The 55,246-nt window shown below is 68.2% G+C and carries 51 protein-coding genes and 1 tRNA gene (1 of these 52 running past the window's edge); 25 read left to right on the forward strand and 27 right to left on the reverse strand.

What is annotated here, in order from left to right; all coding sequences use genetic code 11:
• Positions 1-106: 106 nt before the first annotated feature.
• Complete coding sequence (locus AC5JCN_RS23885) at positions 107-508, reverse strand: (R)-mandelonitrile lyase (RefSeq protein ID WP_495757589.1); 402 nt, start codon at positions 506-508, stop codon at positions 107-109.
• Between the two features lie 179 nt (positions 509-687).
• Here AC5JCN_RS23885 and AC5JCN_RS23890 point away from each other — a divergent pair, with 179 nt between their 5' ends.
• Together AC5JCN_RS23890 and AC5JCN_RS23895 are read left to right on the forward strand one after the other, a co-directional pair.
• Entirely contained in the window at positions 688-1,701 is a 1,014-nt protein-coding gene (locus tag AC5JCN_RS23890) for an HAD family hydrolase (protein ID WP_495757590.1), read from the forward strand.
• 65 nt (positions 1,702-1,766) lie between these two features.
• Positions 1,767-2,876 carry an S-(hydroxymethyl)glutathione dehydrogenase/class III alcohol dehydrogenase gene (locus AC5JCN_RS23895; RefSeq protein ID WP_495757591.1) on the forward strand — a complete coding sequence of 370 codons (1,110 nt, stop codon included), beginning with the start codon at positions 1,767-1,769 and terminating at the stop codon, positions 2,874-2,876.
• Positions 2,877-3,081: 205 nt separating this feature from the next.
• Here the strand turns inward: AC5JCN_RS23895 and AC5JCN_RS23900 are convergent, their stop codons facing one another.
• A complete protein-coding gene (locus AC5JCN_RS23900; RefSeq protein WP_495757592.1) occupies positions 3,082-3,600 on the reverse strand; it encodes a Spy/CpxP family protein refolding chaperone in 519 nt (172 codons plus the stop codon).
• A 208-nt stretch (positions 3,601-3,808) separates the two neighbouring features.
• Here AC5JCN_RS23900 and AC5JCN_RS23905 point away from each other — a divergent pair, with 208 nt between their 5' ends.
• Genes AC5JCN_RS23905 through AC5JCN_RS23915 form a run of 3 tightly spaced genes read left to right on the forward strand, consistent with a single transcriptional unit; the run spans position 3,809 to position 7,867 of the window.
• Complete coding sequence (locus AC5JCN_RS23905) at positions 3,809-6,424, forward strand: ABC transporter transmembrane domain-containing protein (protein ID WP_495757593.1); 2,616 nt, start codon at positions 3,809-3,811, stop codon at positions 6,422-6,424.
• A 7-nt stretch (positions 6,425-6,431) separates the two neighbouring features.
• Positions 6,432-6,899: a cyclic nucleotide-binding domain-containing protein gene (locus AC5JCN_RS23910; protein ID WP_495757594.1), complete on the forward strand. Its 468-nt coding sequence runs from the start codon at positions 6,432-6,434 to the stop codon at positions 6,897-6,899.
• Positions 6,900-6,937: 38 nt separating this feature from the next.
• Positions 6,938-7,867 carry an MBL fold metallo-hydrolase gene (locus AC5JCN_RS23915; protein WP_495757595.1) on the forward strand — a complete coding sequence of 310 codons (930 nt, stop codon included), beginning with the start codon at positions 6,938-6,940 and terminating at the stop codon, positions 7,865-7,867.
• Between the two features lie 8 nt (positions 7,868-7,875).
• Here AC5JCN_RS23915 and AC5JCN_RS23920 read toward each other — a convergent pair whose 3' ends face one another.
• The 3 genes from AC5JCN_RS23920 to AC5JCN_RS23930 form a co-directional block, all read right to left on the reverse strand.
• Complete coding sequence (locus AC5JCN_RS23920) at positions 7,876-8,637, reverse strand: FadR/GntR family transcriptional regulator (protein ID WP_495757596.1); 762 nt, start codon at positions 8,635-8,637, stop codon at positions 7,876-7,878.
• 196 nt (positions 8,638-8,833) lie between these two features.
• Positions 8,834-9,139, reverse strand: a complete 306-nt coding sequence (locus AC5JCN_RS23925; RefSeq protein WP_495757597.1) for a hypothetical protein — start codon at positions 9,137-9,139, stop codon at positions 8,834-8,836.
• 479 nt (positions 9,140-9,618) lie between these two features.
• Positions 9,619-9,852, reverse strand: coding sequence for a hypothetical protein (locus AC5JCN_RS23930; protein WP_495757598.1), 234 nt, complete (start codon positions 9,850-9,852; stop codon positions 9,619-9,621).
• 433 nt (positions 9,853-10,285) lie between these two features.
• Between AC5JCN_RS23930 and AC5JCN_RS23935 the strand changes: the two genes are divergently transcribed.
• Both AC5JCN_RS23935 and AC5JCN_RS23940 read left to right on the forward strand, forming a co-directional pair.
• Entirely contained in the window at positions 10,286-11,359 is a 1,074-nt protein-coding gene (locus AC5JCN_RS23935; protein WP_495757599.1) for an FUSC family protein, read from the forward strand.
• A gap of 142 nt (positions 11,360-11,501) precedes the next feature.
• Positions 11,502-12,668: an extracellular catalytic domain type 1 short-chain-length polyhydroxyalkanoate depolymerase gene (locus tag AC5JCN_RS23940; protein ID WP_495757600.1), complete on the forward strand. Its 1,167-nt coding sequence runs from the start codon at positions 11,502-11,504 to the stop codon at positions 12,666-12,668.
• 22 nt (positions 12,669-12,690) lie between these two features.
• Here AC5JCN_RS23940 and AC5JCN_RS23945 read toward each other — a convergent pair whose 3' ends face one another.
• Positions 12,691-14,415 (reverse strand): HWE histidine kinase domain-containing protein, encoded by a 1,725-nt coding sequence (locus AC5JCN_RS23945; protein ID WP_495757709.1) that lies wholly within the window; start codon positions 14,413-14,415, stop codon positions 12,691-12,693.
• 156 nt (positions 14,416-14,571) lie between these two features.
• Between AC5JCN_RS23945 and tenA the strand changes: the two genes are divergently transcribed.
• Both tenA and AC5JCN_RS23955 read left to right on the forward strand, forming a co-directional pair.
• Positions 14,572-15,246: a thiaminase II gene (gene tenA / locus AC5JCN_RS23950; RefSeq protein ID WP_495757601.1), complete on the forward strand. Its 675-nt coding sequence runs from the start codon at positions 14,572-14,574 to the stop codon at positions 15,244-15,246.
• A 79-nt stretch (positions 15,247-15,325) separates the two neighbouring features.
• On the forward strand, positions 15,326-16,009 hold the full coding sequence (locus AC5JCN_RS23955; protein ID WP_495757602.1) for a hypothetical protein: 684 nt from the start codon (positions 15,326-15,328) through the stop codon (positions 16,007-16,009).
• Between the two features lie 39 nt (positions 16,010-16,048).
• On the opposite strand, the gene AC5JCN_RS23960 is transcribed toward AC5JCN_RS23955, so the two are convergent.
• The 4 genes from AC5JCN_RS23960 to aqpZ form a co-directional block, all read right to left on the reverse strand.
• Complete coding sequence (locus tag AC5JCN_RS23960) at positions 16,049-16,282, reverse strand: hypothetical protein (RefSeq protein WP_495757603.1); 234 nt, start codon at positions 16,280-16,282, stop codon at positions 16,049-16,051.
• 139 nt (positions 16,283-16,421) lie between these two features.
• Positions 16,422-16,565: a hypothetical protein gene (locus AC5JCN_RS23965; RefSeq protein WP_495757604.1), complete on the reverse strand. Its 144-nt coding sequence runs from the start codon at positions 16,563-16,565 to the stop codon at positions 16,422-16,424.
• Between the two features lie 78 nt (positions 16,566-16,643).
• A complete protein-coding gene (locus AC5JCN_RS23970) occupies positions 16,644-17,288 on the reverse strand; it encodes an SOS response-associated peptidase (RefSeq protein WP_495757605.1) in 645 nt (214 codons plus the stop codon).
• A 58-nt stretch (positions 17,289-17,346) separates the two neighbouring features.
• A complete protein-coding gene (gene aqpZ, locus AC5JCN_RS23975) occupies positions 17,347-18,060 on the reverse strand; it encodes an aquaporin Z (protein ID WP_495757606.1) in 714 nt (237 codons plus the stop codon).
• 252 nt (positions 18,061-18,312) lie between these two features.
• On the opposite strand from aqpZ, the gene AC5JCN_RS23980 reads away from it, so the two are divergent.
• The gene (locus AC5JCN_RS23980; protein ID WP_495757607.1) at positions 18,313-18,582 is read left to right on the forward strand and encodes a hypothetical protein; all 270 of its coding nucleotides are present in this window, start codon (positions 18,313-18,315) and stop codon (positions 18,580-18,582) included.
• Here AC5JCN_RS23980 and AC5JCN_RS23985 read toward each other — a convergent pair.
• The 3 genes from AC5JCN_RS23985 to AC5JCN_RS23995 form a co-directional block, all read right to left on the reverse strand.
• Positions 18,570-19,367, reverse strand: coding sequence for an AcvB/VirJ family lysyl-phosphatidylglycerol hydrolase (locus AC5JCN_RS23985; RefSeq protein ID WP_495757608.1), 798 nt, complete (start codon positions 19,365-19,367; stop codon positions 18,570-18,572). The genes AC5JCN_RS23980 and AC5JCN_RS23985 overlap by 13 nt on opposite strands.
• A 147-nt stretch (positions 19,368-19,514) precedes the next feature.
• On the reverse strand, positions 19,515-20,870 hold the full coding sequence (locus AC5JCN_RS23990; RefSeq protein ID WP_495757609.1) for an AcvB/VirJ family lysyl-phosphatidylglycerol hydrolase: 1,356 nt from the start codon (positions 20,868-20,870) through the stop codon (positions 19,515-19,517).
• Between the two features lie 117 nt (positions 20,871-20,987).
• Entirely contained in the window at positions 20,988-21,224 is a 237-nt protein-coding gene (locus AC5JCN_RS23995; protein ID WP_495757610.1) for a hypothetical protein, read from the reverse strand.
• 123 nt (positions 21,225-21,347) lie between these two features.
• On the opposite strand from AC5JCN_RS23995, the gene AC5JCN_RS24000 reads away from it, so the two are divergent.
• From AC5JCN_RS24000 to AC5JCN_RS24015, 4 genes are all read left to right on the forward strand, one after another.
• Positions 21,348-22,067 carry a class II aldolase and adducin N-terminal domain-containing protein gene (locus tag AC5JCN_RS24000; RefSeq protein WP_495757611.1) on the forward strand — a complete coding sequence of 240 codons (720 nt, stop codon included), beginning with the start codon at positions 21,348-21,350 and terminating at the stop codon, positions 22,065-22,067.
• A 485-nt stretch (positions 22,068-22,552) separates the two neighbouring features.
• Positions 22,553-22,741: a hypothetical protein gene (locus tag AC5JCN_RS24005; protein WP_495757612.1), complete on the forward strand. Its 189-nt coding sequence runs from the start codon at positions 22,553-22,555 to the stop codon at positions 22,739-22,741.
• Positions 22,742-22,829: 88 nt separating this feature from the next.
• A complete protein-coding gene (locus AC5JCN_RS24010) occupies positions 22,830-23,162 on the forward strand; it encodes a hypothetical protein (protein ID WP_495757613.1) in 333 nt (110 codons plus the stop codon).
• Positions 23,163-23,328: 166 nt separating this feature from the next.
• A complete protein-coding gene (locus AC5JCN_RS24015) occupies positions 23,329-23,703 on the forward strand; it encodes a hypothetical protein (protein ID WP_495757614.1) in 375 nt (124 codons plus the stop codon).
• Between the two features lie 107 nt (positions 23,704-23,810).
• Here the strand turns inward: AC5JCN_RS24015 and AC5JCN_RS24020 are convergent.
• The 3 genes from AC5JCN_RS24020 to AC5JCN_RS24030 form a co-directional block, all read right to left on the reverse strand.
• Positions 23,811-23,887, reverse strand: a tRNA-His gene (locus AC5JCN_RS24020).
• A 20-nt stretch (positions 23,888-23,907) separates the two neighbouring features.
• A complete protein-coding gene (locus AC5JCN_RS24025) occupies positions 23,908-26,652 on the reverse strand; it encodes a bifunctional acetate--CoA ligase family protein/GNAT family N-acetyltransferase (protein WP_495757615.1) in 2,745 nt (914 codons plus the stop codon).
• Between the two features lie 149 nt (positions 26,653-26,801).
• Complete coding sequence (locus AC5JCN_RS24030; protein ID WP_495757616.1) at positions 26,802-29,891, reverse strand: PAS domain-containing sensor histidine kinase; 3,090 nt, start codon at positions 29,889-29,891, stop codon at positions 26,802-26,804.
• 253 nt (positions 29,892-30,144) lie between these two features.
• Between AC5JCN_RS24030 and AC5JCN_RS24035 the strand changes: the two genes are divergently transcribed.
• Positions 30,145-30,588, forward strand: coding sequence for a phasin (locus tag AC5JCN_RS24035; protein WP_495757617.1), 444 nt, complete (start codon positions 30,145-30,147; stop codon positions 30,586-30,588).
• A gap of 124 nt (positions 30,589-30,712) precedes the next feature.
• Complete coding sequence (locus AC5JCN_RS24040; RefSeq protein ID WP_495757618.1) at positions 30,713-31,678, forward strand: phasin family protein; 966 nt, start codon at positions 30,713-30,715, stop codon at positions 31,676-31,678.
• Positions 31,679-31,724: 46 nt separating this feature from the next.
• Here the strand turns inward: AC5JCN_RS24040 and AC5JCN_RS24045 are convergent, their stop codons facing one another.
• The 4 genes from AC5JCN_RS24045 to AC5JCN_RS24060 form a co-directional block, all read right to left on the reverse strand.
• Entirely contained in the window at positions 31,725-33,143 is a 1,419-nt protein-coding gene (locus AC5JCN_RS24045) for a L,D-transpeptidase family protein (RefSeq protein ID WP_495757619.1), read from the reverse strand.
• Positions 33,144-33,239: 96 nt separating this feature from the next.
• Positions 33,240-33,920, reverse strand: a complete 681-nt coding sequence (locus tag AC5JCN_RS24050; RefSeq protein ID WP_495757620.1) for a LutC/YkgG family protein — start codon at positions 33,918-33,920, stop codon at positions 33,240-33,242.
• A gap of 33 nt (positions 33,921-33,953) precedes the next feature.
• Positions 33,954-35,381, reverse strand: a complete 1,428-nt coding sequence (locus tag AC5JCN_RS24055; RefSeq protein WP_495757621.1) for a LutB/LldF family L-lactate oxidation iron-sulfur protein — start codon at positions 35,379-35,381, stop codon at positions 33,954-33,956.
• A 187-nt stretch (positions 35,382-35,568) separates the two neighbouring features.
• Entirely contained in the window at positions 35,569-36,360 is a 792-nt protein-coding gene (locus tag AC5JCN_RS24060; protein ID WP_495757622.1) for a (Fe-S)-binding protein, read from the reverse strand.
• Positions 36,361-36,535: 175 nt separating this feature from the next.
• On the opposite strand from AC5JCN_RS24060, the gene AC5JCN_RS24065 reads away from it, so the two are divergent.
• Complete coding sequence (locus AC5JCN_RS24065; RefSeq protein WP_495757623.1) at positions 36,536-37,825, forward strand: DUF3422 family protein; 1,290 nt, start codon at positions 36,536-36,538, stop codon at positions 37,823-37,825.
• A 6-nt stretch (positions 37,826-37,831) separates the two neighbouring features.
• Here AC5JCN_RS24065 and AC5JCN_RS24070 read toward each other — a convergent pair whose 3' ends face one another.
• From AC5JCN_RS24070 to thiM, 3 genes are all read right to left on the reverse strand, one after another.
• Positions 37,832-38,230, reverse strand: a complete 399-nt coding sequence (locus AC5JCN_RS24070; protein ID WP_495757710.1) for a c-type cytochrome — start codon at positions 38,228-38,230, stop codon at positions 37,832-37,834.
• 165 nt (positions 38,231-38,395) lie between these two features.
• Positions 38,396-39,952, reverse strand: a complete 1,557-nt coding sequence (locus AC5JCN_RS24075; RefSeq protein ID WP_495757624.1) for a malate synthase — start codon at positions 39,950-39,952, stop codon at positions 38,396-38,398.
• 77 nt (positions 39,953-40,029) lie between these two features.
• Positions 40,030-40,848 (reverse strand): hydroxyethylthiazole kinase, encoded by an 819-nt coding sequence (gene thiM, locus AC5JCN_RS24080; RefSeq protein WP_495757625.1) that lies wholly within the window; start codon positions 40,846-40,848, stop codon positions 40,030-40,032.
• A gap of 178 nt (positions 40,849-41,026) precedes the next feature.
• On the opposite strand from thiM, the gene AC5JCN_RS24085 reads away from it, so the two are divergent.
• The gene (locus AC5JCN_RS24085) at positions 41,027-42,787 is read left to right on the forward strand and encodes a methyl-accepting chemotaxis protein (RefSeq protein ID WP_495757626.1); all 1,761 of its coding nucleotides are present in this window, start codon (positions 41,027-41,029) and stop codon (positions 42,785-42,787) included.
• Here the strand turns inward: AC5JCN_RS24085 and glcF are convergent.
• From glcF to AC5JCN_RS24100, 3 genes are read right to left on the reverse strand one after another with little or no spacing between them, the layout of a single operon-like run.
• Positions 42,784-44,169, reverse strand: a complete 1,386-nt coding sequence (gene glcF / locus AC5JCN_RS24090; RefSeq protein ID WP_495757627.1) for a glycolate oxidase subunit GlcF — start codon at positions 44,167-44,169, stop codon at positions 42,784-42,786. The genes AC5JCN_RS24085 and glcF overlap by 4 nt on opposite strands.
• A gap of 45 nt (positions 44,170-44,214) precedes the next feature.
• Positions 44,215-45,402 (reverse strand): glycolate oxidase subunit GlcE, encoded by a 1,188-nt coding sequence (gene glcE, locus AC5JCN_RS24095; RefSeq protein ID WP_495757628.1) that lies wholly within the window; start codon positions 45,400-45,402, stop codon positions 44,215-44,217.
• Entirely contained in the window at positions 45,399-46,835 is a 1,437-nt protein-coding gene (locus tag AC5JCN_RS24100) for an FAD-linked oxidase C-terminal domain-containing protein (RefSeq protein ID WP_495757629.1), read from the reverse strand. The genes glcE and AC5JCN_RS24100 overlap by 4 nt, the downstream gene beginning before the upstream one ends.
• Positions 46,836-47,140: 305 nt before the next feature.
• Between AC5JCN_RS24100 and AC5JCN_RS24105 the strand changes: the two genes are divergently transcribed.
• Entirely contained in the window at positions 47,141-47,965 is an 825-nt protein-coding gene (locus AC5JCN_RS24105; protein ID WP_495757630.1) for a DUF2076 domain-containing protein, read from the forward strand.
• Between the two features lie 9 nt (positions 47,966-47,974).
• On the forward strand, positions 47,975-48,859 hold the full coding sequence (locus tag AC5JCN_RS24110; protein ID WP_495757631.1) for an LOG family protein: 885 nt from the start codon (positions 47,975-47,977) through the stop codon (positions 48,857-48,859).
• Positions 48,860-48,876: 17 nt separating this feature from the next.
• Here the strand turns inward: AC5JCN_RS24110 and AC5JCN_RS24115 are convergent, their stop codons facing one another.
• Entirely contained in the window at positions 48,877-49,596 is a 720-nt protein-coding gene (locus AC5JCN_RS24115) for a L,D-transpeptidase (protein ID WP_495757632.1), read from the reverse strand.
• Between the two features lie 267 nt (positions 49,597-49,863).
• Between AC5JCN_RS24115 and AC5JCN_RS24120 the strand changes: the two genes are divergently transcribed.
• The 5 genes from AC5JCN_RS24120 to AC5JCN_RS24140 form a co-directional block, all read left to right on the forward strand.
• Positions 49,864-50,484 carry a protein phosphatase CheZ gene (locus AC5JCN_RS24120; protein ID WP_495757633.1) on the forward strand — a complete coding sequence of 207 codons (621 nt, stop codon included), beginning with the start codon at positions 49,864-49,866 and terminating at the stop codon, positions 50,482-50,484.
• 77 nt (positions 50,485-50,561) lie between these two features.
• Positions 50,562-51,080, forward strand: coding sequence for a GNAT family N-acetyltransferase (locus AC5JCN_RS24125; RefSeq protein WP_495757634.1), 519 nt, complete (start codon positions 50,562-50,564; stop codon positions 51,078-51,080).
• A 217-nt stretch (positions 51,081-51,297) separates the two neighbouring features.
• Positions 51,298-51,612 carry a co-chaperone GroES gene (groES, locus tag AC5JCN_RS24130; protein ID WP_495757635.1) on the forward strand — a complete coding sequence of 105 codons (315 nt, stop codon included), beginning with the start codon at positions 51,298-51,300 and terminating at the stop codon, positions 51,610-51,612.
• A gap of 141 nt (positions 51,613-51,753) precedes the next feature.
• Positions 51,754-53,391 (forward strand): chaperonin GroEL, encoded by a 1,638-nt coding sequence (groL, locus tag AC5JCN_RS24135; protein ID WP_495757636.1) that lies wholly within the window; start codon positions 51,754-51,756, stop codon positions 53,389-53,391.
• A gap of 263 nt (positions 53,392-53,654) precedes the next feature.
• Positions 53,655-55,246, forward strand: partial view of an ABC transporter ATP-binding protein/permease gene (locus tag AC5JCN_RS24140; protein ID WP_495757637.1) — the 5' portion only. 586 nt of this gene lie beyond the right edge of the window; only the first 1,592 of its 2,178 coding nucleotides appear in the window; it begins with the start codon at positions 53,655-53,657; its stop codon lies beyond the right edge, outside the window.

The raw sequence follows: 55,246 nt of genomic DNA on the forward strand, positions 1-55,246 counted from the left end.
CCTCCCCCGTGCACGGGGGAGGGCAGGGTGGGGGGATGCCGGCTGTCGGAAAGGTCTTTTGAAAAATGCGGGTCTGAAGACCCGCGCTCCGCGAACTGGGTTATTCTCAGCTTCCTGCGCCAAACTCTTCGTCGCTGACCTGCTCCATCCACTCCACTGTCTTGCCATCGAGCTTTTCCTGGATGGCGATGTGGCTCATGCCGGTCGTGGCGGTCGCGCCGTGCCAGTGCTTCTCGCCGGGCTCGAACCACACCACGTCGCCTGGCCGTATCGTCTCGACCGGGCCGCCCTGGCGCTGGCACCAGCCGCATCCAGCGGTGACGAGCAGGGTTTGCCCGAGGGGATGCGTGTGCCACGCCGTACGCGCTCCCGGCTCGAAGGTGACGTGCGCTCCCGCCACCCGAGCGGGGTCGGGGGCGCTGAACAGCGGGTCGATTTGAACCCGGCCGGTGAACCAGTCGGCGGGACCGGTGCCTGAGGGCCGCGATCCCGAGCGGTGGATGTGCATGGCGATGTCCCTCTGCGCTGTAATCTGCCTCGATCGAACCTAGCGCATCCCGGCCGAGTGCCCAGTCCCGGATCGGCAGGGTTGACCTTCAGCTTCGCCACCCGCAGCTTGATGCAACCATCCCGCGCAATTCTGGCGCGGCAAGCCGATGGATGACGCGACACAGGGGGACGACAATGATGAGCCAAGGCCCAATCTGGTCCCGCCGTGCCGCGCTAGCCGCCGCGCTTGGAGGCCTGTCTCTTCCCCTTCTCCCGAGTGTATCCCTCGCTCAGGCCGATCCGCTTCCATCCTGGACGCAGGGCGATGCCAAGGGCCGTATCCTCGACTTCGTCGCCCGCGTCACCACGCCGGGTGGACCGGACTTCGTTCCGGTGGAGGAGCGCATCGCCACCTTCGACAATGACGGCACGCTGTGGGCCGAGCAGCCGATGTATTTCCAGCTCGCCTTCGCCATAGACCGGGTGAAGGCGCTCGCCAGCCAGCATCCGGAGTGGACGACCAAGCCGCCTTTCGACGCCGTCCTCTCGGGCGACAGGGCGGCGCTCGCCGCTTTGGGCGAGAAAGGCTTCCTCTCGCTCGTGGCAGCCACCCACGCGGGCGTCACGGTCGCGGAGTTCGAGAAGACGGTGCGCGACTGGCTGGCAACGGCCCGCCATCCGCGCTTCGACCGGCCCTACACCTCGCTCGTTTACCAGCCGATGCTGGAACTCCTCACCTTCCTGCGCGCCAGCGGCTTCAAGACCTTCATCGTCTCGGGCGGCGGCGTCGAGTTCATGCGGCCCTGGGTGCCGGCCACCTACGGCATCCCGCCCGAACAGATCGTGGGGTCCAGCGGACGCACCGCCTTCCGGCTCGACGGCGACATCCCGGCCATCGTCAAGCTGCCCGAGATCGAGTTCATCGACGACGGCCCGGGCAAGCCCGTCGGCATCAACCGCTTCATCGGCCGCCGCCCCGTCTTCGCCGCCGGCAATTCCGACGGCGACCTGCAGATGCTGCAATGGACGACGCTCAACACCGGCCCGCGCTTCGCCATGATCGTCCACCACACCGACGCCGAGCGCGAATGGGCCTATGACCGCAACAGCTCCGTCGGCCGCCTCGACAAGGCCCTGGACGAGGCCCCGCGTCGCGGCTGGCTTGTCGTCGACATGAAGAACGACTGGGGGAGGGTGTTTCCGGAGGGGTAGTCCGCCCCTTCCCCCACCTCCCCGCCCGTGTAGGATGCGCGCCGACCATCCAGGGAGCGTCCTCCATGAAGACCCGTGCCGCCGTCGCCTTTGCCGCCAAGAAGCCGCTCGAGATCGTCAAGCTCGATCTGGAGGGCCCGCGGGCGGGGGAAGTGCTGGTCGAGGTGAAGGCGACCGGCATCTGCCATACCGACGAGTTCACCCTGTCGGGTGCCGATCCCGAGGGGCTGTTTCCGGCCGTGCTCGGGCATGAGGGCGCGGGCGTGGTGGTCGATGTCGGGCCGGGCGTGACGACGCTGCGCAAGGGCGACCACGTCATCCCGCTCTACACGCCCGAGTGCCGCGAGTGCGAATACTGCCTCTCGCGCAAGACGAACCTCTGCCAGAAGATCCGCTCGACGCAGGGCAGGGGGCTGATGCCGGACGGCTCCAGCCGCTTCAGCTACCAGGGGCAGCCGGTGCTCCACTACATGGGCACCTCGACCTTCTCCAACTACATCGTCGTGCCCGAGATCGCGCTGGCGAAGATCCGCTCGGACGCGCCCTTCGACAAGGTCTGCTACATCGGCTGCGGCGTCACCACCGGCATCGGCGCGGTGATCTGGACGGCGAAGGTGGAAACGGGCGCCCGCGCCGTCGTCTTCGGGCTCGGCGGCATCGGCCTCAACGTCATCCAGGGCCTGCGGCTCGTAGGCGCCGAGCAGATCATCGGGGTCGACGTGAACCCGTCCAAGAAGGCGATGGCCGAGAAGTTCGGCATGACCCACTTCGTCAACCCCAACGAGGTGGAAGGCGACCTTGTGCCCTACCTCGTCGACCTCACCAAGGGCGGCGCCGACTATTCGTTCGACTGCACCGGCAATGTGAAGGTCATGCGCACCGCGCTGGAATGCGCGCACAAGGGCTGGGGCCAGTCGATCATCATCGGCGTGGCGCCCGCGGGCGCGGAGATCTCGACCCGGCCGTTCCAGCTCGTCACGGGCCGCGTCTGGAAGGGCTCGGCCTTCGGCGGAGCGAGGGGCCGCACCGACGTGCCGCGCATCGTCGACTGGTACATGGACGGCAAGATCAACATCGACGACCTGATCACGCACACCATGCCGCTGGAGCGCATCAACGAAGGCTTCGACCTGATGCACGAGGGCAAGTCGATCCGGAGCGTGGTGGTTTACTGAGGGCGCACCGTCTCACGCTTTTAGTTCGACCGCAGGGGCGAGCGGGGCGGGGTCCATCGTGGTGGTCACGGCCGCGTCCCCCGCCTCCCGTCAGCGGACGCATCCCCCGCCCCGCGCCCTGGCCCGCCGCTGACGGCGGGGCGGGACCGGCCTCCCCTCAAAGGCCGGTCCGCCGCAGGGCCCTGCCGGGGCGCACATGGCGGGGTCAGCCCCGCCCGTGCATCCCGAACCCCATCATTCCGCCGCCGCGGACCCAGCGCAGGCGGTCCCTCTGGGTGTCGTCGAGCTTGGCGTAGAGGGCGTCGAAGGCGGGCCGCACGGTGCGGATGGCGTCGAGACCGGCGCTCATGCGCTTCTCGGCCAGTGCAAGCCGTCCCGGAGGCGTGCGGTCGTCGCGCTCGGCCTGCGTCGGGCAGGCGGCCTTCATGCCGGTCTCGGCCTTCTCCATCGCCGCCTTCAGGGCGTCGAACTCCGGCTTCTGCGCCTCGGTCGGGCGGATCGTTCCCTCCAGGCGCTCGGCGATCCGCGGCGCGAACGTCTGGTCGGACGCGCAGAATCGCTCGCCCCACTGTCCGCGCTCGCCATGTTTTCCGCCGTGCATCTTGGCGTGCATCCAGCCGTGCCCGCCTGGTCCGTCACCGGGGGCTGCGACCGCGAATCCCAGGCCGCCCAGCAACGCCACACCGGCGCCCAGACCCAGGAGTGATTTGCGCGAGATGGCCATGTCGGTCTCCATCGTCAGCTGACCGGTACTGCGTCAGCAGGGACATTCGAGCGGAATCGACGTGGAGCGCCGCTGACGGGCGAATTACATTTTGGAAAGGTGATGACCGGCAGCGTGTTTTCCGGTTGCAGGGCGACGCGATCATCGTCACGCTCCTGACTGCCCGGCCTCCCGGCCCGCGGCTGGCCCAGGTCTTCTGGCGCGGCGCATGGAACGCAACCTTTTCCGGTACATCTGGACGCACAGCCGGCGGGAGCAGCTCGTCATCCTGGCGATCGTGCTGGCTTCGCTGCCGTTCTATTTCTGGTCGCTCGACCTGCCGCGGTCCATCGTCAACGACGCGATCCAGGGTCGTGCCTTCACGAACGGCAAGGCCGAGGCGATCCTGTTCTCGTGGAAACCGGGCCTGCCGGATTATCTCGGCGGCGGCCACGTCGACCTGTTCGATGGTATCTCGCTGTCCCGGCTCGACTATCTGCTGGCTCTGAGCGGCGCCTTCCTCGTGCTCGTCGTCATCAACGGCGCGTTCAAGTACGTCATCAATGTCCGGAAGGGCGCGATGGGCGAGCGGCTGCTGCAACGCATCCGGCACGACCTCGCCTCGCTGATGCTGCGAGCCGGCCCGGAGGCGCTGCGCACGGTCAAGCCGTCCGAGATGGCGACCGTCGTGAAGGACGAGGTGGAGCCGATCGGCGGCTTCGTCGGGGATGCCTTCGTGCAGCCCGTCTTCCTTGGCGGCCAGGCGCTCACCGCACTCGCCTTCATCATGGTGCAGAGCCTGCCGCTGGGCGGGATCGCCGCAGCCATCGTGCTCGGGCAGGGCGTCCTGATCCCACGCCTCAGGCGCGAGCAGCTGCGGCTCAGCCGCCAACGCCAGATCGCATCGCGTGCGCTCGCGGGACAGGTAGGCGAGCTCGTCGAGGGCATGGCCGCCGTGCACGGCCACGGCACGGGCCGCTACGAAATGGCGCGGATCGACGGCCGGCTCGGGCTGCTCTACGAGATCCGCTTCGCGCTCTACAAGCGCAAATTCGCCGTCAAATTCATCAACAACTTCCTCGCGCAACTGACCCCGTTCATCTTCTATGCGCTGGGTGGCTACCTGGCGCTGCGCGGCAGCCTCGACATCGGCCAGTTGGTCGCCGTCATCGCCGCCTACCGCGAGCTGCCCCCGCCGGTGAAGGAACTCATCGACTGGGACCAGCAGCGCATGGACGTGCAGGTCAAGTACGAGCAGATCGTCGAGCAGTTCGCCTTCGCCGGGGTGGGGGAGGAAGACGGAGCAGAGCGCGCCCCGCTGGCCGACCTGTCGCACGGGCCGCTATCGGCGGAAAACGTCCATATCGTCGGTCACGGCGGTCAGGTGCTCGTCTCCTCGACCAGCTTCGCCACGCCGCTGCCCGCCAGCATCGGATTGCACTCGGGAACGGGTGAAGCCGCCGAGGGATTTGCTCGGGCCATCGCCCGTCAGGCGCAGTTCTCCGGGACGATCCGCATCGGTGCCACCGACATCGGCTCGGCACCGCGCGAGGCGCTGACAGGCCCGCTTGCCTATGTCGGCCCCGAGCCAGTCATTTTCCACGGCACGATCCGCGAGAACGTCGCGTACGGCCTCAACCGGCGTGACCCCGGCGCGGACGCAGACACCGCGGCCTGGCTGGACTGGGAGGCCGCCGGGGCGTCCGGGCCGGAGGAACTCGACGCCCGCATCGTCCAGGCCCTCGCCGTCTGCGGGCTCGACGATGCCGTCTATCGCGCCGGTCTCGGCGGTCTCGTCGATCCCGCGGCTTCGCCGGACCTCGCCCGCATGGCCGTGGAGGCACGCGACGAAGTGGTGCGCCGGCTGTCGGCGAGCGGGCATTCGGCACTTGTCGAACGCTTCGACGACACGGCCTACAATTCCAACGCCACGCTAGGGGAAAACCTCCTCTTCGGCAGCCCGTCCGGCAAGGCCGCCCGCGAGAGGCTGCCATCCGACGAGCGCTTCCGCGCGGCGCTCGACGCGCTTGACCTGTCGCGCCCGCTCGCCGACGTGGGGCTGAAGATCGCCTCCACCATGGTCGACATCTTCGCCGACCTGCCGTCCGACCACTTCCTCTTCGAGCAGTTCTCCTTCATCTCGGCCGAAGACCTGCCGGACTTCGCGCGCATCGTGTCGCGGCTGGAACGCGGCGGCGAGCCGAGCCGGGAGGAGGCGGGCCGCCTCATTGATCTCGCCTTCGACTATGTCGAGCCCCGCCACCGCCTCGGCCTGCTGACGCCCGACCTGGCCCTGCGGGTGCTCGCCGCGCGGCCCCAGCTGCGCCGGCAATTGCCGGACGGCCTGGCCGGCATGATCGAATTTCTCGACCCGGCCGGCTACATGGCCCACGCCCCGCTGCGTGACAACCTTCTGTTCGGACGCATCGCGTATGGTGTTCCAGGCGCCGAGGCAAAGGTGCTGGAAGTGGTGCGGAAAACCGTGGCCGACCTTGGACTCATCGGCGAGATCTATCGCCTCGGCCTGTCGACCCCCGCCGGTTACGGCGGGCGGCTGCTCACCCCCGCGCAGCGCGCCGGCGTGGCGCTCGCCCGCGCCCTCGTCACGCGTCCGCAGGTGCTCGTCATCGACGACGCCTTGGCGAGCTTCGGAGCCGTGGAGCGTGCCGCAGCCACGGCGCGGCTGGTGCAGCAGAGCAAGGGCAGGACACTGGTCATGGTGGTTCGCGACGCAGGGTTGCTGAAGCACTTCGACACTCGCATCGAGTGGGATGGCAGCACCCTCGCCTCTGTCGACGACGATGCAAGCGAGGGCGCTGCGGCGGTTGCAGGCGCTGCGGGCTGAGGGCAGGATGGTTCTTGAGATGGGTCTGGAAAGCGAAGTCGACGTCCTCAAGGCAGTCCCGATCTTTCGCGGGCTGGACCCCCGTCGCCTGAAGTTGATTGCCTTCACGAGCCAGAGACTCGCGTTTCCCGGCGGAGAGACCATGTTCCGGCAGGGCGACGAGTCAGACGCCGCCTACGTGATCCTCGAAGGAGAGGCCGACGTGCTCCTCGACACCGCCACGGGCCCGCTCGTGGTGTCTCATCTGAAGCGGCACGACATCGTCGGCGAGATGGGCGTCATCACGGGAGCGCCGCGCTCGGCGACGGTGGTTGCGCGCACGACGCTGGTGGTGCTGCGCCTTCCCAAGGATCATTTTCTCGGCCTGCTCCGGGAGTTCTCCCAGCTTTCGCAGGCCGTGCTGACCGATCTCGCGCACCGACTGGAGGCGACGAACCGTCTCCTCTCGGCCCGCGCGGGGGGTGCGCGGTCTTGAGCCGGCAAGGCGGCAAGGCGGCGGGCCGGGGATAGCGCATGGACATGTCGGATGGCCCGAACCGATCGGGAGGCGAGCCGGTGAGCCCGACCATCAGGGGACGCAAGGACCAGGGCGGCATTGAAGTCGCCTTCTGGGGCGTGCGCGGCTCCTTCACCGTCGCCGACAGGCGGGTGGAGCGCTACGGCGGCAACACCGCTTGCGTCGAAATCAGGGCGGGTGGCCGCACCTTCATCATCGATGCCGGGTCCGGCATCATCGGGCTCGGGCAGTCTGCGAAATGGGCCAAGAACGCCCGCATCGACATCCTCGTCAGCCACCTGCACCACGATCACATCGCCGGTCTCGCCTTCTTTGAGCCGCTCTACCAGGCAGGCACGACGGTCCGCATCCACTGCGGGCATCTCGGCGGCGCCAGCGCGCAAGAGGCGCTGAGCCGCATGTTCGACCAGCCGCTCTTTCCGCTGCGGCTTGACGACCTGCCCGCGACCATCGAGCATCACGGCTTCAAGGCGGGCGAGACGCTCGCCTTCGGCGCCGGCTGTTCCGTCCGCACGACGCTGCTGGAGCATCCCGGCGGCTCGACCGGCTACCGCTTCGACCATGGCGGCTGCAGTGTCTGCTACGTGAGCGACGTCGAGCACGCGGCGGACGGACCCGATCCGGGGCTCGTCGCCTTCGTCAAGGACGCCGACCTCGTCATCTACGACGCCATGTTCACCGAAGAGGAATATGGCCGTCACGTCGGCTGGGGGCACTCCACCTGTGCGGCCGGCGTAGCCTTGTGCAAGGCCGCGGGGGCCCGTGCCCTGGCGGCCTTCCACCACCACCCGTTCCGCGACGACGCCGCGCTCGACGATATCGAGGCCGGTCTCGCGCGTTCGCTTCCCGGTTCCTTCGTCGCCCGCGAGGAGCAGTCGTGGAAGATGGCTCCCGGCTACGGCGAGCCGACGATGATGCGGACCTGAGGAGCCTCTCAGCCCTTCGCCTTCGCCTGCGTACGCCAGATGTCGTCCGAGGACAGGCCGACAAGCTTCTCCATCGCGGAGCGTGCCGCAGCCGCGTCGCCCGCGGCGATAGCCTCGTAGACGTGCAGGTGGTCGAGATAGGATTCGCGCATCTGACCGCCCGGGCGGCTCTTCAGCACATTCGACCAGCGGATCGTCGAGCCGATACTGCTCGACAGCGCAACCAGCGCCTCGTTGCCGGTGGCGGCGAGGATGTTGTGGTGAAAATCCAGGTCCGCCTGGTTGCCGGCGGCCGAGGCCAGCGTCTCCTGCTTCATCGTCGCGAGGGCGGCGGCGAGCCCTTCGAGGTCCGCCTCGCTCCGACGCTCGGCGGCCAGGGCCGCGGCGCTGGGCTCGACGATGCGCCTAAGTTCAAACAGCTGGGTGATGAAGGACGGGCTCGGCTCGACCTCGAAATGCCAGGACAGCACGTCGGGGTCGATCATGTTCCAGTGGCTGCGCGGCAGGATGCGCGTGCCCGTCTTCGGGCGGCTCTCCACCAGCCCCTTGGCGGCAAGAATGCGGATCGCCTCGCGGTAGGCCGTGCGCGACACGTCGAGCCTTCGGCTCGCATCGTCCTCGTTGGGCAGAACGTCGCCGGGCTTGTGCCGGCCGCCGATGATGGCGACCGCCATGTCGTGGGCGATCGAGCCGTGGATCCGGCGGCGGTCGTTGAGAGCGCGGGGCCCACTCTGGCCCGTCTGTGGGAGCGGTTTGCGCTGCACGTTCATGACGTGCCCCCGCGTGGTGTCCCGCCCCTCGGGCCTGCCGGTCCTGGGGCGCGGCGGGGAAGTTCCGGCGCCAGGTCCATGCTCGTGCTCCGCGCTGAGGCCTTGTTCAGGCCCGTTCGACTCCGTACGGCCTGAACTTTCCTAGCGACGGCGGCAATAGGCAACGACTATCTGGCGGAGAGGCCGCGTTGGCGGCTCAGGCGGTGGCGCTGTCGCGGCGCTTGACCGTGGCCGGAAGCTCGGCTTCGGCCGTTTCCTCGGCCTCGCCCGCTCCGAGAACCATGACAGCGAAGGCTGCTCCGCCGAAATAGGCGAGTTGCAGGCCGACGACCGGTGCGACGACGCCCCAGAACAAAAATGTCCAGCCGGAGAAGGCCGACAATCCAATCCCGGCGAAGAAGAAGATGCCGATGCCGATCGCGACAGACATCGCGCGGGCTAGGCAGACCCCCATGAGCCCGCCAAGGGCCAAGGCAAGGAGGAGGGGCGCGACAGTGGTCACGTTCAGGTCCCTTCAGATCGGCAATACCAGTCTTCTGTCCACAACGGCGATCCTTCGCCGCGTCCGAACTGAAGAGCGAATTCGCCAATGACGGACTCGCACCCCACTTCACTGTTTCATTATGGCGTACTCGACAGAAATGGAAAGCCGAACACGTGGATATCGTGAAGCAGCCCTTTCCGAATGCGAGGACCACCGGTGAAAAATCATGAAGGGAAAGTAATGGGTAAATGCAACTATAGCTTGTATCCATAACAGATCCTTTCCGCGATGTCCGGGTCACCGTCAGACACCGTCGGAAGAGGCTGGACGCTTTCGGGGCGCCTTCGGCACCATCGGTCTCCAACACCCGCTGCCCCAAGGCGGCCCGGCAGGGCGCACGAAAAGCGCCGGCACAAAACTGCGCCGGCGCTGGATCATGCTCGGGTTCTGGAAAGGCCGGGTCCGCGATATCGGCGTCCGCGACCTGCGTCATCGCCTCAGGGGGCGAGCGGGTTCAATCTGATCGAGATGAGCGGAGCGAGATCCGCCAGGGCCGCCCGAAGGTCCCTTTCCAGATTGGTGGGTTCGAAAGCCTTCTGTTCCGGAGCAATGTCGATCTCGAACGAGTCCGTCGAGGCCGAGCCTGCGACGCTCCGGATCGACGGTTCGCGGATGCGACCCTCGACGATGAATGGTTTCAAGCGGCGACGGATCTTGTCTTCGAGTTCCATACGTATCTCCCGTCCGAGCCCTTCAAGACGACACCATTGCGCAAATAATGGCATTTGTCAGCGGGAACGTAGCGTTTCGAGTCCCCACCTCATGAATTCGGTGGCAACGCGCGCTTGTTCACACCAACAAAATGAGCCGAAAAATCAGGCAAGTGTGCTTAGAAAAAAGTCATAACGCTGTTTAACCAAGCACTACTTCCCGGCGACAACTCAGCGAAAAGCTGGAGGTCCTGCGACCTAAGCCTCTGCATGTGAGAGACGAAATGCGGCTGGGGAATGGCGGCATTAACGCGCCGTTCACTTTCCGGCTGCCCAGGGGGAGGCGTGTGCGGAAGGGGTTGCATGCCCGGGGCAGGACGGGCAGGACTCTCGACTTCCCGTTCAAGGTGTTCGGTTGACTGGACTTGCCTGGCTCCGCTCCCACGATCCCGAGATGCGCCTTGCGCTTCGGGTGACGATCGCCGCGGGAGTGGCCTTTCTGATCGCGCGCCTGTTCCAGCTTCCACAGGGCTTCTGGGCCGTCATCACGGCGGTCATCGTGATGCAGGCGAGCGTCGGCGGATCATTGAAGGCGGCGACGGACCGATTCGCGGGCACGTTGGCGGGAGCCATCGTCGGCGCGGCCGTGGCCGTCTCGGTCCCGCATGCCTCGACGCCGACGCTTTTCCTGGCAGTCGTGGCGGCGACGGCACCCCTGGCGTTTCTTGCAGCCCTGAAGCCGAGCTTCCGGGTCGCGCCGGTGACGGCTCTCATCATGCTCCTGCCCAGCGGCGCGGCGATCCCCGATCCCTGGGAGGCGGCGCTCTACCGCGTGATCGAGATCGGCATCGGCAATGTCGTCGGGATTGTCGTCGCCCTGCTCGTGCTGCCGGCCCGCGCGCATCGCCAGGCTCGCGAGACGGCAGCTGCCATCGCCGATCTCAATGCCGATTTGCTCTCGGTTCTTTTCGATCCCGGCCTATCCGGCGATGGCCGGGTGGGAGCCGCGGCCATCCATGCCCGAATCCGGGCGGCGCTGAAGCAACTCGAGACGGCCGCCGACGAAGCCTCCCGCGAGCGGCGCAGCCATTTGACCGACCAGCCCGATCCCGAGCCGCTGGTGCGCGTCCTCTATCGCATCCGCCACGACCTGGTGATGATCGGCCGGGCGGCTGCGGTCGCCCTTCCCGAGACGCTGGCGGCGCGCATGGCGCCGTGCATCGCCGCTGTCCGGGATGCGGCCCGCGCACGTCTGGCCGCCACCTCAGGGGCATTGCGAACCGGGACCCGCGTGCCGCCGGACACTGCGCTGGACGAGGCAATCCGCACCTATTCGTCCGAAATCGAGGCCATCCGCGCAGAGGGTACGCTGCGCGGGCAGCCGGCCGCCGTCATCGGCCGTTTCTGGTCGCTGCCTTTTGCCTTTGAGCAGCTGCAGCAGGATCTCGGAGACCTCGCCCTCCTCACGGATGGCTGGTCCGCAACGCGCCGATCCGGCGGCGACGCGGCTCCCGAGCCCTCCTCCTGACATCGCACGGTGAAACCGCTGCGATCTGTCCCGTCTTCGCTGCACCGCAAAAAATGAATTGTGCGATGCAGCAACCCTCCGCCATGATGCGCGTTGATCGATCTTCACTTCTCAATGGCCCGGAACGCGGCCAGGAGGCGGCATGGCGCGACTGAACCGCACAATCGGCGATCTCCGGCAAATGCAGGAGCGCTGGGCCTCCACACTCGGCGGAGGACCACAGGCCTGGCAAAAGCCCGGCCGGCCCGGACCTTCGCTCGACGAGACGACACAGTTCGGCGTCAACCCGGGCGGGCTGAGGATGTTCAGCCACGTGCCCGACGGGCTGGAGCGGGGCGCCGCGCTGGTCGTGGCGCTGCATGGTTGCACGCAGGATGCGTCCTCCTACGCCCGCGGCTCGGGCTGGATCACGCTCGCGGACCGGCATGGTTTCGCCGTGCTGCTGCCTGAGCAGACCCCTCGCGGAAACGCGAAGGGGTGCTTTTCGTGGTTCGATCCCCGCCTGACCCGGCGAGACCTGGGCGAAGTTGCATCGATCCGTGCCATGATGGACACGATGATCGCGCGCCACGGGCTCGACCCGGCCCGCGTTCACGTCACCGGCCTTTCGGCGGGCGCGGCGATGGGGGCCTCGCTTCTTGCGGCCTACCCCGAGCGCTTCGCCTCGGCCGGGCTCGTCGCCGGACTCCCGCACGGCGCGGCTGTCTCCGTGCAGCAGGCCTTCGAAGCCATGGCCCAGGGCGGTCGCAAGACGCCGCAGCAGTGGGGCAACCTGGTTCGCGCGGCATCGGCCCATCAAGGGGCCTGGCCGCGGGTCTCCATCTGGCACGGCGATGCCGACCGCACGGTGGTGACCGGCAACGCCGACGCGCTCGTGGCGCAGTGGACCGACGTGCACGGTCTCGATGTCCGGGCGGGACTGGACCGCTCTGGCGACGGAGTGCGCCGGCAGGTCTGGCTCGGGACTGACGGCGCCGTCGCGGTCGAGCGGGTGCTCGTGCCGGGGCTCGGCCACGGGCTTCCCATCGACGCCGGCATCGACGGCGGAGGCGAGGAGGGCGCGTTCTTCCTTGAAGCGGGTGTCGCGTCGAGTGCCGCCCTCTGTGATTTCTTCGGCATCAGCGATAGCGCGTCGCGACCCGAGTTCCGGCCGGCTGCGGGCCCCGCAGACCGCGGCCCTGGCCGGGACGCCGTCCGGGGCGCCTCCGGGCGCCCCGGCGGCACCTCCGCTGCCGCCGGCGTGGGTGGCATCGATGTCGGCGAGGTCATCTCGCGCGCCCTCCGCAGCGCGGGACTGCTGAAGGACTAGGCTCCGGGACGTTTCGCCGAGGCTAAGTGGCCGGTGTGGTGCGGATGCGGCACACCACACCTGCCGGCTCGTAGTCCAGCGAGACCTCTCCGAGGTCGCGGCCAAAACCCTGCCGGATGAGGCGGGTGCCGAAGCCGCTCCGCTCCGGCGGCACGACAGGCGGCCCGTCGATCTCGCGCCAGGTGAGGTCGACGGACCCGGTCGCCGGATCCGCGGACCAGGTGACGCTTACCTTGCCGTGATCCGTCGAGAGCGCTCCGTACTTGGCGGCGTTCGTGCGCAGCTCGTTCAGCACCATGGTGAAAGCCAGCGTCTGGCGCGGCGTCAACTCGACGCTTCCGCCGGAGATCTCGAAGCGCCCACCGGGCCCGTCGAGTGGCCGGGCGACGCTGTCCACCACGACTTTCAGGTCGGCGCTTTCCCAGTTTTCCCGCGTCAGGATGTCGTGCGCCTTGGACAGGGCGACGATGCGCTCGGAGAACTGCGGCAGCGCGTCGGCCGTGCGCTCCGCCTGCTTGAAGGTGGCGGAGGCGATGGCCTGCACGGTGGCGAGAATGTTCTTCACGCGGTGATCGAGCTCGTGCACCAGCAGGTCGCGATGCTGCTGCTGCTCGTCGACGCGGTCCATCATGCGATCGAGTGCGGCTCCCAGCGCGCCGATCTCGCCGGAGTTCTCGCGGTAGCCGCTGCGTGCCGCCATGTCCCCCGCGCGGCGCTGCTCGACGGTGCCGATCAGCCCGAGGACGGGCTTTCTGATCACCCGATCACCGACGAGCCATGCTGCCAGCAAGGCGAGCAGGGCACCTGCGCCCGCTATGTAGGCGCTCAGCCGCGCCGCGCGGCTCACGGCGCCGTAGCTGGCCTCGTCGGAAAGGCCGGCGCTGACATACAATCCCGAGGCCTGCAGTGCCGGCGGCACATAGCCGAGCACGCGGCGGGTCCCGTCCTGGCTGGTGATGTCCTCCGTGCCCGCCACGGTGCCGCGGACCAGCCGCATGTAGGCCTGAGGGATGTGCGAGCCGACGAACTGCTCGGGAAGCGGCTCGCGCGCCAGGATGGTGCCGTTGCCGTCGGCGATCGTCAGGGAGCCGCCGGGCGGCAGGCCCCTGTCGCGCAAGCGGCTGCCGAGCCAGCGCAGATCGATGGCCGCCAGGAGAACGACACGGCCTTCCGCTTCGCTGGCCACCGGCATCCCAAGCGGCAGCACCGGCCGGGGCGGCGACCCCGCCATGACGAAGGTGCCAATGACGAGACGATCCGCCTCCGAGACATGGCGAATCCAGCCGGGGTCGAACATGGAGGCTTCGTCCGTTCCGGCTTCTGGCCCGCACCGCACATTTCCCGATGCGTCGACGACGCTCAGCCCGAGCAGCTGCGGCGACTGCTCCTGCAGATGGCTGATGTAGCGGCCGCAGACTTCCGGCTGCCGGGACGTCACGTCTCGCGACATCGCCACCGCCGCCATCAGCGAGCCGACCCCCTCCCAGATGCGATCGAGCTCCGAGGAGGCGAGGCGGGCGCTGCGCAGCGCGAGGTCGTGCACTTCCGCCCGGCGCAGGCGGTCGATGTTCCATTCGGTGTAGCCGACCACGGCGAGGGCCGGCAGTAGGGTGGCCAGCGTCAACGCCAGAAGCCGGAGGCGCAGCGAGGGGATGAACCCGAACGTCTGCCCGGTCTTGGCCGATGCCGGCCCGGTACCGCCAGCGGGAGCGGAGGGATCGTCGGTGGCGGAGGCGAACTGGTTCATCTGCGACAAGGCCAGCCTGGGCCGTCCTGCTTCCGCCACCTTGGCGAAGGCATGATCTTCACTGTATTCGCCTGGAACTCACGTGCCAAGAATCACATGAATGGCAAAGCTCAAGGCCCGATGAAAGACGCCTGCCATGCCGGGGAGTGAAGATCCATGCAGACAACCTCTCAATTCTCTCAGGACGCCTGGACGAGGAACGCTGCTCGATTCGCAGCGATCCGCGATATGCCATTCAATACGGCGTTGGCCGACGGCTCGCTGCCCCTCGATGTCTTTCGCGGATACATGCTGCAGGATGCCCATTACCTCGTCGCCTTCGCGCAGGTGTTGGCAGTTGCGTCGGCAAAGTCCGACCACCCTGACGACATTGTCCGGTTCGCACGGGCCGCAGAGACCGCAATCGTCGTGGAGCGCGACCTGCACGGCACTTATTTCAAGTTGTTCGGGATTGCTCCCGAGGAGGCGGCACGCACGGCTCTGACGCCCGCCTGCCATCACTACCGGTCGTTCCTGCTGGCCACCGCGTTCCGCGAACCCTTGCCGGTGGTCGCTGCGGCGCTGCTCCCGTGCTTCTGGATCTATGCCGAGGTCGGCAAGCACGTGCACGCCATCGCGTCGCCCGGCAATCCGTACAGGGCCTGGATCGACACCTATGCCGGCGACGAATTCGATGCCGCGGTGCGCGACATGATCGCGGCGACCGACCGTCTCGGCGAGAATTCGCCATTGTCCCAGCGCGCCGGCATGGACGAGGCTTACGATACGGCGACCCGCCTCGAATTCATGTTCTGGGATTCCGCAATGCGGCGGGAGACATGGCCGATCTAGCCGGGCCGGCTTCCCGGGAACCGGCCCGTGCCGACAGAGTTTTGGCTCCACCGTGTTTCAAGGTTAAAGGAGACTTGACATGTCGGCTAAAATTGCAGCTTCGGTCGGCGCGCTTCTGCTCCCCGGACTGATGGCGTTCGCAGTGTCTCCGGCCTCGGCGCAGACAGGACCGCGGCTCGACCCCCGCTGCACTGCGTCTTCCGCCTATCATCGCGGCCTGGTCGACTGCCTCGTGACGGGCGCCATCGACGAGGTGACTGTCGAGCAGCGGGGCGGAACCGGGTCGTCCTCGAGCGCCAATCCGGCCTTCTTCTTCACGAATGGCGGCAACGGGTTCTTCCCCGGCGGCCCGACCGGCAGTGGCGTGAACGGCCAGGGCCCGGGCACCGGCACGACGGACGGCAGCACCAGCACCGGTAACAACTCGTCCGGCACCGGCAGTACCGGCTCGACCGCGGACGGCTCAGACTCCACCGGCACGGGAAGCACCGGAACCGGCGTCACCGGAACCGGCTCAGGCCAAGCCTCGGTTTCGGCCTATGGTCATGGTTCGTCGTCAGCCAGCACGTCGGGCAGCGCCAGCGCACAGGGCCAGGGATCGGGCACCGCCGGCGGCTCTGCGTCAGTAGGTTCGAATGGCGTGTCCGCCAGCGTTAGCGGCTCGGCCTCGGGCAGTGCATCCGCGTCCAGCAGCGGAAACGGCTCGGGTTCCGCCTCCGGCGCCGGAAGCGCGGGCGGGACTGCAAGCGCGTCGCGTTCGTGAGAGTAGGCGCTTGCGGGCCGGCCAACGGCCCGCGGGTTCCTACTCGCCCCGGCCCATGATGCAGTCGCGACCGAGATAGGCCGCGATCGCGTCCATGGCGTCCTGCTTCGACCCGTAGGGGCCCGTCTCGATGTCGTCGAGAGCGAGACCGGGGACCGGGACGATGATGAAGGCCTCCTCCACCCTGCGAATTTCCGCGAGTGTGCCTTCACGAGGAAGATCGACGTCCCAGGCGGGCGGGTTGGCGGACGTGGAATAAACGCAGACCGTCATGGCTCACCTCTGCTTGGCGGGAGACCAGAAGGTCTCCGGACCGGCCATGGCGCCGCAGCTCTTGCCGCGGTCGAGAGCCGGTATCATGCCACAGAGCGCGAGGCTTTCCACCCCCGGCGGGGCGATGGAGCGTACGCGGTCAGTTGACCGAGCCGGCGAGGGTCAGGGCGCTCGCAAGAGATGCGATGGCCGTGAAGAAGCTGAACACCGCGACGGCACCGAGGGTCAGCTCCACGATGTGCTTGCGGGGGTTGAACCCCTTGATGACCCGGACCGTCGTCATGGCTCGCCCGCCTCTGCTGGATGTCGAGACGAGGATGCGGCCAACGTGGTTGATGAAACGTGCTCAGGCGCACACGCCTCACGCGACAGCTGGAGCGGCGTCTTCCCGTGGCCCGCGGGCGACGACGGCGAGTGCCCCGTCCGGCAGAGGCCGCTGAAGCGCCAGAGCCTCCTCCACAGGTGCCTGCATCCAGGTCTCCATCTCCTCCGGCGTGGTGAGGATGACGGGCATGGCCTTGGGATGGACGGCACCCACCTCGGCATTCGCATCGGTCGTCAGGAAGCCGAAAAGCGTGTGCTCGCCCTCAATTTTTCTGCGAACACCGCGCCAATTCGTCCAAATTCCCGCAAAGGCGAAGAGTGGCCTGTCCTCGGACAGGGCGAACCAGACAGGCGTCTTGCGCGGCTTCGTGTCCTCCCACTCGCAGAAGGAGGTAACGGGCACGAGGCACCGGTTTGCCGGCTTGAGCCAGGCGCGCCAGTGCGGTGACCGGGTGTTGCGAATGTTGGTGACGGGCGGGCAGTCGAGCTTCACCGGGCCGGGCATGCCCCAGCGCATCGACACCAACTCGCGCACGCCATCCTTGCCGGTTCGCACGACCGGAGCGATGCCGTCGGGAAAGATGCCGGGAAGGGGCGGCAGGTTGCCGGTCTCGTCGCGCAGGGCGCGGGTGAGTTCGCGGATGGCCTGCTGGCCCTTGGTCATACTGTAGAGATTGCACATGGCCCGAAGAATACAGGCGTCCGGCGCGGAAGGCAGCCTCCCGCGCCGGTGATCAGCGTCACGCGCGGCCGGTGACCTCGGCCTCGATGTCCTGGCTCAGCCAGCGGTAGAGAACGCCGCCGATGACGCCGCCGGCGATGGGGGCGACCCAGAAGAGCCACAGCTGCGCCAGCGCCCAGCCGCCGACGAAGATCGCCGGGCCGGTGCTGCGCGCAGGATTCACTGACGCGTTCGTCACCGGAATGGTCGCCAGGTGGATGAGCGTCAGGCCGAGCCCGATGGCAAGCGGCGCGAAGCCTGCCGGAGCACGGCCATGCGTCGCACCCATGATGATGAAGAGGAACATCATCGTCATCACCACCTCGATGATCAGTGCAGCACCCAGGCCGTACTTGCCCGGCGAGTGCTCGCCATATCCGTTCGAGGCAAAGCCCTTGGCAAGGTCGAAGCCAGCAGCCCCGCTGGCGATGACGTAGAGCACTGCTGACGCGACGATGGCTCCAACGACCTGCGCGACGATGTAGGGGATCACCAGACCGCCGGGAAACCGGCCGCCCGCGGCAAGGCCCACGGTCACCGCTGGGTTGAGGTGGCAACCCGAAATGTGGCCGATCGAGTAGGCCATCGTGACGACGGTGAGACCGAAGGCCAGCGATACACCGAGCAGCCCGATCCCTACCTCTGGGAAGCCGGCGGCAAGAACCGCGCTGCCGCACCCCGCAAATGTCAGCCAGAACGTGCCAATGCCCTCTGCAACCAGCTTGCGCATCATCGTGAATGTCCCCCTGCAACTCTGCCACGTACGCTTTACTGTGATAAACTCAAGCAGATAAAGCCGTCAGTTCCAGAGCTAACTGGGGTTTGCCACAGCGACAAGACGCCAAGCTGGATGGCCGGTGACGCAGGCGGCGCACCTGGCTCGGCTCAAGCTCGCGAATCATGCAGTTGATGAGAGCGATGTGCGAAAAGTCACATTGCAGGATGGAACGTCTCCGTACGGTGTGGCGCGATGGAGGCCATAGGAATGGCGAACCCGGAACTCTCAGCAGAAGCCGAATCACTTTTGCTCCGGGCGGCCAAGGAAAATGGCCTGATCGTCGTCGAGTTGGCTGATGCCACGCCACTCGCGCCTCTCGACACGTCAGTGATGCAGCTTCTCGTTGCAGGTTATGTCGAGCCGCTCGACATGCCGCGGGAACGGGGGCGACGGCTCGACGCGCTGGTCTACGAGCTTACGGATCTCGGCTACGAGGTCGTGCGCCGCCAGAACCGGAGCGGGCTTCAGGGCGTCTGACCGGCCCCGTGGATCGCCCCTGTAGTGGGCAAAGAAGCGTGCCGTGAGGCGAGGCCTGTTGTCGCGCGGTGCCGGTGCAACCGCAGCGGCTTGGCGATCGCGCCTGCTATGTCCGCGTAATTACGCCCCAGGTCGTGTCCGCCGGGCAATTCCACGCGTTCGGCGGGATCAAACTGTGGATTGGTGCAGCTGGAATAGCCGCTCAGCCTTTCCTGAACGCCGAAGATGCAGACGAGCCGTGACCGCGGAACATGCTGCACGGTCTCCTGCAGCGGAATCGTGGGTCCGAAAGCCGCGTCGTAGCGGCCGGTCGGATCGATCCGCAGCGAGCCGTCATGGGTCGGCGCGATCATGGCGACGCGCACCGTACTGTCCTTGAGCTTGCGCGAGAGTGCGGGCCAGACAATCGGAAGAAGATCGGCGCCGAAGGAATAGCCGACGATGATCAGGCCCTGCCCGGACCCCGTGAGTCGCTCCAGGTAGTGGGCGATCTCCTCGCGCGCATGGTCGCTCACGAAGGTCCGGCGGCTGTCGATGCCGATGACGGTGAGGCCGTAGTCGACGAACTCCGCGGAGAGGTTTTCCTCCACATCCGTCCATCCCCCGTCGCCGGAAAGCAGCAGGACCCGGGAAGCGGTGTCGTCGGCAGAGGCGGCTTCCGCCGGATCCGGTGCCCGCTCGATGACGACGCCGGGCAGGTTCGGTTCGGGCGGGGGTGGCGCCGCCTCTCGATCATTGGCGCGCGCGGAGGGATGTTCGAGCGCAAGAACCAGGCCCGACGCCACGACGGCGAACAGGGTCCACAGGGCAGGCCAATGACGAAACCGTACGATACGAGGCATCGCGGGACCCCGAGACCTTCATACGGATGTCACTATAGGGCAGCCGCGCGCGATTGCGACCTCACGAACGCGTATTGATCGGCCCGCGCTTCACGCGCCCTTGCGGATCCGGTCCAGAATGGACTGCGCGATGGGCTCGTACTCCCCGTCGAAATGGTGCTTGCCGGGCCTTTTCACCAGCATGGTCGGGGCGAGTTCAGGCAGCAGGCAGCCCGTTTCCGCGGGATCCTCGTCCGCGCCGTAGAAGCAGATCACCTTCGCGGGTGCGTCCATCTGCTTGACCTGCGGGCCGACAGGAACGTCGTCGGAGTTGTCAACGCCGAGAAAGCCGGACACCGAGATCTCGAAGCTGGTCTTCGGGTCGAGGGCCAGCAACGCCAGCAAGCGCACGAGCCGTTGCTGCGTCGGCGGCAGCTTGTTGTAGGCAAAGGGGATGACGCCCGCGCCGAAGGAATACCCGACCAGGGCGACGTCCCGCGTGCCCCATTTCAGATCATAGGCGGCGATGATGCGGCCGAGGTCGTTGGCGATCGCGTCAGGCGTCTTGCGGTTCCAGAAGTAGCGCAGGCTGTCCACGCCGACCACGGCGACGCCATGCTTGCTGAGGTACTCGGCGATCTGCTTGTCGATGTCGCGCCAACCGCCATCGCCCGAATAGAACACCGCCAGCGTGCGCGGCTTTCCGTCAGCGGGCAACTCGACGATCGGCAGGTCGTCGAGTGTACCGGTGCGAGCCTCGGCCAGCCCGATGGCGGCCTTCGCCGCCTGCGCGAACATCGCCTCCGCCCCGCCCGTCTCCACGATCAGGCTGTTGTCCTTGTCAGCCTTGACGTAGGCCTCGGCAACGGGATCCGGGCCCGGCGTGACGGCGATCCAGCGGCCGGGAATGTCGTCGCGCGGCGGGTACTGGAACACGCCGTCCGGGAGCTTCACCTGCCGCTCGTGGTCGTCGCAGAGCGGAAGCCGCGACGGCAGCCTGTCGGAGACCCCGACGCTCACGGCGCCGGCCGCGGTGTTCAACGGTGCCTGGGAGGCGGACAGGTAGGCCACGGTTCCACCGAGGCCAAAGCCGAGCAGGACCGGCCAGCGGTACACGGGCATGGCCAGCGTGCGCTGGACGATCTGGGAGAGATCCTCGAATTCGCCGAGCGGGTAGTGGCAGTCGTCGTCATCGGACGCGCGCAAGGTGTCCAGGAGAGCCGGGCTCGAGACGAGGGCCGCGGCGACACCCTGCTCGGCGATGGTCTCGGCCTGCTTGCGGCGAAGATCCGTGAGACCATCGGAATCAGAGAGAATGATGACGAGCCCCTTCGGCTCGCCCTCGGGCGCGACGACGTCGACCTGGCCGAGAACCTCCTGGGAGACGGTCAGATGCCGGACTGCCGCCTGCGCTTGGCCGACGAGCAAGAAGATACCCAGTCCGGCCAACACTGTCCTGAGCGGCATTCTCGTCCTTCCATGGCGCGGCGCACCGACGGTCGAACCGGCGGCGCGTCACCATGTAAGGATCACGGCAGCGAGATCAACCCGGGTCGGACCCGGGCTGGTCGTGCGCCAAACGTCTCAGGTGCAGGGCTGCGGCTTCTGCGTGTCCGTCGTCTTGACCATGTTCTTGCAGTTGCTCGACATCGTCGAGCTGCTGGCGCGGGTGTGGTGCTTCTTCATTTTCTTCTTGTGGCTCATGCTCTTGTGCATGGTCTGGCCGTCCGAGGCGCCGGGCGCCTGGGTCGACATGTCTGTCTGGGCAAGGGCGGGCGTCACCGACAAGGCGACGATGGCTGCGAGAACTGAAAGTTTCATGGCTCACCTCCTGTAAGACGGAGACAACCCGGCAGCAGGCCGGCAGTTCCAGAGTTGCTGGATGCGTCTGGTTGCGGCTCACTCGACGCCGGCTCTATCGTGCGTCTCCCCCGGGAGAGACCGATGCAGCACGCCGAAGCCCGCCGCGACCTTGCCGCCGCCCTGCGCTGGACTGCGCGCCTGGGCATGCACGAGGCGATCGCCAACCACTACAGCCTCGCCGTCTCTCCCGACGGAAAGCGCTTCCTGATCAATCCCTATGGCCGTCATTGGTCGATGATGCACGCCAGCGACCTCGTGGAGATGGACGCGGAAGACCTGTCGACGGGTGTCGGCGACACGATCGACCCGACCGCGGCCGCCATTCACGGTGCCCTGCATCGCGCCGTTCCCCAGGCACGCTGCATCATGCACCTCCATTCCCGCTACGCGACGGCGCTCGCCTGCCTGAAGGATCCCGTGCTGCCTCCCATCGACCAGAACACCATGCGCTTTTTCAGCCGCGTCGCCGTAGACGATGGCTATGACGGCATGGGGCTAGGCGATGAAGCCGAGCGCATCGCCCGAACGCTGGGCAATCGGTCTGTTCTCGTCATGGGCCAGCACGGGGTGCTCGTGACAGCCCCCGACGTCGCCCAGTGCTTTGACACGATCTACTATTTCGAGAAGGCGGCCGAGACCTACGTCACGGCGCTCTCGACCGGGCGGCCCCTGAACGTCGCCTCAGACGAGGTCGCCGAGAAGACGGCGCGGCAATGGGAGGAGTATCCGGGCTTCGCCGCGAAGCACCTCTCCGCCATCCGCGAGGTGCTGGACGCGCAGGAGCCAGACTATCGCGACTGACTTGTCCCGGGCGGGTTACTCTGCCCGACAGTGCAACCCGGCTGCGTTGCAGTGATAGGTGTTGAGGCACATCGTCCACGCCGCGCAGCAGGTCGTGGATGTCGTGTCCGGCGCTCCGAGGCAGCCGCCCAGCCGCACCGTGCACTGGCGCTCGACGTCGGCTGTACAGAGAAACTGAATCTTGTTCGGCCGTGGCGTCACGTTGGAGGGCCACTCCGGCTCCGCTTGGGCGTGCAACGGCAGGGCGAGCAGCAGGAGGCTGGCGAGGAGCGTCCGCATGGTCGTTCCAGGTCACGGAAGTGCAGGTGGTTCATTCGATGGCTGCGATTTAGCGAGGTTGCGTTACACGCGGGTGACACGCATCGCGCGTTACGGATTGAAGGTGCGTGAGGGAGGCGGGGCGGGTTTCCTGTCCCGCGTGTCGTCGCCGTCACGCCGACGCGACATCGGAGATGCTATGCCAGCGGCGCCAACGGGGAATCATGATGCCGAGCGACGAGCGGACCACATTGGTCGTCCTGCGCCAGCAGCTGGAGAAGGCGAAGGCGGAGCTGGGCCGTCCCGGCGCCCGGAATGCCCGTAATTCCGGGCGGATCAAGCAACTCGACGATGCGATGACGGCCGTCGAGGTGATGATCGAGCGTGGCCCCAGGAACAGGCTGCGCGCCGGCTGAGGCCGGACATCCCTCGCCGGTGTGAAACAGCTCACAGACGCCGGCCGTCTGTACGGCTCGACTCCCCGCACCTGAGCGGGAGGCGAGCATGCTTGCGGAAGACGCGGTTTTCCTGGCTTTCACGGCCTTCAACGGCCTGCAGATCGTCTCCTACGGCCCACAGATCGCCGCCGTGGCACGCGACCAACACGGTGCGACGGCCATCGCCTACTCGACCTGGATCATCTGGCTCCTCGGCAGCGCGGCGACGACGGCCTACGCGCTCGTCAATGTCTGGGACGTCTGGCTGGCGGCGGTCAACGCGGTCCACACCGTGTGCTGTCTCGCGGTGCTGCTCCTCACCGCCTGGAAGCGGCAGGCCCTGCACGCAGCGCAGCCGTCGTCCGCTCACAGCGGCGTCGAATCGGCTCGGCTTCCTTGAAACGATGCCTGCGCCAAACCCTCCAGCAATCGGCGGGAGCCAATATTGGCTTCGGGCCGCAGCGGCCTCAACGCGATTAAAATTCAAGCCTTCGTTCACCGCGTCCCTAAACGAAACGCTCAGGCCGGACTGATACCGTCGTGACCGATACTAGTTGAGGATCACGATGACTTACCTGTCCCGCATGATTACGATGATCGCTGCCGCTGCAACCCTTACGGGATGTGCGTCCCGCTCCGAGAACATCGCCGCCGCGTATGTCTCGCCGATCTCCTACCAGAACTGGTCGTGTCCGCAGATCAGCGAGGAAGCCGCTCGGCTGTCCTCGCGCGCCGCACAGGTCGCAGGCGTGCAGGACTCCAAGGCGACCGGCGATGCGGTTGCCACCGGCGTGGGCGTCGTCCTGTTCTGGCCAGCCCTGTTCTTCATCAAGGGTGACTCGACGACCGCTGCCGAGCTGGCCCGCCTGAAAGGCGAAATGGAAGCGATCGAGCAGGTCAGTATTCAGAAGCGCTGCGGCATCCAGTTCCGGCGCAGCTGATCGGCCTGGCATCTGCGATGTCGGCTCCGCGAGTGACGGCACAGCCACCTGACGGTGGCTGTGCGAGGCACCGCCAGGCACGTCTGAGGCAGGTCGGGCAATTCGCGTGGTACAGCTGCCCCGGCTTGAACGGGGGACCTCTAGATCCACAATCTAGCGCTCTAACCAACTGAGCTACAGCTGCAGACCAACGCGGCGTTGGTCCTAGGCCGATCCGGCCGAATTTTCAACCCGAAACTCGTGCTCGCCGATCCGGGCGGCCTGGGCAACGTCGAGCGTCACCACCTTGACATCCCTGTCGTCCGGGTCGGACTTCACGCCGAAGCCGAGCGCTTCCACCATGGAGAGCATGGTGGTGTTCTCGCGCAGCACCTGGCCCTTCACGGTCGAGAGCCCGTCGGCCTGTGCGTACTCGATCATCAGCTTCATGAGGGCCCAGCCGAGGCCGCGGCCTTTCAGGTCGGAGCGAAGCAGGATGGCGTATTCGCCGACCTCGTGATTGGCGTCGGAATGCAGGCGCACGACGCCCAGCAGGTCACCCGTCTCCGGCTCGGTGGCCGCGAAGGCGATGGCGCGCGAATAGTCGAGCTGGGTCAGCCTTGCGATGAAGGCATGGCTGAACTCCTTCATATGGGCGAAGAAGCGCAGCCGGAGGTCCTCGGCCGTGACGCGCGCAAAGAAGGGCGGGTAGAGCGGCTCGTCTTCCGGCCGCACCGGCCTGACGTCGACCCGCCAGCCGCCCTTCAACGTCAGCTGCCGCTCCCATTCCTTGGGATAGGCCTTGATGGCGAAGCGGGGATTGCCGGTCTCCCGCCTGCGGGACTGCGGCAGCGCCTCGACGCCGATGCGTGCGTCGAGCGCGATGACGCCATGCTCGTCGGCGAGCAGCGGATTCAGGTCGAGCTCCCGGATCTCGGGCACGTCGGCCGCGAGCTGCGCCAGCTTGACCAGCACGAGTGCGACCGCATCCACGTCGGCGGCTGCGATGCCTCGGTAGGCTTGCAGCACGCGCCAGACACGCGTGCGCATCATCATGGTGCGGGCGAGGTTCATGTCGAGCGGCGGAGGGGCCAGCGACTTGTCGCCGATGACCTCCACCGCCCGGCCGCCCCGGCCGAACACGACGACAGGCCCGAAGGTGGGGTCGTCGGCGAGGCCGGCGATGAGTTCGCGGCCGTGAGGGCTGGTGATCACGGGGTGGACGGTCACGCCGTCAATGCGGGCATCCGGGCGCTCGGCTGCGACGCGGGACAGCATCGCCGCCGTGGCCGCGGATACGCTCTCCGGTGAGGTGAGGTTGAGGACCACGCCGCCCACCTCGGACTTGTGCGGAATGTCCTCCGACAGAATTTTAACGGCCACTGCCTGGCCTGCCGCGAGGAAGGGACCCGCGACGCGGCTCGCTTCCTCCGGAGTGGCGGCCACCCGGGACGCGGCAAGCGGGATGCCGTAGGCGGCCAGGACAGCGGAAACCGCGGCGGGGTCGAGCCAGCGCCGGCCGGCGGCAAGTGCTTCTCGGACGGCCGCGCGGGCCCCCTCCGTGTCCGGCGAGAAACCGGCAGGCAGGCTCGGCGGGGTCTCCATGAGGAGCGTCTGCGCCTTGCGGTAGGCGACGAGGTGCATGATGCCCTCGACCGCGTCCGACTCGGTGGTGTAGCTCGGCACGCGCGCCTGCTCGAAGGCTTCGACTGCCGGGTCCGGCCCGCCCAGCCAGACGGCAAAGACCGGCTTGGGCCGCAGGCTCGAGCGCCGGTGCTCTGTCACGACATCCGCGACGGCTTGTGCCGCTGCCGCCGCGTCGGCCAGCGCCGTCGGGCAGTTCATGGTGAGCACCGCGTCGGTGCCGGGATCGGCGAGCAGAAGGCGAAGCGCTCTCGCATAGGCGGCCGCATCGGCCTCGCAGCCGAGGTCGACCGGATTGCCGCCGCTCCACTCCGGCGGGGTCACTTCGCTCAGGGCCTCGCGCGTGTCCGGCGCCAGCGTCGCCAGTTCCGCCTCCAGGTCGCCGAGCCTGTCGAGCGCGAGCAGGCCGAGGCCGCCGCCATTGGTGAGCACCGAGACCCGCTCGCCCGTGAACGGCCCGACTCTCGCCAATGTCTCGACGGCCGAGAACAACGCATCGAGGTCCGGCACGCGAAGCAGGCCGGCGCGGCGGAACGCCGCGTCGAACACCGCGTCTGAGCCCGCCAGGGCCGCCGTGTGCGAGGCGAACCGGCCGGTGCCCGCCGCATGCCGGCCCGCCTTGAGCACGATGACCGGCTTGGTCCTGGCCGCGGCCCGCGCCGCCGACATGAACTTCCGCGGGTTCGTCAGCTGTTCAATGTAGAGCAGGATGGCCCTTGTTCCGCGGTCCTGCGCGAAATGGTCGAGGCAATCGCCGAAGTCGATGTCGATCTTGTCGCCAAGCGTGATCAGGCCGGAGACGCCCGCTCCGCTCCGCTCGGCCCGCTCGAGAATGGCGGTGGCCACGGCTCCCGACTGCGAGATGACGGCGATGTCGCCTCGCCGCGCCAGCCGGGCGGAGAACCCCGCCTGGAACCCCGTCTGCGGGGAGACGACGCCGAAGGACCCCGGACCGACCAGCCGCATCCCCGCTTTGCGTGCCGTGGCCGCAATGCGCCCGGCCTCCTGCGGCTCCAGACCGGATGTGACCAGGATCGCGGCGGCAACGCCCATCTCCGCGGCCTGCTCGACGATCGCGGGAACATCGGGCGCCGGGGCTGTCACTACAACGACGTCGGGAGGCACGGCGAGATCGCGCAGGGATGCAACGGTGGCCCTTCCCTCGACCTCGCGATGGTGCGGGTTGACGACGGCGACGTCGCCCTCGAACCCGGCAGCGGCGAGGTTGCGCAGGATCGCTGCGCCCCGGGACGTCCGGTCAGGGCTCGCGCCGACCACCGCAACGGAGCGTGGCGCGAACAGGGTGTCCATCCGCCAGGTGCTCATCCCAAGCCTCCATCGGAGCCGCTGTATCCCCGGTGACACGGGGCCAGCGTCTCGGCAAGCGCACATTGTGCGCTGCAGCATAGCTCGAGCTTACGATTGCGACATGACGCGGATCATTGTGACGGACGGAACCGCGCGAGATTGCTGCTCTACTCGGCGAGAACGCGCGTCGTCGGGAAGGTGACCTCGACGAGAGTACCGGCCTCCCGCGCGCTGCGGATGACGAGCGCAGCCCGGTTTGCCTCGATCAGCGCCTTCGTCAGCGGCAGGCCGAGGCCGGTGCCACCGGACCGGCGAGTCGTCGCCACCTGGCGGAACGGCTCCAACGCGGTCTCGATATCCTTGTCGTTCATCCCGATCCCGGTGTCGCGCACGCGCACCACCACCTCGCCCGCATCGGTGAAGGCGGTCGAGACGATGACCTGTCCACCGGGATCCGTGAACTTGATGGCGTTCGAAAGCAGGTTCAGAACGATCTGCCGCAGCGAGCGCTCATCGGCCACAACCCTCGGCAGGCGCGGGGCCAAGGCCGTGCGGACCACGACCTTCCCCGTGCCCGCCTGCGGTTGCATGATCGCGACAGACCGCGACACGATTTCGTTCAGGTCGACACTGACGAAAGTGAGGTCGAAGCGGCCGGCCTCGATCTTGGAGAGATCCAGCAGGTCGTTGACGAGGCTGATGACGTGCCCGCCGGACGCGTGGATGTCGCGCAGGTACTCGAGATAGCGCTCGTTGCCGATCGGCCCGAAGCGCTCCTCGATCATCACCTCGGCAAAGCCGATGATGGCGGAGAGCGGCGTGCGGATCTCGTGGCTGATCTTGGCCAGGAAGTCCGACTTCTGGGCGCTCGCCTCTTCGGCCGCCTTGCGGGCCTCGACCAGTTCGGTCTCCGCCTTCTTCCACGGCGTGAGGTCGCGCAGCACGGCGCAGAACTTCCGGTCGGGCGCCTCCGAGATGGAGCCGAGCGTCATGAACAGCGGGATGCGCCCGCCCTGGCGCACCCGGCCGATCACCTCGCGCCCGTCGTTCATGATGCTGGCGACGCCGTTGCTGCGCAGCCCCTCGAGGTAGTCGAGCGCCGTGGCATGACTGTCGGGAGCTAAGAGCGAGATGAAGGCCTCGCCGGCGACTTCCCGCTGGTCGTAGCCGAAGAGAGCCTCGCCCGAACGGTTGACCGAGAGGATGCGGCCAGCTTCGTCGATCGTCACGACGCCGTCGGTCGCCGTGTCGAGCATGGCCCGCAACTCGCGCGCGTCGTTCTCGCGCCTGGCAAGGTCCATCTCCGCCGCCCGCAGGCGCGGATTGGCGTCCGGTTCTGGAGACCGGCGGAAGGACATCATCGTGGCCGGCAGGCCATCCCACACGATCGTCTGCAGCCGCGTCTCGACCAGCACGGAAGACCCGTCGCTCGTCTCGAGCGACACCGACGCACCATCCCCCGGCTCGCCTTCGGCAGGCTCGGGGGGACGCCCGCGGAACAGGCGCTGCAACCCGCCATCCTCAAAGAACGCGTCGATCGTGTCGTAGCCGAGCAGGTCGAGCAGCGGCCGGTTCATGACGATGGGAACCGCGCCGCGGCTGACCAGAATACCCAGCGGAAGCCGGTCGAACAGCAGGTCGGCGTGACGCGAGAGATCAGAGGCCACGGCGACAGGCGCGGGCTCGGGAAGGTCCTCTTCCGGCGCAAGCTCATCCGGTTCGGGCGCAACCTCGGCCTGGACAGGTTCCGGCTCGGGGTCGGGCAAAGCTGCCGGCGGTGGGAGGATTTCCTCCGGCACGGCGCCGGTCGCGGCAGGTGAGGGGGCGATGGCCGCGTCGTCCTCCTGGCCCTCGATCCTGGCACCCAGCGCGCGCGCAATTTCGCGGAAGGCGTGGCGCTCGCTCCTGCTCAGCGCCGGCGCCTCGACCAGAGGCGGCCCGTGCAGATGCACGACCTTGGCACCGGGCGGCTGCGGCCGGCCGTTCACCCGCACCTCGCCGAACGAAACGACCGTGCCCGGCTCGGGCAGCGGCACGGCAGTGTCGGTTTCTCCGCCGGCGCCATGATCGTTCGCTTCACTGGGCTCGGAATCGTTTGCGGCCTCGGGGCTCGCTTGCCGGACGGGAGCACCTGAAAGGCTTTCCGTGGCTTGCCCGGAACCCGATGCGACCTCGGGAACCGAGCCCGCGACTTCGGCGAGGGGTTCCAGCTCCGCAGTCCCGGACGAGGCACGTTCATCGCTCGACGGCCCGTCCTCGGCCAGCGCTGCCCTCTCCGCCTCGGCTTCGTCGGCTTCGAGTTCGGTGGGCCGGTCGGCTTCCGGTAGGGCGGCGTGCTCGGCCGGCGGCAGTTCGCGGTCGAGCCGGCACACCCCGAAGCCGCGGAAGCCCGTGAAGGCGCGCTGGGCATCGAAGCCGGGCACACCCGACAGGGCCACCGGCACGCGGAAGGCCGCGCCATCCACTGGCCAGGCCAACTCGATCCCCGTGAAAGTCTTGTGGTCCGCAAGGGCCGCCGCGAGCGACCCGACGGGGTCTCCGATCCCCTGCCGGAGCAGGGCGTCGAACGAGGTTCCAGGCAGTGGTCCGAGCGGATCGCCGAGGACGGCCGCCAGCTCAGGCGAGGTCGAGACGATGCATCCGTCCTTGTCCGTCTGCCACACGAAGCGCAACACGGGGCGGCTGCCGTTGCGTGCCCGCAGGCTCTCGAGCGTCACCGGCTCGGGTGTGGCATCCGGCGAATCATCCGGCGTGGCCGCGTCGGCATCCGCTGCCGGCGAGCCGTCGCCGAGGCCCTCGGGTTCGCCAATCAGCAGATCCGGCAGGGCCCGGAAGCCGTCGTCCAGGCGGCCGGGCACGGCCCTGGCGCCGAAGCCGACGGCGACCAGGACCGGTTCGCCGCCTGGCAGGACCGCGCGCCGGCAGGAAAGCGTCACCGCCTCAGAGCGCCGGCCGGCATGAATACGGACGCGTTCCAGCCGGGCCCCGGCGGACGGTGCGTCCCGCTGTGCGAGCTCCGCGAGGCGGCCCACCGGGATCAGCCGGGGATCGAGAGGGCGCGATTCGATGTCCTGCGCCGAGCGGGCGCCGAAAAGGTGCGCACCGGCTGGCGTGCTCCACAGAACCTGCGTACCGTCTGCCGAGATGACGAGCACGGCCGCGCCGCGGCCCGCCAGCGATTCGAGCTCCTGGCGGAGTTCGCGCGATGCCCGTTCGTCGTTCGGCCGCAGGATGTCGCTATCGGCGCTGTTCGACACTTACGCTCCCGGCGCTTCGGCGCCCCCTTTTCGTCGGAAGCCCTAACAAAGATTTAATATAAAGGCTCGGACCGTCTCAGGTCCATGCTGGGGAGGCAGCCCACAGCGGCCTTTCGTGTTAGTCTTAATGGCGCGTCCGTCGCTTGACGTTTGTGCAGCGCATCAATATTGTGCAGCGCAATAAATTCCGCCACAGGTCCAGGAACCGCACCGTGGCGTCTGTGGCCCCGCGGTTCCCATGAGGACGGCGATCATGAACCAGAACAAGCTTCCGTACGAACTCCCGACCGAGGTCCGCGATTTCGCTGAGAAGAGCGTCGAACAGGCCCGCAAGGCGTTCGACGGCTTCCTGGGAGCCGCCAACAAGGCCGTCGCCGCTGCGGAGACGCAGAGCACCGCGATGCAGGCGAACAGCAAGGACATGGCCAGCAAGGCCATCGGCTTCGCCGAGCAGAACATCAGCGCCGCTTTCGACCTCGCGCAGAAGATCGTGCGCTCCAGGGACGTGCAGGAGATCCTGCAGCACCAGGCCGACTACATGCGCTCACAGGTCTCCGCCCTGCAGTCGCAGGCGCAGGACTTCGGCCATAGCGTCCAGGCGTCCGTGCAGAAGGTTTCCGAGGAGGCGCAGGCCACCTTCAAGAAGGCCGCCGCCGACGTGGAGAAGGCGACCTCGGACCTGACCAAGCCGAAGTGACGCAATCGGAAGAGGCCGTGTTGCGGCCTCGCCCGCACAGGAATCCCGGGGCCCTATGCCCCGGAGCGGCCCGAATCCTGGCGCGCCGGAACCTTTCGCGGGCCGCGACGACGAGAGGTGAAGCATGCCCACCGACACGATGAAGCCGGCCGCCCCGGCGCCGTCCGTTTCCAACAAGCCCGCCGTGAAGCCCGCGGTCGCAGCCAAGCCGCCGCGCGCCGTGGCCCTGAAGGCGTCGGCCGCCAAGCCGGCAGTCGCCAAGGCTGCGCCCGTCGTGGCCCCTGCTTCTATTCCGGCCGCTGCACCTGCTGCCCTGTCGAAGACCGTCGACGCAAAGAAGACGGGGCCGCAGAAGATCGCGGACAAGAAGGCAGCGGCGAAGCCTCTCGCGGCGAAACTGGCGGAAACCAAGCCCGCAACGGCCACGCGGCCTGTCGCCGCGAAGCCGGTCGCGCCCATCCTGTCCCAGGTTCCGGCCGCGCCGAAGCCAGCGCCTGCCGCTCCGGCGCCTGTAGCGGCTGCCCCCGCCGCCAAGGCTCCTGCCGCCGCGAAGCCGTCAATTCCGGCGCCTGTCGCAAAGGCGCCGGTCGCGGCTGCCCCAGTTGCGGCTGCCCCGGTCGCGACGCCGACCCCCAGCCCCGCCGTCACCGCTCCCCGGCCTGCTCTCGCCGCCTGGTCGAAGCCCGCCGCCGTGGGCGAAGTGCTGCCCCAGGCCATCACCGGAATGGCCAGCACCGGCCTGAACCAGGCCCGTGAAGGCTATGCGACGCTCAAGGAGTCCGCCGAGGCTCTCTCGGCCGGCTTCGAGACGAGCACCCAGGCCGCCGCGCGCGGCGTGCAGGACTTCTCGAAGACGCTGCTCGACGCCATCCAGGCCAACACGGACGCAACGCTGGGCTTCCTGCGTGCCCTCACCGGAGTGCGCAGCATGTCCGAGGCGATCGAGATCCAGGCCAGCCACGCCCGCCGCCAATTCGAGACGATGAGCAGCCAAGCCAAGACCCTCACCGGCATTGCCCAGCGCACCGCCACCGAATCGACCGAGCCCGTTCGCAAGGCGCTCGACCGGACGCTGCGCCGCAGCGCCTGATCACGCCGACAGGGCTGTGCTTCGGGGCGCCGCCCGCCTGGCGACGTCAGCGCAGTCTCTGCGCGTCCTGCGACGGCGCGATCGTCGCCGTCGCGATGTCCGGCTCCGGCTGCGGGGCCGTATCGAGACCGTAGACGTCGTCACGGAAATGGACGACGCCGTCCCCGGTCACGAATCCCGTCAGGTAGACCCAGGCGACCGGCACCGGCTGGGGCAGGCGCACGTCCTCCCGTTCCGGCGAGGCAACGGCGGCGTCGACCTGCACACGTGTCCAGCCCTGCGGCTGCAGCAGCCAGGTCGCGAGGTCCAGAACGCCCGCGACGCGCACGCAGCCATGCGACAGGAAGCGGAAGTCCTTGCCGAAAAGCCGCTTCGACGGCGTGTCGTGCATGTAGACCGACTGGCTGTTCGGCATGGCGATGCGCACCGCACCAAGCGCGTTGGCGCTCCCGGAATCCTGGCGGAACGTGTAGTTGACCGCCTTCTCCGTCGACCAGTCGATGGCTGCGGGATCCACCACGGCGCCGGTCGCGTCGAGCATCCGGATCTGCGACTTCGCCAGGTATCCCGGATCCAGCCGCATCTTCGGGATCAGTTCCTTCTTGATGATCGAGACCGGCACGGTCCATGTCGGATTGAAATTTACGGCACCGATCCTCGCCTCGACGGTCGGGGAGGGGTGCTTGGGGTCGCCCGCGATGGCGACGTATCGGCGCGTGACGACGCCGTTGTCGACAGCCTCGACGGCCGCCGAAGGGATGTTCACCACCACGTGCCGCGGCCCGAAGCCGAACGCGGTTTCCGACAGCCGCTGAGCTGACGCCGCCAGCGACCGCTGGCGCACCTCGGCGGGCACGTTCAGCGCATTCACCGTCGCCGGACCGACGAGCCCGGTCGCAGGCAGGCCATAGCGGTCCTGCGTCCGCTTCACCGCCGCCACGAGCGCGGGGTCGTAGACGGGGTTGCCGATGTCGCCGCCATCCTCTCCCTCCGCCGCGAGCCGCTCGCGAAGCGTGATGACGGCCATGTCCGATACGCCGGGCTTCAGCGTGACCGACGGGAGGGACGGCCAGCCGCCGCGCACGACAATGCCGGCATAAACGGCCGCGGCGTGCTGGATCATTCCGGCGCTGCCGGCATGGTAGCTTGGCCGCGGGTCCTGCGAGATCTTCGGCTCCGGCAACGGGGCAGGGGCAGGCGGCTTCTTCGCGACCACCTTCGGGGGCACGGCGGGCGCCGGCAGGGCAGCAGCCGACTCTTGGGGCGCCGGCCCAGCCGGAACGGCCGGCGGCGCGTAGCCTTGCGACGAGCCCGCCGTCTCCGCGGTGCGTGCCGGCGAAAGGATCGTCGACGCCGGCGCGGCCTCCTGCCCCAGCGCGGGAACGCTACCCGACAGAAGGAGCACGGCGAGGCCGCGGACGAAGGCAGGACGCAGGTGCGTCAGGAGGGGGCGAGACTGGGACACACCCCATGCTCCCGCCGAATGGTTAACCAAGCACGACCGGAACCGGGCGAATCTGCGGCAAAGCTCCAGTGAAGCGAAGCAGCTTGCAGCTTCGAGTCAGGGTCGGTCGTCCCGAACAACCAGAACGTGCACGCTGCGCGGGCCATGCGCGCCGAGCAGCAGCGTTTGCTCAATGTCGCCGGAACGCGAGGGCCCCGTGACCCAGTTCACGGTTCGCGGCATCTCGCCCTTGCCGAAGCGCTCCCGCAGGCGGGCCCACACGCCCTCATAGTCGCCGGCGATGTCGCGCGCGGAGACGACCAGGATCGAGTAGTCCGGCAGGAAGTTCAGCGTCGTCGGGTTGTCGGGCCCCGAGACGGTGACCACGGTCCCGGTTTCCGCAGCCGCCCCGAAGGCGTGCGTGACGGCGACGAGGTCGCCTCCGTCGCTGCGGCCCGTCGAGACGTCGAGCATCGTCTCGGCCCACGGCATGGCGTTGAGACGGGGGTCGTCTCCGCGGCGCAGCCGAGCGGGCAGGTTGGCGAGGCGCAGATACTCAGCGACCGCCTCCGGCACGTCCTTGGCGTCCGCGACCTCCGCAACGGTTGCGAGGCTTGCTTCCGCCTGCGCGCGGAAAAGCGCGAGCCGCTCGGAGCCGTCGACCTTCGCGCGTTCGGGCACCAGCCCTGCCGGCGCGCTCGCGATGCGCTCCTCGACCGCCGTTCGGCGCGGCGCCTCGCGGCCGGTGACACCGAGCGAGCGGCGGATGGTGGAGAGGATTTCGTCCCGGGCGCTCATGGCGGCTCGCGTTCGATGGTGATTCTGGCGACGTCAGCGGCGGGTGCGCCGCTGCTTCCACTGCTGCTGGAAGGTGGCGCCCTGCGGCGCGGGGAAGTCGCGGTACTGCGTCCAGCCGCCCGCGCCCGGCAGGGACGCGAAGCGGCCCTTGTTCCGCCCCAACCAGGCGAGACCGCGAATGGCGACCCCGGTTGCAAAGCGATAGAGCGAGGGGCGCCTGGCGAAATAACCCCAGAGCGACAGACCTGAGCGCACTGTGGCGGGGGTGAGGTGGCGCTCGAACTCACGCTCGCGCCAGTGGCGCATCAGCTTGGGCAGGGGAATGCGCACGGGGCACACGCTTTCGCAGCGCCCGCAGAAGGTCGAGGCGTTCGGCAGGTGGCCGGCCTTGTCGACGCCGATGAGCGTGGGAGTCAGCACGGCGCCCATCGGGCCGGGATAGACCCAGCCATAAGCATGGCCCCCGACCGCGTGGTACACGGGGCAGTGGTTCATGCAGGCGCCGCAGCGGATGCAGCGCAGCATGTCCTGAAACTCGGTGCCGAGCATGGCCGAGCGGCCATTGTCCAGCATGACCACGTGGTACTCCTCAGGCCCGTCCGGATCTTCCGGCCGGCGGGGGCCCGTGGAGAAGGTGGTGTAGACGCTCATCTCCTGGCCGGTGGCCGAGCGCGCCAGAACGCGCAGGATCTGCGTCGCGTCCTCCAGCGTCGGCACCACCTTCTCGATGGAGGCGATGACGATGTGGATGCGGGGCAGAATTTGCGTCAGGTCGCCATTGCCTTCGTTGGTGACGATGACCGACGTGCCCGTTTCCGCGATCAGGAAGTTCGCCCCGGTGATGCCGACGTCCGCGGCGAGGAAGCGGTCGCGCAGCACGCCCCGGGCCTCGGTGAGCAGCTTCACCGGCTCGGAGAGGTCGCGGTCCTTGTCGAGATGCGTGTGGACGCGGCGGAAGTCGCTTTCAACCTGCGTCGCATTGACGTGGACGGCCGGCGCGATGATGTGCGAGGGCGCTTCGTTGCGCAGCTGGATGATGTACTCGCCGAGATCGGTCTCGACCGGCCTGATCCCGGCGGCCTCGAACGCCTGGTTCAGACCCATCTCCTCCGAGATCATGGACTTGCCCTTGGTGACGGTCTTCGCGCCCGCCGCCCTGCACAGGTCGAGAATGATCTTGCGCCCTTCCTCGGCCGTTCGGGCCCAATGGACCTTGCCGCCGGCCTTCGTCACGGCCTCTTCGTAGCGCTCGAGATAGAGGTCGAGGTTCTCGAGGGCGTGGTTCTTGATGTCGCGCGCGCTGTCCCGCAGCGCCTCGAACTCGGGCATGCGCAGCACTGCGGCGGCGCGCTTGTCGATGAAGCCCTGCCGGACGTTGCCGAGCGCCTTCTGCAGCTGCGGGTCGCGCAGCGCCTGGTGGGCATTTTCCTTGAACTGCGGCGAGGTGGGATGCGCGGTCATGGGCTGATCCGGGGGAAAGCACGGTTCGAACGATTGGCTGGCTTTCCCTTGTCATCCCCGGCCGGAGCGGCGGAGCCGCGGAGGGGAAGGGGAGCCAGGGCAGCTTGCCCGATCCCCTGGATCCCCTTCCCGCGCCTGCGGCGCGCCGGGGATGACAACGGAGAACAGGGTGTCCGGCTGGTGGTGCTCACCGGCCCTGATCCTTCGGCAGGCCGATGGGCGGTTCGTCTGTCATGCCGGCGAGAACCTCAGCCACGTGGCGGACCTTAACGTCGCGCCCCTCGCGGGAGAGCTTGCCCGCCATGTTCATCAGGCAGCCGAGGTCGCCCGCGAGCAGGGTCGGCGCTTCCGTCGCCACGATGGTCTCGGTCTTCTTGCCGACGATGGCGTCCGAGATCTCGCTGTACTTCACCGCGAAGGTGCCGCCGAAGCCGCAGCACACCTCGCTGTCCTTCATCTCGGTGAGGGTCAGACCCTCCACGCTGGTCAGCAGCATGCGCGGCTGGCTCTTGACGCCGAGTTCGCGCAGGCCCGAGCAGGAGTCGTGGTAGGTCGCCACGCCGTCATAGCGGGCGGTGACCCCCGTGACGCCCATCACCTCGACCAGGAAGCTCGTCAGCTCCCACGTCTTCTGCGCCAGCACGTCGGCCCGGCGGGCGAGGTTGGGGTCGTCGTGGAAGAGCTCGGGATAGTGCCGCCTGATCATCCCCGCGCACGAGCCTGAGGGGGCGACGACGTAGTCGAACGGCGCGAACGCGGTGATCACCGCCTCGGCCAGATCCCTGCTGGTTGCACGGTCGCCGGAGTTGAAGGCCGGCTGGCCGCAGCAGGTCTGCACGGGCACCTCGACAGTGCAGCCGGCATCCTCCAGCAGCTTGACCGCGGCGAAGCCGACGGAGGGGCGCATCAGGTCGACGAGGCAGGTGACGAACAGCCCCACGCGCGGTCGCACGGGCCGTTCGGACGCATCACCCTGCATGAATTCCATCTCCGGCGGAAAAATCGCGGTCGCAAGAGTTACAGCCTCGCGGCTTCGAGGGCCAGTGCGCGATGCGGCCGCACGGCGCATGGCTTGCGTGCACGCGGCATTTTCCGGGGAGAGCTGCAGCGCCGTCATTGTACAGCTTCGCCCGAGGCGGCACACTGCCCGCCGCATGGAGCCCATCCTCAATCTCGCACCCCACCCGCAGCGCGATGCCGTGTTGGCGGAAGTGCATGCCCGGCCGTTCCATCCGCTCCCGACGCCGCGGCGGCTGGTGCATTTCGCCTTCATGCTGGGCGGTGACCGGGCCGCCGCGGACCGGGCCGCGCTGGCTGCCTTCTGTGCCGCGCGTGCCGTGCCGCCGCCGCCGGAGGGGGCCCGTCATCACCGTGCCGACCTGCCTGGCGTCTCCCTGCGATGGGAGCAGCATACCGAGTTCACCACCTACACCTGGGAGTTCGCCGGGACGGCGATCCCGTTTTCCCCGCCGGCGCGGACACCCGCGTCGATCATGGCCTCGCTGCCTCAGCCCGGGCCGCTGCTGTCGGCCGCCGACCTTCACCTCATCGCTGCGTCGGATGCGGTGACGCCCGAACGGATCCCGCATCTCTTCGACCCCGCCAGCCTCGCAATGTCCGAGGTCGAAGGCGGCGCCGCCATTTCTGCCACGGACTTCCATGCCGACGCGGACGGATTCGTCCGCATCCTCGTGGTCGACCGGGGGCTGGGGCCGGCCCAGGCGGGCGCGGTCGCGCAGCGTCTGCTCGAGATCGAGACCTACCGCACGCTGGCCCTGCTCGGCCTGCCCGAGGCGCAGTCGCTTGGGCCCAAGGTCAAGGGAATCGAGGATGCGCTGACCCGCATCGCCAACGCCATGACCGGCAAGACCGGGCTGGACGCCGACCACAAGCTGCTCGACGAACTCACCGCGCTCGCCGCGGCGCTGGAGGCGGAGGCCGCGTCATCCGGCTACAGGTTCGGGGCCAGCCGCGCCTATGACGGCATCGTCCAGCAGCGGCTGGCGGCGATCCACGAGGCCGGCATCGGAGGCTGGCCGACGATCGCGGAGTTTCTCGCCCGCCGCATGGGGCCCGCCATGCGGACCTGCGCCATCATGGAGGAGCGCCAGCAGAAGCTGTCGGAGAAGCTGGCGCGAGCTGCCAACCTGCTGCGTACGCGCGTCGACGTCGAGATCGAGCGGCAGAACCGTGACCTGCTGAGCGCCATGAACGAGCGGACCCGTCTCCAGCTCAGGCTGCAGCAGACGGTCGAGGGCCTCTCGGTCGCCGCCATCAGCTACTACATCGTCGGATTGGCGAGCTATCTGTTCAAGGGCCTGAAGGATGTCGGGCTGCTGCCCTTCGATCCCGGGCTGGCCACGGCGATCGTCGTGCCGATCGCCGTCGTCGCGGTGGCCCTGGTGGTGCGGCGGATCCGCAATCACCAGGGCGATGGCCTTTGAGGCCGATCAGGACTTCTTGCCGTCCGGGCCGAACTGCTTGAGGTAGGCAATCACATTGTCGATATCGGCTTCATTCGGGAGGCCGGGGAAGACCATCTTGGTGCCGGGCACCTTGGCCTTCGGGTTCTTGAGATACTCCTTCAGCGTGGCCTCGTCCCAGGTCAGCCCGGAGTTCTTGTTGGCTTCCGAATAGTTGTAGCCGGCATAGATGCCGGAGTGACGGCCGACAACGCCGTTCAGAACCGGGCCGACGGCGTTTTTCGCGTTCTCACCGATCTGATGGCAAGCCTTGCACTTAAGGAAGACCTTCTCGCCGGCCGCGGCGTCCTGCGCGGAGGCGCCGGCGGCGGAGACCAGTACGAAAGACGCCGCGGCAAGGGCCGAAGTAATAACGGTACGAAGCATGTTGATGCCTTCCTGTTGCTTCCCCTGAGCGGGCACGGCGCGACCGACATTGCCCCCTGAGGCTGGCCGCGTTCGTCCCTGGTCATTGTCATAGGTCAAGCGTGGCGGAAATCCAGTCGCCGTTGCTGGACACTTTGATGCAGAACGGGGATGGCAGGGTTGCTCTCAGGCTGAACCGCCGACGAGGAACTCCTGGAACTCGGGCGCCAGCACCGCGGCCTGCACCCTTTCAGCAGCATCGGCGAAGCGCCGGCGGGCGTAGTCCTGCTGGAGCTCGGCCTGCAGCCGTGAGACCTCGTCGTCGATGGTAGCCAGTACGAGATCCGCCGTGATGGGCCGCCCATCGGACAACAAAGCCCCGTGATGCACCCATTGCCAGAGCTGGGCGCGCGCCAGTTCGGCCGAGCCGCCGTCCTCCAGCATACCGTGCCGCTCGAGCGCGCCTTCGCCACGCAGCCACGCCTCGATGTAGTCGAGCGCAATCCGCACGGTGTCGCGCAGTCCGGACTCGGTGCGCCGGCCGGGGTGGATCGACAGCAGGTCCGAAGCGATGACATCGACGTCGTCGCGCAGCACGGCGAGCTGGTTGTCCACGACGCCATGGTTCTGGAAGACCGACCGCGCCACCTGCACCTGCGACGCACGACCGACCCATGTGCCGTCGTAGCCATCAGAGGCCTCGCGCTCCTTGTCGGCACGAAGCTTTCCGAGCCCCACGTCGTTGGCCCGGTGGTCGGACGAGACCGGCAGCATGGCCGCCAGATTGCCGATGGCGAAAGCTCCCCGCCGGTGGCAGGTCTGGACGAGCAGGAGCGGATAGGACGCCAGCACGTTGGCACCCATCATCATCGACGAGCGATCAGGGGTGAGGAACCTCTTGTGACCGCGCAGGCGCTTGATGAAGGAGAACAGGAACGAGGCGCGGCCGCTCTGCAAGCCGAGAATGCGCGAGCGCATCGCGTGCAGTATCTCGTCCATCTCGAAGGCGGCCGGAAGCGTCTCGATCGAGACGGTCACCTTCACGGTGCCCTGCTCCAGCCCGAGCCGGTTTTCAATATCTCCCAGCAGCGCGTCCCAGAACATGGCCTCGCGCCGGCTTTCCAGCTTCGAGACGTAGAGTGCCGGAACACCCCCGGCCGCCACGATGGAAGCGGCGTTGTGGAACAGGTACAGCCCAGCGTCGAAGATGCAGGCAGCGACAGGACGGCCCGCGACGACCAGGCGCTCGTCTTCCAGGTGCAGCCCACGCGGGCGCACCATCAAGGCGGGCGACGAGGCCACGGGGTGGGACGCGAGGCCGGCAGCGCTCCAGCGGTCGCACAGCGCCAGCTGCGCCTCGACGAGGTTGTCCCAGGTGGGCGACAGCATGTCGTCGAAATCGGCGACGAGAACGTCGGCGCCCGAGCCGAGCCCGTCCAGGATCGTCCTTGCCCGGGCCGGAGCAGCCAGCTCGACGACGCGTCGCCGGAGTCCTGCGGGCGCAGGTGCGACAGTCCAGTCGCCGGCGCGCACATGCGCGGTCTCCTCGGAGAAGTCCGGGAAGGCTCCGGCGTCGATCAGGTCCTGCCGCGACCGTCGGGCCGAAAGGAGGATCCGGCGGATCGGATTATGCACGGTCTGAAGGCCGTCGAGAAAGGACAGAGCCCTGGGCGTGAGGAGTTCCCCTTCGGGCGGAGCCCCGCGGGCGAGGTCCACCTGCGCCGTGCCAGTCGCGTCCTGCATGAAAACCCTCCGTATCGGAAGGCAGGATGTACCAGCAAAAATTGTCGAATCCGTTTCTGCGACGACGGAAATATTGCTCAGGCGACGCTGCGGATGATCGCGTCTCGAGCCAGGTCCTCCGGCGTCAGGGCGTGCAGCGCGTCGAGGAACATCGTGCGGAAACTCGCCGGTCCTGCGGCTGTCTCGCCGGCCCGGCGGCCGGCCACGGCGAAGGTCGAGAGAGCGGCGACGGCTGCTTCGAGCCGGTCGTCGGAAACCGCGGCGAAAGCAGCGGTCACCGCGCTTAGCGAGCAGCCCAGCGCCGTGACGAGCGGCATCAACTCGTGGCCGCCCTCGACGGCGACAGTCCGCGTGCCGTCCGTCGCGTAGTCCGTCGCGCCGGTGATGGCCACGGCAGCACCCGTTGCCGCGGCGAGGCTGCGCGCCGGTGCGAGCGCATCGCCGGAGTCGGCCGAGGAATCGACACCCTTCACGCGGGCCGCGCCTGCGCCCGCCAGTGCCGCGATCTCGCTCCCATTGCCGCGAACCACCGCCGGCCTCAGCGCGGCGAGATCGACGCTCGCCTGCGTCCGGTAGCGTGTGGCCCCGCAGCCGACAGGGTCCAGCACCCAGGGCTTGCCACTCGCACCCGCCTGCAGGGCAGCCAGCCGCATCGCGCCGACCCAGGGAGAGGAGAGCGTTCCGACGTTGACGACCAGCGCATCCGAGATGGCGAGGAAATCCTCGACCTCGTCCAGCGCATGCACCATGGCCGGAGAGGCGCCGAGCGCCAGCAGCAGGTTCGCGGACACGTCCATGGCGACATAGTTGGTGATGTTGTGGACAAGCGGGCGCTTCTGGCGAAGCCTGTGCAGCAGCTCGGCGGCCCGCGCCGCCGTGATAGCCTCGTTGGTCATGCAATCCTCCCGTTTGCCGTCACCAAAAACTCAGTCCGCGAAATTCAGCTTAAGCAAAGCAATTTCAAGACAGGTTTAACGATGATCAGCGTAGAACTGTCCGGGCGGGCACGCAAAGAGCCCGTTTTGCGGCAGAAGCCTGTAGTGTGCGGGGGCGGCCCGGGTGCTGTTGACGCGGATGCTGAAGGTTCTGGGCCGGGGCTCGTCCCCGGTCGGCGAACTGTTGCCACAGCCCACTGCGCTCGCCCCGGCCGATGTCGCTGCGCCGGCGGCGCAGCAGGACGGCCTGACGCCGATCATCACCCAGCTGGAGGACGACCTCACCCTGGCCATGCAGGTGGTCGGCCATAGCGCGGCCGACGTCCAGGCCAGCGTCTCCTCCACCATCTCGATCGTCGACGCCATCCGCGACGCCAGCCTCGAACTGTCGCGGCTGTCCGGCGATGCTTTCGAGGTGGCAAACGGCCTCGCCGACACCACGCGCAACCTTCAGCAGACGACCGGAGCGATCGAGGAGCATATCTCCGGCACCGACGCCTTCGTCCACGACGCCCAGCAACTCGCGCGCGACGTCACCCTGCGCATCTCCGAGTTGGGCGGGGCGGTGGACCGCATTGCCGGCGTCGTCGCGGTCATCGGTGCCATCGCCCGGCAGACCAACCTGCTGGCGCTGAACGCCAGCATCGAGGCGGCCCGTGCGGGTGCTTCCGGGCGCGGCTTCGCCGTCGTCGCCACAGAAGTGAAGGCCCTGGCCGGGCAGGTTCAGGCTGCAACCGGCGACATCTCCACGCAGATCGTGCAGTTGCAGTCGTTGGCACGCGACGGCACGGCCTCGGTGGATGCCATCGCCAAGCTGCTCGACCGGGTCGGGCCGGTCCTCGGCTCCGTCCGCGACGCCATGGGCGCGCAGGTGGCCGGTACGCGCGATGTCGCGTCCCGCGCACTCGAAAGCCTGCAGTTCGTGAGCGTCGTCTCGAAGAAGAGCGAGTCGATGGCGGACATGACCGCCCAGGCAACGGAAACCTGCGCCACTGCGGGTCATGCGGCAGGCGCCATGGTGCCGGCGCTGCGGCGGCTGGGCGACCGTTCGACGGCGTCGCTGCGCTACGCCGAAGCCCGCAATCGGCGCGTGCAGTCCCGTCTACCGGTGCGGATACCCGGCACGATCCTGCCGACCCCGGGCGGCAATATCGGGCCGATCGACGTCGTCGTGCTCGACATCTCGCGCGGCGGTGCCCTCGCATGGTCGACCAACCGGCAGCTCGCCGAAGGCACGGTCTGCACCCTGGATCTCACCGGGCTCGGCGTGTCCCGCGCCCGCCTGCGGGAGGTGGGCGAGAATGGCTACCACCTCTCCTTTGTCGAACCCGATGCGGAATTCGTTGCTGGCGTGGAGGCCGCGATGGCGGCTGCCGATGCTCGCAACCGCCCCGTCATCGACGCGGTGATGGACGCGGCACGGCGGATTTCGGCCGGGTTCGAGGCAAGCGTCGGGAGCGGGGCAGTCGCCTTGCACGAACTCGTCGGCGGCGTGTATCGCCGGATCCCCGGCACCGACCCGTTCCAGTACGAAACGCCGGCGGCAGCGGCGTACGCGTCGGTCCTGCCGCCCATCCTCGCCGAATTGCGCCTTTCCGTACCGGGCTGCCGCGAAACCGTCGCCTACGATCGCAACGCCTATGCGCCCGTGCATCTCCCGGAACTGTCCAGGGCCCAGCGTCCGCGCGACGCGGCTTGGAACGCGCTCCATTCCCGCGACAGGCGAATCTACGACCAGGCGACGCTGCTCGCCGCTGCCCGAAACCAGGCGCCCGTGCAGGTCTTCGTGACGACGCGCGATCCCGCCGGCGCGGCGATCGAGCCCTGCCAGATGGTCGCTGCCCCGGTGACCGTGAACAGCCGGCTCTGGGGCAACGTCGTCGCCACCATTTCTCTCTAGAAAACCGCCTGCCGCGCAGCGATGGCGGGCTGCGCCTCCAGCGGCCTTTCGGCAAACCCGGCATCCGACAGTGCCTCTGGCATCGGCCCGCCGGTGACCCAATCGAGCAGTTCCACCGTGTGCAGGATGGGGACGGCCTGGCCTCGCCCCGAGAGGCCATGGCCGATCTGGGTGATGCAGCCGATATTGCCGGTCGCGATGATGTCGGGGCGCGTGCGCAGGACGTTGTCGACCTTGCGATCGCGCAGCTGCCCGGCGATCTCGGGCTGCAGGATGTTGTAGACGCCCGCCGACCCGCAGCAGATGTGGCCCTCCGGCACGTCCTTCACCACGAAGCCCGACCCCTTCAGGAGCCGCTTCGGCTCCTCCCGGATCTGTTGCCCGTGCTGCATGGAGCAGGCCGAGTGGTATGCGACGACGTCGCCCGTCCGGCGCATCGCCGGAAGAGGCTCCAGACCCGAAAGGTACTCTGTCACGTCCTTTGCCAGCGCCGACACCCGCTTCGCCTTCTCCGCATAGGCGGGATCGTCGCGGAACATGAAGCCGTAGTCCTTGATCGTCGTCCCGCAGCCCGAGGCGGTGATCAGTATGGCGTCGAGCCCGTCCCCGTCGATCTCGCGGATCCAGGCATCGATCAGGCGCTTCGCATGGCCGTGGGCCTCGTGCTCGGCCCCCATGTGATGGACGAGCGCGCCGCAGCAGCCCTCTCCCTTCGGCAGCACGACCTCGACGCCGTGGCGATTGAGCAGGCGGATGGCGGCCTCGTTGATCGACGGCTTGAGCACGGGCTGCGCGCAGCCCGACAGCATGGCGACCCGCGCCTTCCGCTTCCCTTCGGCCGGGAGTACGCGTGGGCCCTCCTGGTGCGATCGCGCCGGGAGGCGGGCCGGCGCCAGCGACAGCATCGCCGCGAGGCGCGCGCCCACGACGGGAAGTCGCGCCAGCAGCGGCCGCAGCGGCTTGCCAGCCAGCGCTCCCAGCAGGGCGAACCGGAACCGGTTGGGATAGGGCAGGACGTTCCGCAGCACGGCGCGGATCGCCTTGTCCGCGACCGGCCGGTCATAGGTCTGCTCGATGTAGCTGCGCGCGTGATCGACGAGGTGCATGTAGTGCACGCCGGACGGGCACGTCGTCATGCAGGACAGGCAGGAGAGGCAGCGGTCGATGTGCTTGACGACCTGCGGCGTCGCCGGGCGGCCATGCTCGAGCATGTCCTTGATGAGGTAAATGCGCCCACGCGGGCTGTCGAGCTCGTCGCCGAGCAGCAGGTAGGTCGGGCAGGTCGCCGTGCAGAAGCCGCAATGCACGCAGGTGCGCAGGATCTTCTCCGACGCCGCTGTCGCCGGATCCTTGAGCTGCTCCGCGGTGAAGTTGGTCTGCATGGGTGGTCCCGGTGGCGCGGCGGCGCCATCCCTGTCGGTTCGAGGTCAGTGTCCGGCGTACATGCGGCCGGGATTGAACAGGCCGTGCGGATCGAGGCTCGCCTTGACGCCGGCCTGCAGGGCCGCCAATGCGGGCTCCGGCGGCTGGAAGACGTCGACGGCGGCGCGCAGTTCCGCAGGGGCCCGGACCAGCGTGGCGTGCCCGCCGCTGCCCCGCAGGGCGGTGCGCAGCGCCGCGGCTCCAGCGTCCCCTGACGCCGCAGTGGAGAGCCACACCAGCCCGCCGCCCCAGTCGAAGAGATGCCGGCGGACGAGGCCCTCCGGGAGCCGGGTCATCACGGCCGGAGCCCGGGAAGCGGCGACCGAAACCCGCCACACCGCGTCGGCGCGAGGCTCGGCCAGGAAGCCGCCGTCGCGGATCGCGGTCCAAAGCGGCGCCGCGGTTTCGCCCGGCATCGTGTCCGTGGGTCCGTGCGGCGCCAGCACACGGCGGAGTTCCCCGGCCCGGTAGTCGACCGACTGGCGAAAGCCCTCCAGGCGGAGGAGCGTTTTCGGCACCCGCTCGATGGAGCCGGGCAGGTGGGCGGCTCCGCTCACTTCGTAGGGGGAGCCCAGCGCAGCGGCCATGGCAGCGATCGCCTGCGGGTCCTGCAGCCCGTGCACCACCACGGTGACGGTCGTTTCGGGGGCGGGCTGGACCTTTAGGACGATCTCGCTGAAGACGCCCAGCGTACCCCAGGATCCCGCCATCAGCCGCGCCAGATCGAGGCCTGTGACGTTCTTCATCACGCGACCGCCCGACTTCACCATCTCGCCCCTGCCATTGGCGAAGCGGACGCCGAGCAGGCTGTCCCGACAGGCGCCGGCGGCGACCCGGCGCGGGCCGGAGAGGTTGCCGGCCACCATGCCGCCGACCGTCGGTTCGCCGGTGCTGCCGAGCAGCGTGCGATAGTCCAGCGGCTCGAAGGTCAGCGCCTGCCCCTTGCCGGCCAGCGTGTCGACAACCTCGCGAAGAGGCGTTCCGGCGCGCGCGCCGATGACGAGTTCGGTCGGTTCGTAGAGCGTGATCCCGGTGAGGGCCGCGGTCGAGATCGTGCGCCCGGCCTGCACCGGCCGGCCGATCCCGGACTTGCTGCCCGAGCCCTCGACCAGCATCGGCGTGCGTTCCGCCGCCGCGGTCGCGACGGCCTCGGCGAGGTCCTTCTCATCGGCCGGGCGCACGATGTCGGTCATGCCGCCGTCCGCCCGTCGAGCGGGAACACCTTCGCGGGGTTCAGGAGCCATTGCGGGTCGAAGGCGGCGCGCACGCGCATCTGCTGGGCGAGGTCCGCCTCGGTGAACTGGCAGCGCATCAGGTCGCGCTTCTCGATCCCGACGCCGTGCTCGCCCGTCAGGCAGCCGCCGACCTCGACGCAGAGCTTCAGGATGTCGTTGCCGGCGTCCTCGGCCTTGCGGGCCTGCTCGGGATCGTTGACGTCGTACATCACGAGCGGATGCAGGTTGCCGTCGCCCGCGTGGAACACGTTTGCGACGCGCAGGCCGTAGCCTTTCACGATCTCGTCGATCCGGCGCAGCACGAAGGGCAGCTGTCCGGTCGGGATGGTGCCATCCATGCAAATGTAGTCCGCGATGCGGCCGGTCGCACCGAAGGCCGACTTGCGGCCCTTCCAGATTGCGGCGGTCTCCATCGCCGACTTCGACTCACGGATCGTCGAGACGCCGTGGTCGCGCGCGATGGCGACGATGCGGCGCAGCGTCGTGTCCATCTCCTCGTCGGAGCCCTCCACTTCGATGATGAGCAGCGCGCCGCAGTCCAGCGGATACCCGGCCTTGGCGAAGGCCTCGCAGATCGCCACGGCGGGGCTGTCCATGAACTCCATGGCGACCGGGATGATGCCCGCCCCGATGATGGCGGCGACCGCGGATCCGGCCTCTTCGCTCGTCCTGAAGCCGAACAGGACGGGCCGCGCACCCTCGGCGATCGGCAGGATGCGGACGACGGCTTCCGTCACGACGCCGAGTTGGCCTTCCGATCCCACGACCAGCGCCAGCAGGTCGTAGCCCGCGCTGTCCATGGCGTCGCTGCCGATCTCGACGACCGTGCCGTCGATGAGCACCATGCGCACGCCCAGGATATTGTTGGTGGTCACCCCGTACTTCAGGCAGTGGGCGCCGCCCGAATTCATCGCGATGTTTCCGGCGATGGTGCAGGCCAGCTGCGACGAGGGATCCGGCGCGTAGAAAAAGCCATCGGCGCCGACCGCGGCCGAGATCCCGAGATTGGTGATGCCGGCCTGGACGCGCATGGTGCGGTCGCCGAAATTGACGTCGAGGACGCGGTTCATCTTGGCGATGCCGAGGACGATGGAGTCCTCCTGCGGGATTGCCCCGCCGGCCAGCGAGGTGCCAGCGCCGCGCGGCACCACCTTGACGCCCTGCTCGTGGCAGAAGCGCAGCACGGCGGAGACCTGCTCCGTCGTCGACGGCAGCGCCACGGCGAGCGGAACCCTGCGATAGGCCGTGAAGGCATCAGTCTCGAAGGCGCGACGCTCGTCCTCGGACACCACGAGCGCCTCGGGTGGAAGCAGGCGCGACAGGCCGTTCACGATATCGTCGCGCCGCGCGAGAATGCCTGGATCCGGCGTGGGAAAGGCGATCCCTGTCATCGCTGGTCTCCCCTGTGCTGCGGTCTTGTTTTCCGGTCCGCTGCGGTCGCGATCCGGCCTGATGTAGCCGGTTCCGTCCGCCCGCGCCAGACGGCGCCGGGCCGCACAGACCGGCGCGGCGGGACGGCTGCGGAACCTTGGAGGCGCCAGGGCGTCGCGACAGCGTGATCCGCCCTTCGCAGGATGTGCGGCGGGGCCTGCTGCCGCTCCCCTTGGAGGGCGCGTGCGGCGATCCCACATGCCAGGGACGCGGGCGGGACCGCGACGTCAGACGCAACAGGATCCCGGCCTACGAGGAGGACACGATGACCCCCGATGAACGCAAACTTCTCTCGGACCTGTTCGACCGGACCCGGGGCGCCGCAACAGCGCCGCGCGACCGCGAGGCCGAGGAGATGATCGCGGAGGCCGTCCGCGCCCAGCCCTATGCTCCCTATCTGCTGGCCCAGACCGTCCTCGTGCAAGAGGAAGGCCTGCGTGCGGCGGCCAGCCGTATCCAGGAACTCGAGGCCCAGCTCGCCGATCGCGACGCCAGGCAGGAGGAGGGTGGAAGCTTCCTCGGCGGCATCGGCAAGACCATCTTCGGCTCGTCCGAGCCGGCAAGGCCCACCTCGGTGCCGCGCGTCGGCGCTTCTTCCGTCAATGCTCCCCCTGCCGCGCCGCAGCCAGGCGGCCCGTGGGGCCGCGGCCCCGCGCCGACGCCCGGGTTCGGCGGCGGCCAACCCGGCTTCGGGGCGGGCGGCCCCGGGTTCGGCGGTGGACAGGCCTTCGGCGGCGGCCGCGGCGGTTTCCTGAGCGGTGCGCTGAGCACGGCGGCGGGTGTCGCGGGCGGAGCGCTTCTGTTCCAGGGCATCTCCAGCCTGTTCGGCAGCGCCCACGCGGCCGGTCCCGTTGCGCAGAGCATGGCAGACCCGGCTGCGCTGGGCGGGGCGTCCGGCGTCAACGACGTCTTCAACGCCATGCCGGGGGCCGACGGCGCCAAAGCCGATGCGGCCGCGCAGGACGCTTCCGCAAATGATGCCGGGGATGACGGCCCGGCGGTCGACGATGCCGGCTACGACGACGATGGCGGTTTCGACGATGGCGGCGGGTTCGATTCGGGCGGAGACGACGGAGGCGACTGGGCCTAATCTCGCCTCATGAGCGACAAGGATACCAAGACGCCCCACCCGGGCCAGCGTCCGGGCGGGGCACCGCCGCGGGGGGCGCCCTCGCAGCCACTGACACCCGACAACGCAGCGCAGAAGGCGTCCGCCACCTACCGCCTGCCTCTCCACGACCCCGATTTCTTGCTCGGCGACTCCACCCGCGGCGTGCGCTTCCTGCTGGAGTACCAGAAGGCCGAGGAGCATCTTCGGGCGTGGGGCATCCGCACCACGATCGTCGTCTTCGGCTCGGCCCGGGCTCGCCCGGCCGGCATCCCGTCGCCGCTCGGCGAGGCGGGCGCGCGCTGGTACGAGGAAGCCCGCCGCTTCGGCGCCATTGCCTCGCAGCGGGGAGGGGCGCTCGAGACCAACGGCGGACGCCGCGACAACGTCATCGCGACCGGCGGCGGGCCGGGCATCATGGAAGCGGCCAACCGCGGCGCCGCGGACGTCGGGGCACCGTCGATCGGCTTCAACATTACGCTCCCGCACGAGCAGGAGCCGAACGCGTTCTCGACCCCCGACCTCACCTTCGCCTTCCACTACTTTGCCATGCGCAAGATGCACCTCGCCATGCGCGCCAACGCGCTGGTGGTGTTCCCGGGCGGCTTCGGCACTTTCGACGAGATGTTCGAGGTGCTCACCCTGTCGCAGACCGGCAAGGCGATGCCTGTACCCGTGGTCCTTGCCGACGAGGGCTATTGGCGAAGCGTGATCAACTTCGACGCGCTCGTGCAGCACGGCATGGTCCGCCGGGAAGACCTGGAGCTCTTCACCTTCGCGGACGATGCAGAGGCGATCTGGGAGTGCCTGGTCAAACGCGGCATCAGGATCCTGCGAAACGGCAGCGCGCCGCGAGACGACGGCCCGGCGGCCTGAGGCTGCCCGGCTGGCCTTCAGAGCACGATGACGGTAGTGCCCACCTTCACGCGTCCGTAAAGGTCCGTCACGTCCTCGTTGAGCAGGCGAATACAGCCCGAGGAGACGTTCCGCCCGATCGTCTCCGGCTCATTCGTACCGTGAATGCGGTAGAGTGAGGACCCGAGATACATGGCCCGCGCGCCCAGCGGGTTCTGCGGCCCGCCTGCCAGATGGCGGGGCAGGTCGGGACGCCGCATGAGCATCTCCGCGGGCGGGATCCAGTCCGGCCACTCGGCCTTGCGAGTGATCGTCTTGACGCCAGACCAGGTGAAGCCGGGGCGGCCGACGCCGATGCCATAGCGCAGGGCCTTGCCGCCGGGCTGCACGAGGTAGAGGAACTTGGCGGGCGTGTCGATGACGACCGTCCCCGGCGCGTATGAGCTCTCATACGCCACCTCCTGCCGCTCGAAGCGCGGGTCGAAGGCGCCCTCGAGCGGGGTGACGGGGCCCGGTTCGGGCTCAGGCAGCGACGCCGTGCGCCAGCCGCGCTGACCGTCGGGCTGGGGCTGGTCGGGAACCGCGGCTGGCGACGGCTCTGCCCTGCCGCGGTCAGGTGTAGGGTCGCGCCCCGTCATGATCAGCTCGATGAAGCCGCCGCCGAGGGAGCCCGGCCGCGAGGACCCGGCCATGGCGGGAGAGACGAGGGCGGCTCCTGCCGCGATCAGAACGAGCCAATGCCGTACTGCGATCATCATGGTCCCCGCTTCTGCAAGCACAGGCGAGAATCGTGCGCGCCACGGTGAGCGCGCCGTAAAGAAAACGGGTGTCCACGCGCTTTCGAGGTTCGGCGGCATTCTTATCGTTTCGCGTGGTTGATGCGCCGTATCGCGCCGGCGTTTCCACTTGCCGGCCGTTAACCACGGCGCGCGATCCATCGCATTTCGCGTAACCGGGTAAGCGGGCCTTCACCCTGCGATGGCAAGCAGGTGGGACGGCCGAAAGGCGGCCCGAAAGACCCGAAGATGCTGGCTCCACGCAAGCCCTTCCGCATCGAGCATTTCGGAACCGCGCAGGCAGACCCCGCGGAGCGCACCGGACTGAACCCGGCCGGCCCCGCACGCACCCTGGGCCACCGCGAACGGACCGCCTTGCGCGCCGCCATCGCGTCTGGGGAAGCCCTTCGCCGCGCCGCCCGCGAACTCGGGGAAGTCGTTGCCGATACCGCGGCGGCTGCGAATGCCGTGCTCGGCGCGTCCGAGGAGATCGATCTCTCCGTCGATCGGCTTCGCATGCTCGCGGGTCGCGGGCCCATCCTCCCCGTCGCCGACGAGATCAGCGAGCAGGCCGCATCGGTCATGCAGGCCTGCGGCTTCCAGGACCTTACCGGCCAGCGCATCGCCAACGTCGTCGCCATCCTGCACGACATGGAAAGCCGCCTGGCAGCCCTGCGCGAGGTGTTCTCGGCCACCGGCCCGGGCATCGAGGAAGAGCCTCAGGCAGCCTCCGCGCGTGAGCCCGTGCTCGAGAACGGCCCGAAGCTGCCGTCGGATGGCGGTCATCTGACACAGGAGCAGGTAGACCGCGTGCTCGGCGGCGGCCTTCCCGCGGCGGCCCTCCCGCTCCGGGCGGTCCGCTCGTTCTGACCGCTTCCGTCGCTTCGGATGGCCACTCCGCATGCCGGGGCTTCCAGGTTGCCGCCCGGCGTGCGACAGAGCGCGCCATGACAGCGAGCGCCACACCGATGCCTCCCCCTTCACCGGCCGGAATCAGCATCGGTCCCGGCACGGACGCCGACGGCGCGGCCATGGCGGCCCTGATCGCGGCCGTGTTCGCGGAATACGAGAACTGCCCGTTCGTCGCCGCTGAATTTCCCGAGCTCGCCGCGCCGGCGACCCGTTACGGCACCGGCGGAGGAGCGCTTTTCGTGGCGCGCGACGCGGACGGCAATCTCGTCGGCTCGCTCGCCGTGGCGCCTGGCTACAGGGCCGGCGACTTCGAGCTGTTCAAGGTCTATCTGGCGCGCTCATGGCGCGGCCGGGGCCTTGCGGCCCATCTACTCTCGCTCGCCATGAGCCAGGCGCGCCAGGCGGGCGCGAGACGCCTGGTGCTGTGGTCCGATACACGGTTCCTCGACGGGCATCGGTTCTACCGCCGCCATGGCTTCCGGCTGTTGCCGGGTGTTAGGGCGCTGCACGATACGGCCCGGTCGCTGGAGTTCGGCTTCGAACGCCTGCTCTAGGCGCCATCATCGCGCCATGCGCCAGCGATAAACCTCGCGCTATGCCAGTCGTTTGGTTCCGGTCCTGCGACGAAAGGCTACAGCCTGCTCTTGACAGCCGGAAAGCCCCTCATTATCTCCACCGTCAACCTGCTAGCACTCGTTGGAAGTGAGTGCTAACAGGGCCAGAGAGTGTCCAAGCGCCGATTTAGGCGTGCATGACAAGAGGGAAACCCACATGAGCTTCCGTCCGCTGCATGACCGCGTGGTGGTCCGCCGCCTCGAGTCCGAGGAGAAGACGAAGGGCGGCATCATCATCCCCGACAGCGCCAAGGAAAAGCCCCAGGAGGGCGAGGTGGTCGCGGTCGGCCCTGGCGCCCGTGACGAGAGCGGCAAGCTCGTTCCCCTCGACGTGAAGGAGGGGGACCGCGTGCTGTTCGGCAAGTGGTCGGGCACCGAGGTCAAGATCGACGGCCAGGATCTCCTCATCATGAAGGAGAGCGACATCCTCGGCATCGTGACCACGAGCGGCAAGGCCAAGAAGGCCGCCTGATCGCCTGTCGGTCCGGACCGGCGCGGGCAAGAGCTCCCCGGTCCATTCCGTGATCATCGCCGCCTCCGGGCGGTACCGAAACAGGGTTCCGGCTGGGCCAGCGGTCCGGCCCGGTGACCTACGATCCTCAAGGAGCTGATGATGGCTGCCAAAGACGTCAAGTTCTCTACCGATGCCCGCGACCGCCTGCTGCGCGGCGTAGACATCCTCGCCAATGCCGTGAAGGTGACGCTCGGTCCCAAGGGCCGCAACGTCGTCATCGAGAAGTCCTTCGGCGCTCCCCGCATCACCAAGGACGGCGTCACCGTCGCCAAGGAGATCGAGCTCGCCGACAAGTTCGAGAACCTCGGCGCCCAGATGGTGCGCGAAGTCGCCTCGAAGCAGAACGACGTGGCTGGTGACGGCACGACGACCGCGACGGTCCTCGCCGCCTCCATCGTCCGCGAGGGCGCCAAGGCTGTGGCCGCCGGCCTCAACCCGATGGACCTGAAGCGCGGCATCGACCTCGCCGTCGAGGCCGTCGTGGCGGACCTCAAGAAGAACTCGAAGAAGGTGACCTCCAACGCCGAGGTCGCGCAGGTCGGCACGATCTCCGCGAACGGCGACGTCTCCGTCGGCCGCATGATCGCCGAGGCGATGCAGAAGGTCGGCAACGAGGGCGTGATCACGGTCGAGGAGGCCAAGACGGCCGAGACCGAGCTCGACGTCGTCGAGGGCATGCAGTTCGACCGCGGCTACCTCTCCCCGTACTTCATCACGAATGCGGACAAGATGGTCGCCGAGCTCGAGGATCCCTACATCCTCATTCACGAGAAGAAGCTGTCCTCGCTGCAGGCGATGCTGCCGATCCTCGAGGCCGTGGTGCAGACGGGCAAGCCCCTGCTCATCATCGCCGAGGACGTCGAGGGCGAGGCCCTGGCCACGCTCGTCGTCAACAAGCTGCGCGGCGGCCTGAAGGTCGCGGCCGTGAAGGCTCCGGGCTTCGGTGATCGCCGCAAGGCGATGCTCGAGGACATCGCGATCCTCACCTCCGGCCAGATGATCGCCGAGGACCTCGGCATCAAGCTCGAGAACGTGACGCTCAACATGCTCGGCCGCGCCAAGAAGGTGCGCATCGAGAAGGAGAACACCACGATCATCGACGGCGCCGGCAAGAAGAAGGACATCGAGGGCCGCGTCGCGCAGATCAAGGCGCAGATCGAGGAGACCACCTCGGACTACGACCGCGAGAAGCTGCAGGAGCGCCTGGCCAAGCTCGCCGGCGGCGTCGCGGTGATCCGCGTCGGCGGCGCGACCGAGGTCGAGGTGAAGGAGAAGAAGGATCGCGTGGACGACGCGCTCAACGCCACCCGCGCCGCGGTGGAAGAGGGTGTCCTGCCGGGCGGTGGCGTGGCTCTGCTGCGCGCTGTCAACGCCATCACCAAGCTCAAGGTCGAGAACGAGGACCAGAAGACCGGCATCGACATCGTCCGTCGTGCCCTGGTCACCCCGGCCCGCCAGATCGTCGACAATGCCGGCGATGACGGCGCGGTCGTGGTCGGCAAGCTGCTCGAGGCCAAGGAATACGGCTGGGGCTACAATGCCCAGACCGGCGAGTACGCCGACCTGGTGAAGACCGGCATCATCGACCCCACCAAGGTCGTGCGCACGGCCCTGCAGGACGCCGCTTCCGTGGCCGGCCTGCTGATCACCACCGAAGCGCTGGTCGCCGAGCTGCCGAAGAAGGACTCGCCCGCGATGCCGGGCGGCGGCGGCATGGGCGGCGGGATGGACTTCTGAGTCCATCCAGCACTCAGGTTACGGGAAAGGGCGCCGGCGACGGCGCCCTTTTCTTTTCGGAGCGCGCGTCTTCAGACGCGCTCTTCCGTACGGACTCCAAAAAAGCGCGTCTGAAGACGCGCGCTCCGCAGCTGCATGGACGAGCCTCACTCCGCTCGCCTTTCCGCGATTTAACGTGACGGCAGGGTTGTGGTATCGCGGCCTTTCACAGAATCGACACGCGCGCCGCCGTGAGCCGGCGTCGATCCGGAGAGGACGCCCCCATGAGTTCGGACACTGTCCCCGCGGCGATCGCGCGTGCCCGCGGCCCGTCCCCCGGCGAAGGCCGCGCGATGATCCCGCTCGCAGCCGCGGTGCTCGTGTGCGCCATCGCCTTCGGCGCCATCGGCATCGGCAAGGGCGCAGGCATGCTGATCGGCGTCGGCGTGGCCGGCGTCCTGCTGGCGGGCGTCACCTTTCGCTCGGCGTCGATCTCCGCCTTCATCCGCATTTTCGTGGCCATCTTCGCGGCCGAGTACATCGTATTCGGAGCGCTGGTCGCCATCGACGCGCTGGGGCTGTGGCCGGAGGGGTTCGAGGAGTACACGCTTCCCGGCAGCCTGCCTGCGACCGTCGCGGTCTTCGGCATGCTCGCCTGGGGGGCGTGGCACATCCCGGTCGTGCGCACGATCATGGGCATCGCCGACCTCTATTTCCGCCACGACGTTGTGGGCACGGCCCGCATCTGGCCCTTCGGCGACGTGCGCGTGCGCGAAAGCCGCCTCGCGGCGGCCGCCATCGTCACGCTGGTTCTGATCAACCAGGCGCAGGTGGCGATCTCGGTGCGCCTGTCCTTCTTCAACCGCGACTGGTTCAACGCCATCCAGGACAAGAACCAGGACCTGTTCTGGTCGCTCCTGTTCACGGTTTTCTTCTTCTGGGCGATCATCTACATCGCCTCCGCCGTCATCGAGTACGTCATCAAATCCGGCCTGACGATCCGCTGGCGCCAGTTCCTCACCGACCACTACATCCGCGAGTGGCAAAGCGACGGCGTGCACTACCGGATGGCCCTGATCGGCGGGCAGGCCGACAACCCCGACCAGCGCATCGCCGACGACGTCCGCCGCTTCATCGGCGGCAGCGATTTCGGCCTCTACGATATCTCGATCACGCTGCTGGCGACGCTGAGCTCGCTGGTCAGCTTCTCCGTCGTGCTGTGGACCATCTCGTCGGCGTTCCCGATTCCGGGCACGAACATCGTCATCCCCGGCTTCCTGTTCTGGACCGCGCTGATCTATGCGGGCATCGGCACGGCGGTGACGCACTGGATTGGCCGAACGCTGGTGCCGCTCAACTACGACCAGCAGCGCTACGAGGCCGACTTCCGCTTCTCGCTGGCGCGCCTACGCGAATATGCCGAGCAGATCGCGCTGCTGCGCGGCGAGCCGGCGGAGCGTGAGCACGCGATGGGCCGCTTCCGGCGCGTCATTCGCAACTTCTGGGAGATTGTCGGCATTCGGAAGCGGCTGATGGCATTCACGGCCTTCTACGGCCAGATCAGCCCGATCATCCCCTACATCATCGTTGCGCCGTTCTACTTCGCGGGGAAGGTCCAGCTCGGCACGATGTCGCAGACGGCTGGCGCCTTCAGCAATGTCGAGGGCGCTCTGACCTTCTTCATCAACTATTACACCAGCCTTGCCGAGTACCGCTCGGTCGTCGACCGTCTCACCACCTTCGACGAGAACATCCACGCCGCGAACACGCTCGGGACGGTGCCGCCGCGCATCGACGTCGTGCAGCGGCCGGGAGCGGACGTCGACATCAGAGGCCTGACACTGCGACTGCCCGACGGCCGCGCCATCGTCACGGT

The sequence above is a fragment of the Alsobacter sp. genome, assembly GCF_059501845.1.

Bases quoted from the DNA above. Each gene is read 5' to 3' on its own strand.
- AC5JCN_RS23885 (WP_495757589.1), bottom strand. From the start codon at position 508: ATGCACATCCACCGCTCGGGATCGCGGCCCTCAGGCACCGGTCCCGCC.
- AC5JCN_RS23890 (WP_495757590.1), top strand. From the start codon at position 688: ATGAGCCAAGGCCCAATCTGGTCCCGCCGTGCCGCGCTAGCCGCCGCG.
- AC5JCN_RS23895 (WP_495757591.1), top strand. From the start codon at position 1,767: ATGAAGACCCGTGCCGCCGTCGCCTTTGCCGCCAAGAAGCCGCTCGAG.
- AC5JCN_RS23900 (WP_495757592.1), bottom strand. From the start codon at position 3,600: ATGGCCATCTCGCGCAAATCACTCCTGGGTCTGGGCGCCGGTGTGGCG.
- AC5JCN_RS23905 (WP_495757593.1), top strand. From the start codon at position 3,809: ATGGAACGCAACCTTTTCCGGTACATCTGGACGCACAGCCGGCGGGAG.
- AC5JCN_RS23910 (WP_495757594.1), top strand. From the start codon at position 6,432: ATGGTTCTTGAGATGGGTCTGGAAAGCGAAGTCGACGTCCTCAAGGCA.
- AC5JCN_RS23915 (WP_495757595.1), top strand. From the start codon at position 6,938: ATGGACATGTCGGATGGCCCGAACCGATCGGGAGGCGAGCCGGTGAGC.
- AC5JCN_RS23920 (WP_495757596.1), bottom strand. From the start codon at position 8,637: ATGAACGTGCAGCGCAAACCGCTCCCACAGACGGGCCAGAGTGGGCCC.
- AC5JCN_RS23930 (WP_495757598.1), bottom strand. From the start codon at position 9,852: ATGGAACTCGAAGACAAGATCCGTCGCCGCTTGAAACCATTCATCGTC.
- AC5JCN_RS23935 (WP_495757599.1), top strand. From the start codon at position 10,286: ATGCGCCTTGCGCTTCGGGTGACGATCGCCGCGGGAGTGGCCTTTCTG.
- AC5JCN_RS23940 (WP_495757600.1), top strand. From the start codon at position 11,502: ATGGCGCGACTGAACCGCACAATCGGCGATCTCCGGCAAATGCAGGAG.
- AC5JCN_RS23945 (WP_495757709.1), bottom strand. From the start codon at position 14,415: ATGAACCAGTTCGCCTCCGCCACCGACGATCCCTCCGCTCCCGCTGGC.
- tenA (WP_495757601.1), top strand. From the start codon at position 14,572: ATGCAGACAACCTCTCAATTCTCTCAGGACGCCTGGACGAGGAACGCT.
- AC5JCN_RS23955 (WP_495757602.1), top strand. From the start codon at position 15,326: ATGTCGGCTAAAATTGCAGCTTCGGTCGGCGCGCTTCTGCTCCCCGGA.
- AC5JCN_RS23960 (WP_495757603.1), bottom strand. From the start codon at position 16,282: ATGACGGTCTGCGTTTATTCCACGTCCGCCAACCCGCCCGCCTGGGAC.
- AC5JCN_RS23965 (WP_495757604.1), bottom strand. From the start codon at position 16,565: ATGACGACGGTCCGGGTCATCAAGGGGTTCAACCCCCGCAAGCACATC.
- AC5JCN_RS23970 (WP_495757605.1), bottom strand. From the start codon at position 17,288: ATGTGCAATCTCTACAGTATGACCAAGGGCCAGCAGGCCATCCGCGAA.
- aqpZ (WP_495757606.1), bottom strand. From the start codon at position 18,060: ATGATGCGCAAGCTGGTTGCAGAGGGCATTGGCACGTTCTGGCTGACA.
- AC5JCN_RS23980 (WP_495757607.1), top strand. From the start codon at position 18,313: ATGGCGAACCCGGAACTCTCAGCAGAAGCCGAATCACTTTTGCTCCGG.
- AC5JCN_RS23990 (WP_495757609.1), bottom strand. From the start codon at position 20,870: ATGCCGCTCAGGACAGTGTTGGCCGGACTGGGTATCTTCTTGCTCGTC.
- AC5JCN_RS23995 (WP_495757610.1), bottom strand. From the start codon at position 21,224: ATGAAACTTTCAGTTCTCGCAGCCATCGTCGCCTTGTCGGTGACGCCC.
- AC5JCN_RS24000 (WP_495757611.1), top strand. From the start codon at position 21,348: ATGCAGCACGCCGAAGCCCGCCGCGACCTTGCCGCCGCCCTGCGCTGG.
- AC5JCN_RS24005 (WP_495757612.1), top strand. From the start codon at position 22,553: ATGCCGAGCGACGAGCGGACCACATTGGTCGTCCTGCGCCAGCAGCTG.
- AC5JCN_RS24010 (WP_495757613.1), top strand. From the start codon at position 22,830: ATGCTTGCGGAAGACGCGGTTTTCCTGGCTTTCACGGCCTTCAACGGC.
- AC5JCN_RS24015 (WP_495757614.1), top strand. From the start codon at position 23,329: ATGACTTACCTGTCCCGCATGATTACGATGATCGCTGCCGCTGCAACC.
- AC5JCN_RS24025 (WP_495757615.1), bottom strand. From the start codon at position 26,652: ATGAGCACCTGGCGGATGGACACCCTGTTCGCGCCACGCTCCGTTGCG.
- AC5JCN_RS24035 (WP_495757617.1), top strand. From the start codon at position 30,145: ATGAACCAGAACAAGCTTCCGTACGAACTCCCGACCGAGGTCCGCGAT.
- AC5JCN_RS24040 (WP_495757618.1), top strand. From the start codon at position 30,713: ATGCCCACCGACACGATGAAGCCGGCCGCCCCGGCGCCGTCCGTTTCC.
- AC5JCN_RS24050 (WP_495757620.1), bottom strand. From the start codon at position 33,920: ATGAGCGCCCGGGACGAAATCCTCTCCACCATCCGCCGCTCGCTCGGT.
- AC5JCN_RS24055 (WP_495757621.1), bottom strand. From the start codon at position 35,381: ATGACCGCGCATCCCACCTCGCCGCAGTTCAAGGAAAATGCCCACCAG.
- AC5JCN_RS24060 (WP_495757622.1), bottom strand. From the start codon at position 36,360: ATGCAGGGTGATGCGTCCGAACGGCCCGTGCGACCGCGCGTGGGGCTG.
- AC5JCN_RS24065 (WP_495757623.1), top strand. From the start codon at position 36,536: ATGGAGCCCATCCTCAATCTCGCACCCCACCCGCAGCGCGATGCCGTG.
- AC5JCN_RS24070 (WP_495757710.1), bottom strand. From the start codon at position 38,230: ATGCTTCGTACCGTTATTACTTCGGCCCTTGCCGCGGCGTCTTTCGTA.
- AC5JCN_RS24075 (WP_495757624.1), bottom strand. From the start codon at position 39,952: ATGCAGGACGCGACTGGCACGGCGCAGGTGGACCTCGCCCGCGGGGCT.
- thiM (WP_495757625.1), bottom strand. From the start codon at position 40,848: ATGACCAACGAGGCTATCACGGCGGCGCGGGCCGCCGAGCTGCTGCAC.
- AC5JCN_RS24085 (WP_495757626.1), top strand. From the start codon at position 41,027: ATGCTGAAGGTTCTGGGCCGGGGCTCGTCCCCGGTCGGCGAACTGTTG.
- glcF (WP_495757627.1), bottom strand. From the start codon at position 44,169: ATGCAGACCAACTTCACCGCGGAGCAGCTCAAGGATCCGGCGACAGCG.
- glcE (WP_495757628.1), bottom strand. From the start codon at position 45,402: ATGACCGACATCGTGCGCCCGGCCGATGAGAAGGACCTCGCCGAGGCC.
- AC5JCN_RS24100 (WP_495757629.1), bottom strand. From the start codon at position 46,835: ATGACAGGGATCGCCTTTCCCACGCCGGATCCAGGCATTCTCGCGCGG.
- AC5JCN_RS24105 (WP_495757630.1), top strand. From the start codon at position 47,141: ATGACCCCCGATGAACGCAAACTTCTCTCGGACCTGTTCGACCGGACC.
- AC5JCN_RS24110 (WP_495757631.1), top strand. From the start codon at position 47,975: ATGAGCGACAAGGATACCAAGACGCCCCACCCGGGCCAGCGTCCGGGC.
- AC5JCN_RS24115 (WP_495757632.1), bottom strand. From the start codon at position 49,596: ATGATGATCGCAGTACGGCATTGGCTCGTTCTGATCGCGGCAGGAGCC.
- AC5JCN_RS24120 (WP_495757633.1), top strand. From the start codon at position 49,864: ATGCTGGCTCCACGCAAGCCCTTCCGCATCGAGCATTTCGGAACCGCG.
- AC5JCN_RS24125 (WP_495757634.1), top strand. From the start codon at position 50,562: ATGACAGCGAGCGCCACACCGATGCCTCCCCCTTCACCGGCCGGAATC.
- groES (WP_495757635.1), top strand. From the start codon at position 51,298: ATGAGCTTCCGTCCGCTGCATGACCGCGTGGTGGTCCGCCGCCTCGAG.
- groL (WP_495757636.1), top strand. From the start codon at position 51,754: ATGGCTGCCAAAGACGTCAAGTTCTCTACCGATGCCCGCGACCGCCTG.